A 56,541-nucleotide genomic window follows, 5' to 3' on the forward strand; every position below is an offset into this window, starting at 1 on the left:
TTTTTTGGAAACCCTGTAAGATTTCTCCTCCCGCCCGGGTCTATATAGTCAGAACCCACAAAAAGGAGGTACCAACATGAAAGACCGGGAATTGACCCGATTGCTGCAGACACAGCCGGAGGAGGGTCTGGAGGCAGCCATGCTCGACTACGCGCCGCTGGCAAAGGCGGTGCTGAACCGTATCCTGCCGCAGAATCCCTGCGACCGGGAGGAGTGTATGGCCGACGTGTTCGTCTCCCTCTGGCGCAATGCGGCCAAGCTGGAGCGCACCGCCACGCCGCTGCGGCCGTGGCTCATTGTCACGGCGCGCAACAAGGGCATCGACCGCTACAACGCCCTGCGCCGCCGCGAGGCGCTCTCGCTGGACGACGGCCTGGCCGAAACGCTCGGTGAGCTGGCTGAGTTTGACCGCGCCACCGCCGATGCCGCCGACCTTGTCGGGGCGCTGGTAGCCGCCATGGCCCCGCCCGACCGGGACATCTTTCTGCGCAAGTATTATCTGCTGCAATCCGGCAAGGAGATCGCCGCCGCGCTGAATATGAGTGTTGAGAGCGTCAACACCCGCCTGAGCCGCGGGCGTGACCGCCTGCGCCGCCAACTGACCGAGAAGGGAGTGTACACCCATGCGTAACAAAAATTTTGATGCCGATTTGTTGAAAACGCTGAATGAGCAGCCGATGCCCGCCGCCCCGCTGACCGATGATGAATTTGCCCGCGTGCTGGACGCGGCCTGCGCCAAGCTGCCGCAGGCAAAAAAGACCGTCAAGCGCCGTTTTCCATGGGGGCGGGTGGCCGCAGCAGCCGCAGCCTGCATGGCTGTGGGGCTGGGCAGTGTCAACTTTGCCGCCCCCGCCGTGGCCGAGCAGCTGCCTGTGGTGGGCAGCCTGTTCAGCTGGCTGAACCGCGGCGGGCAGGAGGACTACACCTCGCTGCACAGCGAGCAGCTGAATAAATACGCCGAGACGGTGGAGGCCACCGCAGAGAGCGCCGGCAGCCCCTACACCCTGACACTGGGGCAGGTGTTTAACGATGGCGATTGGCTGCGCATCAGCCTGATGCTGACCGCCGAGGACGATAGTCTGGCCGGGTTCAACGCCATCGGCCCCAGCGAGGACGCCGTAGAAAAGGCGCTGCAGAACGGCGGCGGGCAGTACGGCACGCTGGTGCTGGACAACGGCACGGAATTGAACGGCGGTGTTACCTTTGAAAAACGCGATGACCGCACCTTTGTGACGGGCATCAATTATGAGCTGTTCCTTGCACCCGATGATTTGGCCGGGCACACGGCAACGCTGACGCTGTCCGACCTCGTGGCCTGCAACAAGAGTATTCTCGAAACCGATGGCAAGAACTATTGGCACTATGACTATGCCGACCAGACCCCGCTGCCCGGCAGCTACACGCTGACCTTTACCATTCCCGAGGTCAGCGATGCAGGCGTGCGCACGATGGAAACGCCCGTGGAACAAAACGGCATCACCCTGCAAAGCGTCACGGCCACGCCCGCCGCAACGAAAGTGCTGCTGAGCTTCCCGGCGGAACAGCATTGGGTGAATGTGAGGCTGTTCACCGAGGATGGCACGGAGCTGGGGCACGAGCGCGGCGATGGCGGCTGGTGGACGGACGGCGCATGGACGGCCGACCCGGCGGACTTCGACCACCCGGAACAATGCACCAAGGCCAGCTATGACTACTTTGCTGCCGTGCCCGAAAACTGCCGCAGCCTGACGGTAAAGGTCTACGATTTTGACACCGATGCAGAGCTGATGACCTTTACCGTGGAGCTGCCGTAAAGGTTTCCCCCTCGGGGGAAGCTGTCCGCGAAGCGGACTGATGAGGGGCGGCCTTGCCCGATTGAGTCCTGTGGGGCAATGACGACACGTGCACCCCTCATCCGGCCCTGCGGGGCCACCTTCCAGTCTACGCGCTAAGAGCCGCCTTCGGCGGTTGCGCTCCGACACGCGCCTGCGGGCGCAGCCCAAGGGGGAAGGCAGGGGGTTACTCCATCACCTCACACCCCGGAAAGTACCACTCCAAAATCTCCCGCCAATCCTTGCCGTCCTCGGCCATGGCCTTTGCACCGTACTGGCTCAACCCGACGCCGTGGCCGTAGCCGTGGGTCGTAAAAACAAACGCATTCTCCCCAGGATCATACGCCACCGTGAACGCCGCGGATCGCAGGCTGAACGCGTTGCGCAGCTTTGTCCCGGTGAACACCTGCCCGCAGAGCGGCATCTGCGCCACATAGCCCGCTGCGTCCGATACGCCCCCGCCGAACCAATCGGCGGGGGCGTTTGGTATCTCGTCGGCATCCAGCCCCAGCGCCAGCAGGACGCTGTACACCTGCTCGGCACTGTACGTGACGGCAGTCTCAAACCCCGGCGCGTCGGCGTCCCAGGGCGACGACACCCCCTGTAAGTACGGCACGGCGGTCAGCCAGACGTTCTGGCTTGCCTCGGTCTGCCCGGCGCTGATGCTGTGGTAGCACGCAGCGGCGGGGGAGCCCTCCCAGCAGAGCACTGCCCCGGCGGCTTGGTCTGCCAGTGCGGCCAGCCTACTATAATACGTAGAAAATTCGCCGTCCCACCGCGCCCGCAGCACCTCGGCCGTCGTCCAGCCCGCGCACTGGGCGCTGTTGCAGCTGAACGCCGCGTCGCCCAGGCTCAGCGCGTAGCTGTGGGCGGCCACCATCTGGGCTAAAATCGCGTCGTCGGGCCAGTCGGGCGGCAGCTCACAGGCGGCTGTGCCGATGAGAAAATCCTGCACGGAAACCGAAGCGTTCTCCCCATCGTCACAAATCAAAATGGGCGCAGATGCGTTAAAGTTGCGCTGCATGGGGGTGGCGGTGTACACTGGCAGCGGCGTGGCGGCAGGCTCGGGCAGCACCTCGGGCGGCGGGGTGGTACTCTGTAAATCGGTGGTGGCGGGCTTGGCCAGTGGCAGGGCGGCAAAGGGCGCGGCAAGGGCCAGCAGGCCGAACACTACGGCCCGGCGAAATGTTTTTTTCAAGGGGCGTGCCCTCCTTGCAATTTGCGGCGCAGGGCGGTACAATAGGAATATCCCGCGCGGCTTGTCCTATATATATGCGGCGGCCGCGCCCTGTATGAAATGAGGAACTTTCATGAAAAATAAACATCCCAACGCCATTGTGGTGCTGGCCCTGGGTTTTGCTATGGCGGGGCTGCACCTGGCCGACCTGCTGCTCTGGTCCGACGCCGAAACCGGCTTTGCCACGGCGGGCTCGGTCTGGCTGCGGTACATCCCCTGGCTGGCGGCGCTGGTGCTGCCCTATCTGCCCGCCCGCCGTGCGGCAAACCAGCCGACCGGTTTGCAGGACACCTGCCCGCCGCTGGGGCTGTGTATGGTGCTGGCCGGGGCGGCGCTGGTCACAAGCGGCGTGGCCATGGGGCCGGTGGCAAAATACGCGGTGCAGTACCCGGAAATGTTCTCCACCGACTACCCGACCTGGGCGGCCTGGGCCGATTTATTGCTGCCGGTTTTGTGCGGCGCATGGCTGCTATATTACGGCGGCCGGGCGTTCAAGGGTTTTGGGATGCAGCGGCAAAAGCTGGGCAGCCCGCTGTTTGCCGGCACGGTGCCGCTCTATTTTTTGTGGAAATTGATTTGGCGGTTCCAGTTCACGCCCGCGTCGGTCTACCGTATGCCCTGCGCACTGCGGGTGCTCAGCGCGGCAGCAGCGCTGCTGTTTGCCGTGGTGTTGATCAAAGTGTTCCTTGTGCCGGGGCTGCCCTGCGGCCACACGCTGTACGCGGCGGGCACCGGGGCATATCTGCTCTGCACCGGGCTGGAACTGACCCAGACCCTGTTTGAAGCAGCCCACGATATGCTGACCCTGCCCGATTTGGCGGCAGGATTGGGTATTGGGTTGCTTGGCCTGTGCGGACTGTTTTGTGCGTGGGAAGCCTGCGGGGAAGAAATGGAATAAAGGAAAAGCTGCAAAGCCCCTCCGACCATCGCTGGCGCTCGGCTACCTCCCCTGTAAGGGGAGGCCGGTCGAGCCTGCGAGGCCTGAGGGGCTTTTTGCGCGGCCACTATTCCACATCCTCCACACAAAAACCCTGCAAATACACCCGGAGCGGGCTGTATCGGTCCAATACCAGTGCATCCGCATCGGGCGGCGGCGTCAGCGGCAGGGTAGGGGAGAGTGCCAGCCGCACCGCTGCGGCGTACCGTGCCCCGGCGGCGGTCACATACGGCCCGCAGCGGTGCAAAAGCGCGGGCAGGTCGCCGGGCATCCGCACGGGGCTGCCGCCCTGTAAGGCCAGCACGGCGCTGTCACCCTGGGACAGCAGCCGCACCACGGCCCGGCCCTCGCTGCGCAGCACCCCGCGCAAAAACGTCAGCACCGTGCCCTGCAAAAGCCCGCGGGGCACGGCGGCGGGCAGCGGGGCATCTGTGCCGCAGAAATACAGCCACCCGGCGCGGTAGGCGGCCAGCTCCCGCGCGGCGGCACACAGCGCGTCCAATTCTGCGTTCAGCTCCAGCGCATGGGCGGGCGGGGGCGCAGTCAGGGCCTCGGCAGTCAACACCAGCCGCAGCGAGGGTATAATATCCGCCCCGCGGGCCGCAGCCGCCGCCAGCGCCGCCCGCGTCGGGCCGAAAAATGGCATAGCACTCACCTCTCCCCATCCGGTGCGAAATTTACCCTTAGTCTGCCCCAACCGACCCCAAAACCGGGCTGGAAATGGCTGGGATTTCAAAATTTCTGTGGATTTTTTGAAAAATCGTGTTAAAAGAATAACAGACCCCCTTGCAGAATTGTGAAAAATAGGGTACAATAGTATCATACCGACGAGCGGGGAACCGCTCATAAGGTGAAAAAGACAAATCTTGGGAGGATTTCACTATGGCTGTTAAAGTTGCTATCAATGGTTTTGGCCGTATCGGCCGTCTGGCTTTCCGTCAGATGTTTGAGGCTGACGGCTACGAAGTTGTCGCCATCAACGATCTGACCAGCCCCGCTATGCTGGCTCACCTGCTGAAGTACGACACTGCACAGGGTTCTTTCCTGGGCAAGATCGGCGAGAACAAGCACACCGTTGAGGCTGGCGAGGATTACATCGTCGTCGACGGCAAGAAGATCACCATCTACGCAATTAAGGATGCTAAGGATTGCCCCTGGGGCGAGCTGGGCATCGACGTCGTTCTGGAGTGCACCGGCTTCTACACCAGCAAGGCTAAGGCTGAGGCTCACATCCAGGCTGGCGCCCGCAAGGTCGTTATCTCTGCTCCCGCCGGCAACGACCTGAAGACCATCGTCTACTCCGTCAACGAGAAGACCCTGACCGCTGACGATCAGGTCATCTCCGCTGCTTCCTGCACCACCAACTGCCTGGCCCCCATGGCCGACACCCTGAACAAGGCCTTCCCCATCGTCTCCGGCATCATGACCACCGTTCATGCTTACACCGGCGACCAGATGATCCTGGACGGCCCGCAGCGCAAGGGCGACCTGCGCCGCGCTCGTGCTGGTGCTCAGAACATCGTTCCTAACTCCACCGGCGCTGCCAAGGCCATCGGCCTGGTCATCCCCGAGCTGAACGGCAAGCTGATTGGCTCTGCTCAGCGCGTTCCCGTCCCCACCGGCTCCACCACCATTCTGGTTGCCGTTGTCAAGGGCAAGGACGTCACCAAGGAAGCTATCAACGCCGCTATGAAGGCTGCTTCTTCTGAGAGCTTCGGCTACAACGAGGATCCGATCGTCTCTTCCGATGTTATCGGTATGCGCTATGGCTCCCTGTTCGATGCTACCCAGACCATGGTCGCTAAGATCGACGACGACACCTATCAGGTTCAGGTCGTTTCTTGGTACGACAACGAGAACTCCTACACCTCTCAGATGGTTCGCACCATTAAGTACTTCGCTGAGCTGTAATCGAAAGATTTCTGCGAAGTATCGCACTAAAATAAACATCCAATCAACAGTTGACCGCGCCGCTTAACCGCCGCGCCGCGCAAAACTCAGTTTTGCTACGACAATTGTTGAGAAAAATCGTAGCTCAACTACGATAGATGTTATAGTACGATGTAAGCCCCTTTTGGCTGCTGTATGGCAGTTGAAAGGGGCTTTTTTAATGTTACTCGCTGATGCTTGCACCGAATATGTTTTTAGCTGCAAAGTGCGCCGCTTGTCTGAGAAAACAATAGACAACTACCGTAAACAAATTCTTTACTGGAATCGCTACCTTGATGAAGTGTGTGATGTTCAAGAGGTAGAGAAAGTACGGCCCATTCATATCAAGAATTTTATTATCCTAAAGGAAAAGGACAAGAGGAAACCCGTCTATATCAATGACTTGCTGAAAGCCTACCGCAGCTTTTTCAACTACTGCGTAGAAGAAGAATATATAGACGAATCGCCCCTTGCAAAAGTAAAGAATGTAAAAGAACCGCGCGTAATTATCAACACCTTCACCCTAACAGACATTAAAAAGATGCTGGACTATTATAGCGGCGCGGATTATCTTTCGGTGCGCAATCGGGCGATACTCGCCGCGCTATTTGATTCTGGTATACGCTGTGCGGAACTAATGAGCCTTACGGATGATAAAGTGCGCGAGGATTATATGTTGATTCACGGCAAGGGCGATAAAGAGCGTGTAGTGCCTAAATCGCCGTTTTTGTCTAAGTGTATGATACGATACCAGAGAGCAAGAGAAAGCTATTTTGCGGGCAAATTGCCGCCGCAGGGGTATACGTTTTTAAGCAAGACAGGGAAGAAACTGACCCATGAATCCGTTGCTAAAATCGTGCGTAATGCGTCAAGAGCAGCAAAGGTAGATAGGTCGGTACGCGCCAGTCCGCACACTTGCCGCCACACTTTTGCACAGCTACAGTTGAAAGATGGAATTGACCTCTATACCCTTAGCCGCTTGATGGGCCATGAGAATATAGCCATCACACAGCGCTATTTGCGCGGCATGAAAGACGATTCAATACTTCAAGAGGGAAACAAGCACAGTCCTTTAATGCGGCTGTAAAATAGTAGGCAGATTCTACAATATCTTAGAAAATTCTATCAATAGGTAAACAGATAGTCAGCCAGTTGTTGAAAATTCTGGCTGACTTTTTCTATGCGCGGAAATGGGCGGCAATCTGAAAGATTGACGCATTAATTAATTGAATAGAACAAATTTGCGGAGACAATTTATTGAAAAAAGAACGATGTTATGATATAATATTTATAGAAGATGAGAAAAGAAACCATCTTCTAAGATTGGGCGGGCTATCGTAAAAAATTATGCGCATCGCGCATAATTTTTCACAGATAGCTGGAAAAATTTAAAATTACACACATTTTTACGAGATTCTCTATTTACATCGTAGAAAAGTATGAAAAGGAGTAATTCTATGTATAAGAATTCTTAGGTTCTACAAGGATTTAACAACAATAAACAAGAAATGCTGTACCTTTCAGACGCAATCAGAGGGGAATATGTACAAGATGAGTTTAATGTGATTGAAGCCCCATGCGGTTGCGGTAAGACAGAATACGCAGTCAACAAACTTCCCTACGAGATTTTAGGCAGTAAACCGCAGTTTAACAAAGTGCTGTATTTGATTGATACTTGCGCAGGACGACACAGCATTGTTGCAAAGCACCCAGAAAAGGCCCGCTGCTATGATAACATCATTGATAACGGCGGTAGGCGGTTTGATGGTTTTGATGCAAATAGAATTGTTGTAATTACCTATGCTAAATTGGGCGTTGAGGTGCGCCGCAATCCAGATTTCTTAAGGCAGTTTGATTTGATTATTGCTGACGAGTTCCATAATATTCATTGGCCTATTCCCTATGAGCGCGGCATAATCAAAACAAACTATCCCTATTTAACAAGTAGTGAAGTTGATGCGCAGCTAAAAGAACGCTGCAATAACTATCATGCGATGATGGCATTGTCTCGCGCCGCCGTGAATCCGTCTACTATTGTTGTGGGCATGAGCGCCACACCTTACGACATTGAAACATGGGCAGAATGGCAAGATGTGCCGTTCACCTATATGAAGATTGCGCCGAATATTAGACATTACACAGCACAGAACACTGTTCCCTATAGCCATGTGGACGGCTTGATCAAAAAGCTGCCAGAGGGGCAGAAAACGCTATTCTATGCGGCACACATTACGGATATAAAGAAGTTTCAAAAGGAATGTGAAACGGCTGGATTGCGCTGTGCGTCTGTGTGGAGTGTAAATAACACAGATAATCCTATGACGGCCGAACAGCTAAAAATTAGAAACGCCATCATAGAAACGAATGAGTTTCCAGAAAATGTTGATGTACTATTTATCAACAAAAGCATGGAGACAGCCATTAACATTTACACACCTGTGCCGAATGTGGTTGTACACTCAGCAAACAAGAGCGCACAAGTACAGGCGCGTGGACGTATCAGAAATGATATTGAAAATCTGTATGTACTTACGCCAGACACGCGCTATATAGATTTGACAGACCGCCGCATCAATGACTTCTTTAATAAGCCGCTTGATGTAGAGCAAAAGGCAGCGTTGGTGCAGGTCGTTGGGCTGAAAGATAGTCAATCACATAAAGTGGGCTGGCCTACGCTGAAAAAGGCGCTATGTGAGAATGGCTGCACGATTTTGACGCACCGCATGGGGACAAAAAACTATGATGTGATTGTGCCGCCAGATAGTGTTGAGGACTGATAAAGCACGGTTGTCCTAATGCCTGCCCTAGTGTGCGGCGCTTGTCTAGTGGTGTGCTTTTGAAATAGAGCAAATGAGTGGAATCCTCTAATATATCCCCCTATATATGGGATTTGTGTGCAACAATAATATATAAAATGCATGACCCCCGGCGGATAAAAAATAAACCGCCGGGGGTCGTTGAATTTTGTGGCAACATATAGCGGTATAACGATAAAACCATATATAGTGTATGCCGCTTTTGAAACTTGATAGGATTATAAATGTACCTATAAGACGGGCTGTGCTATAATATAAACATCGAAGGGAGATAAAACAAAAACACAAAAACTCCCACACAAACAGCGTCCACGGCATACAGTGGAAGAAAGAGGTTTATTATGACTCAGCAGAAGATTAAGTTTGATTTCACCGAGAATACCATTAAGGTTGATGAGAAGTTCTATAAGAAAGCGCAGAATTATGGTACGGAAGAGTACAGAGTATTGACAAAGATTTGTGCTGAACACCCCACCGCCAGCGTTATGACGGTTCGCCGTGAGGGTAACTATAACCGCGTTACGATTAAGGCCATGGAAGACTTTTTGACTAAGTATGATGCGGATGCTCTTGATGAACTGCACAAGCTGTGCAACGAGACGAAAATGACCGTTTCCAAGACGGGTCGCCCCTACAAAAAGAACAACATGGGAACGATTCGCAAGTGGTTTATGAGCAACTACAGTGACGCTTACAAGGCTGACATGAAAGTGAAAGAAGCAAAGGCCGAAAGAGACAAGGCGGTTGCTGACGCAATCAATGCAGCCAAAAAAGCAGAGAAGGCAGACACCCCTGCGCAGAATCAGTAAGGGGGTCTGACAAATGATTTACGCAAAACTGAATAACAAGAGAAAGGGGACGCAACGAAAATGCGCCCTCTTTTTTATATTCTAAGTGGTAGCGTGATTCGATTTGGGATAGCGTTTTGTTGTGTCTGTCTGAAACAAGATATAATCGACACTTACATTGTAAAGATTAGCCAAAAGAACCAAAATTTCAGCGGTAAGTTGCTGTGTTCCTGTTTCGAGGTAGCTGTACTTGCGTTGAGTAATGCCGATGCAATCCGCAACATATTGTTGAGTATAGTCGTGGTCTTCGCGCAAAGCCTTAATACGATTCATCATAAACAAGTCCTATCTGATGCCTTTTGATATAGAGCATATAATAGATAGTATTTGTCTATTGACTTTTAGATAAAATTTATCTAAAATGATGGTAAGGCATTGTCTACTATGACAGCGAAAGGATGAAAAAAGTTATGTTATGCAAGAAATGTGGTAAAGAAATCCAAGAGGATACTAAGTTTTGCCCAAATTGTGGAACAAAGGTTGAGGAAAAAGAAGAAACATTAGAGGATATACTTTCGGGGAGTGTAAAGCCAAGCGAAGGTTATCCTGCAAGCGGCACTATTCAAGCTGTAGACGGTCAGCCCGCCGCAGGGAGTTTGAACGCTAATGCAGGCAATATGAAATTCTGCTCACATTGCGGTAAACAAATTTTGAAAGATGCGGTTGTTTGCCCACATTGCGGTTGTGCCACCGAATCAAAAGCAAGCGTGACAGATGAACCCAACAAAGGGCTGAATATCATTTCTTTTTTACTGCCTATTGTGGGTGCGATTTTGTATCTTGTCTACCATGAGAAAGAACCAAAAAAGGCTGCCGCTGCTGGTAAATGGGCACTGTATGGTTTAGGCTTTTCTGTAATCTGCTATGTTCTGTTGGTTGCTTGCACAGCAATGATATGATGATGAAGGGGCACAATTATGATTTGTAAAAAGTGCGGCTGCCGCGTGAGCGATTCAGCTGCGTTCTGTGATAAATGCGGCGCTTCTATGGCTGAATTTGGACAAAAGGAAGTAAGCGCACCACAAAAAGCCAAGTCGCCAGAAGAAAGAAAAAAGAAGATAATTATAATAGCCCTGATTGTTTTAGGCGTACTGGCCGTCCTTTTCGGAGTGAAAAAGATTGCGGTTGCAAATAAGGCAGTGAAGGCAATACGAAGCGAGTATTTGGTTACTTCTGGCGTGGAAGGAGTTTATATCGAGCATTATACACTCGGTCTTGACAATGTGTATGTGGTATTCAATGATGGAAAAAATTATGTTTGCCATGTGCGCGGCATGAATACGGTCGAAATTTTGACAAGAAGCAATTACCCCTATGGGACAGGCGAAGAAAAGACCAAACTTTATGAATCAATGGCAAGCCGTATTAAAGAACATGGGCTGCCGATAGCGCCTGTATTTGTGATTGGGTCATAAAGAAAAATAATTTGCCACAGATATTGGAAAAGGCGCTTGCCCCTAAAACAGAGGTGAGTGCCTTTTACTTTACTCTTGATGTAAATTTAGAGTATACCCTATCTTTACGCCGCCAAAAGCCCCAAAAACGTAAAAATAGAGTTGGTTTTCAAATTGTTTTACAAAACGTAAATGAAGTCCAGACTATGGGACTTTTACTATGGTATAATAATAGTAGAAAGCGAAGGGAGAACGTAAAAATGAAAATCGCCTATGTTCGTGTGTCTACTGTTGAGCAAAACGAAGCCCGCCAGATTGAAGCGCTGAAAAAGTACGATGTGGACAAGTGGTTTACGGAAAAGGTATCTGCAAAAGATACGAACCGTCCGCAGCTGCAAGCAATGATTGATTTTGCGCGTGAGGGTGACACGATTTACATTCACGATTTCAGCCGCTTGGCGCGTTCTACTGCCGACCTCTTGAAGCTGGTGGAGCAACTACAGGCAAAGGGTGTGCATCTTGTCAGTAATAAAGAGAACATCGATACCAGCACCCCAACAGGACGATTGATGCTTACAATGATTGGTGCAATCAATGAGTTTGAGCGCTGCAACCTCTTGGAACGCCAGCGCGAGGGTATCGCTATTGCAAAAGCACAAGGCAAGTTCAAAGGCCGCAAAGAGGTCAAAGCGGACGATTTCGCCGCACAGTATCAGCGCTATTTGAACCGCGAGTTGAACAAGGCACAGCTTGCAAAAACGCTTGGAATTTCGCGCCCTACGCTTGATAAACTGATTCGTCAGCATACCACCGCATAAACCGTTACAGCCCCTCTCAGCGCCGCGCAGCGGCGTTAGAGGGAGTATATAAAACAGGCTGGAAAGCCGCAATAAAGCAATAGAAAGAGGGTAGAAAAAGCAAGAATCCTGCTACGAAGGTCAACACCTAAATAAAGAAATAAAGAAGTTTCCCAACTACGACAATTGTTGTGAAATTTCTCTACGAAAAAAGAAAGCATACAGCCACCAAAAGGGCGTAAAAACAGCTATACAGCGATAATAATTGATGGAACACCTATCAGGTTCAGGTCGTTTCTTGGTACGACAACGAGAACTCCTACACCTCTCAGATGGTCCGCACCATTAAGTACTTCGCTGAGCTGTAATCTGCGAGTAGCTTAACTGCGAATAGCAAATAGCTGAAACCGCCCTCTCCGGGTCAAACCGGAGAGGGCGGTTTTTGGTTACGGTTTATTGCGTTCGCTGATGTAGTCTATCAGATTGTAAACCAAGCGCTTTTCCTGCTCAGTCATGCCGCGCAGACTGATTTGTTCTTCTGCGGTCAAACCGAGTATATCGTCCGTGGTGGTGTGGAACAGCTGTGCCATTTCCACAAGGTAGACTGCTGTGGGGGAGGATAACTCCATTTCCCACGCATTGACGCTGGCGCGCGTTATCCCCAGCTTGCGGGCCAGTGCGGCCTGGAAAAGCCCCATGTTTTCCCGCAGCCGTTTGATATTGTCAGAAATCAAGCTATCACGTCCATTCAAGTGTACAGCAGAATAATAAACAAACCGCAAGGAAAAAATCTTCACGCAGATCGTCAAAAAACGGTGCGCAATTCTGCGCAACCGGTTGACGCCGAACCTGCTATTTGTTACAATGGTAACGAACCCTGTATACAAAAGAATGGAGGAAAGTATCTATGCTGCAATCCCTGAAGCAGAAAACCCTGGTCGGCAAGCTGTGGGCCATCATCGTCCTGGCTGTGGCGGCCATTTTCATCGGCGTGGTGTTCGGACCCGGCATCGCAAAAATGATCGCTGGGCCGACCCATTTCGCACCGCTGGATGACCATGACGTCCTTTCCCTGCAAGGACAGTATCTCGAGGCGGACATTGACACCCTGATTGACTACTACGCCGAGACCGTCGTGAGCGAGAGCGGCAGGCCGGACAAGGTCAGCGCCCGCGAGTACATCATGCCGGTCAACACCCCCGACGCCACCGTCTACATCGGTGTGGAAGTGCCCAAGCCCAAAATCAGCGACGCCGAGGCGGTCGTTGCCGATACCGAGCGGCTTATCGATGACGAGGACGGCAGTTATGAGTGGGACGGCTCCTACGTGTCGGTGCGCGGCACGCTGCAGCCCATGGATGATGAGACCCGGCAGCTGTGGGAAGATTACTTCATTGACGCCGGTTTTAGCTATGATGATATCGGTCTGTTTGACGACTGCACAGCCCTTCCGCTGGTGCTGACCGACGGCGAAATCGACGGCCAGGACACGTTTGTGTATGGTTTTATGGGCGTCATCGGCGTTCTGCTGGTGGTGCTGGCAATCTGGCTCGTGGTTCATTCCCTGACCGGTGGCTTCCAGAAGCAGATTCGCAACTACATCAAGGCTTCGGACGACCCGCAGGCCACCGAGCAGGCCCTCGACCGCTTCTACGAGGACACGATGCAGGATGGCAAGGTCCGCATGAACCGCAGCTGGCTGATGTACGACAAGGGCGGCGATTCCTGGGTGCTGGCCGGTGACGACGTGGTCTGGGCCTACCAGTACACAGTGCGCCACAAAGCTTACGGCATCCTGACCGTGAGGAAAGAGCTGATGGTGCGCGTTTTCGGCGCGAAGGAGAAACGTGCCTGCCACGATATCTACGTCCGCAATGAGGACGAAGCGCAGGAGATTCTACGCCAGATGCAGAGCACCTACCCGGATGCGCTGATCGGCTACGACCAGGACATTGAGCGCAAGTATCACGCCAACCCGGCGGCGTTCCACCAGGCGGTCATCACTGCCCGCCATGCCCCAGCTGCCCCGGCCCAGCCTGCCGAACCCCAGGCAGGGGTGACAGGCGAGCCGGAGAGCAAGCCGCTGTATACCTAAGGCAATACCGCACAATTCCCGCCTAACGGCTCAAGCACCGCTCCGGCGGCTGCGGCACGGCATCTGCGTTGCCAAAATGCTCGATAAGACATCCAGTATTATCTGCGCTTTTGGCTTAGCAGCTGCCGCACCTCGCTCGCCGTATCGGCACTTAGAATTATGCGGTATTGCCCTAAAGTAAAAATTGCCCGATGGCACTTGATGCCATCGGGCAATTTTTTGGGCAAAATTTACTTCTGCGCTTCTTTTTCGGCTTTCTCCGCAAACGCAATCATCTTGCTGTACGTTTCCTCGCTCAGGTCGTGCTCGACCTTGCAGGCGTCCTTGGAGGCAGTCTCCGGGTCAACGCCCAGCGCGACGAAGAACGCCGTCAGCTTGCGGTGGCGGCCATAGATGCGCTGGGCAATTTCCATGCCCGGCGCTTCCAGCTTGATAAAACCGTCGGCATCCATCGAAATATAGCCGTTCTCACGCAGGTTTTTCATGGCGACACTGACGCTCGGCTTGGAGAAGCCCATCGCCACCGCAATATCGATCGAGCGCACAGAACCTTTCTGTTCCTGCAGCATCAGAATTTTTTCGAGATAATCCTCTGCGGATTCGTGAATATTCATGGGCGCAGCCCCCTTCCGAACTGAAATATTGTTCAAATTGTTATTGCATCTATCATACCACACCGCGCGGCAGTTTGCAAGGCTGAATCCGTACAGTTCCGGTAAATGCTGCCGCGGCTTCACCAAGTAAAAGCGCGGTATCATCCTTCAGGATGCGTACTTCCAGCGTGCCGCCGGGCATCTGCACCAAAATCGGCACGCCGCGTCCGCTGCGGCCGGTCAGCACAGCGGAGGCCGCCACGGCGCAGGCCCCGGTCCCGCAGGAGAGCGTGGCCCCGCTGCCGCGCTCCCAGACTGTCACGGCGAAGGCTGTGGGGCTGATCTGCCGCGCGAACTCCACGTTGATGCCCCCGGGGAACGCCGGGTGGTGTTCCAGTTCCCGGCCATACAGGGCCAGGTCAGCCCCCTCGGGCGGGGCATCACCCACAAAAACAACGCAGTGCGGGTTGCCCACGGCCACGCAGTTGGCACGCCAGCTGCGCCCGCCCGTGCAGAGCGGCACATCCAGCAGCGGCCCGCCGCCCAGGTCGGCGGTGCCCACGTCAGCCCCCAGCGCCGAGAAATGCCCCATCTCCACCTGCCATAACCCCGCGCCCACGCGGCGCAGCGTGCGCCGCCCGGCGTTGGGCGTGTCGATGCGGATGCAGTCCCGCCGGACGCCGTGGGCGTATAAAAATTCCGCTACACAGCGTACACCGTTGCCGCACATGGCCCCCTCGCTGCCGTCGGCGTTGAACATCCGCATCGCGGCGTCGCCGTCCGCCAGCAGCGGGGGACAGATAAAAATGACCCCATCGGCCCCCACGGAAAAATGCCGTCGGGACAGCGCCACGGCCAGCGCGGCGGCGTTTGGCGGCAGCCCGGCGGCGCGGCAGTCCAGGTAGATATAATCGTTGCCGGCGGCCTGCATTTTGGTAAAATTCAGTTCCACATGCCCACCTCCCGGCCCATCGTATGCAGCTTGCATAAAATTTAACACTTACCCCCTTGACATTCAGCCGCAGATACGCTATATATTAAATGTATATCTGTGTTTATAAAGGAGTTAAATTATGGATTCCGAAGTTTTCAGCCGCATCCGTGGCTATCTGGCAGAACAGCTGGAAGTCGATCCTGAGAAGATCACCCCCGACAGCGACATCGTCAACGATTTCGGCGCGGACAGCCTGGATGTTATCGATATGATCACCGTCCTGTCCGACGAGTTCGGCGTTGAGATCCCCGACGAGGATATCGAGAATTTCCACACCGTTGGTGACGTGGTAAATTACCTGGAAGACCGTATGTAATGCTTGCGGCGCTGCTGCCGCGGACAAGTTTAGAATTTGTGTGAGGATTAACAGGAAATGGCAAACGATAAGAAAAAAATGGTCGAAGCGATCACCGCACAGGAGGTCGATTTCGCCCAGTGGTACACCGATATCTGCACCAAGGCCGAGCTGGTCGAGTATTCCAGCGTCAAGGGCTTCGTGGTGCTGCGCCCCTATGGCTACGCCATCTGGGAAAACATCCAGAAGAACCTGGACGCCCGCTTCAAGGCCACCGGCCATGAGAACGTGGCAATGCCCGTGCTCATCCCCGAGAGCCTGCTGAAGAAGGAGGGCGAGCTGGTCAACGGCTTCGCCCCCGAGGTCGCCTGGGTCACGGCCGGCGGCAGTGACCCGCTGGAAGAGCGCCTTGCGGTGCGCCCCACCAGCGAGACGATGTTCTGCGACCATTTCAGCCATGTGCTGCACTCCTACCGCGACCTGCCCATGCTGTACAACCAGTGGTGCAGCGTCGTCCGCTGGGAAAAATCCACCCGCCCCTTCCTGCGCACCCGCGAGTTCTGGTGGCAGGAGGGCCACACCATCCATGAGACCGCCGACGAGGCCAAGGCCGAGACCGAGCAGCAGCTGAACTGCTATGCCGACTTTGCCGAGCATGACCTGTGCATCCCGGTCGTCAAGGGCCGCAAGACCGATAAAGAGAAGTTTGCGGGTGCCGAGGCCACCTACACCATCGAGGCCATGATGAAGGACGGCAAGGCCCTGCAGAGCGGCACGAGCCACTACTTTGGCGATAAGTTCAGCCGCGCCTATGACGTGACCTTCACCGGCCGCGACAACACCCTGCAGTATCCGTTCCAGACCTCCTGGGGTGCGTCCACCCGCCTGATCGGTGCCATCATCATGACCCACGGCGACGACGACGGCCTGATCCTGCCCCCGGCCATCGCGCCCATCCAGGTCGTGATCGTGCCGGTCGCCGCCCACAAGCCCGGCGTGCTGGACAAATGCCGTGAGCTGGCCGCCGAGATCGGCCGGTATGCCCGCGTCAAGCTGGATGACAGCGACAAGCAGCCCGGCTGGAAGTTTGCCCAGTGGGAGATGAAGGGCGTGCCTGTGCGCCTGGAGGTCGGCCCCCGCGATATCGAGAACGGCCAGTGTGTACTGGTTCGCCGCGATACCCGCGAGAAGCAGTTCGTGAAGTTTGAGGAGTTGGCCACCGCCATCCCAGCCGCCATGGACGCCCTGGCGAAGGACCTGTACGAGCGTGCCCTGCAGAACCGCGAGAACCGCACCTACAGCGCCGCCACGATGGACGAGGTCAAGCAGATCGCCAAGGAGCACACCGGCTTCATCAAGACGATGTGGTGCGGCGACCTGGCCTGCGAGGAAGCCATGAAGAGCGAGGCTGGCCTGTCCAGCCGCTGTATGCCCTTTGCCCAGGAGCACTTGAGCGACGTTTGCCCGGTCTGCGGCAAGCCCGCCCAGAAGATGGTCGTCTGGGGCGTAGCGTACTAAGACAAAAAAGGGAACGCTGCGAAGCGTTCCCTTTTTTGGTCAGATAAGAACGAAGAAAGAAAAGGAAAAGGACAGCGCTGCCGCGCTCTTTGCCAAACTCGCTTCTTTCTTCTTGGTTCTCTCTTCTCTTTTCTCTTTCTGGGTGTCTTATGTCCATTCTACTCACAACAGTATTCGTTTACGCCCTCGGTCTGCTGCTCACGGCGGTAGGCAGCCGGCTGGCGGGACGGTGTACCACCTGGTGCTGCGCCCTGCTGGGACTGCCCATGTGGGTCGTGGGCGGCACGGTTGCGCCGTTCTGCCTGGCGCTGCCGCAGCTGATGCTGGCATTTCTGGCGGCCGGTATGTCGGTCACGGCGCTGGCCGTCGGCACTGCGCTGGCGGGCGCCGTCGCTAACCTGGGGCTGGCGCTGGCCGTCTGCCTGCTGAATCGTCGCCGGTATGCCACGGCGGATCGGGACGAGTTTTGCCGCAAATGCCTGTTGCTGCTGGCCGCCTGCGGGGTGCTGGCGGTGTTTGTGCGGGACGGCGAATTGAGCTACACCGGCACCGGCCTGTTGATGCTGCTGTTTGTGCTGTTTATTTTGATGAGCATTGCGTTCCAGCACAACTTTACCTATGGTGAAACGATCGAGGCGGTGTCCACCTCGGATGCCGTGCCCAGCTCGCGCCTGGCCACGAAGGAGTACGGCTACACGGCCCACACGATGGCATTCCCGGTCATGAGCGTGCGGAACTCGCTCAAGAACCTGGCGGGCGTTATTGGCGGGCTGGCGCTGCTGGCGGGCGGAGCTATGGCGCTGGTGTACAGCGCCACCACGCTGGCAAACCTCACCGGCACGATACAGGCCCTGTGGGCGGCGTCGCTCATCAGCTTTGGATTCTGCCTGCCTCTGCTGGCCGAAGCCCTGGAACACCCCCTGGGGTCGGTCTGGAAGCGGTTCACTGTGCGGTGCCGCTACTACCCGCCGGACTCGCTGCCCATCCAGCTGTTGAACAGCGCTATTTTGAACCTGACGCTGGCGCTGCCGATTTCAAGCCTGATGTACCGCCACAAGCTGCCCGTGGGCGCGCAGTTCCGCAGTTACGAGGTGCCGGTCTGCGCCGCCATGGCGCTGGTGCTGCTTCTGCCGCCGCTGTGCAAACACAAGCTCAAGCGCTGGCAGGGCGGGGTATGTATGGCATTGTATTTTGCTTATTTAGCCGCCGCATTGTTTGTGCCGAGAGCGGGGGCGTAAAAAAGTACCCTTGATTCATAACACGAATCAAGGGTATTTTTTTACTTCTTCAACGCCGCGCAGGCTTCTTTGATGATATCCCGCTCGACGAAATGTTCTTTTTTGCCGTGGATGAGCTGGTAATCCTCGTGACCTTTACCTGCAAACAGGACGATGTCGCCTTCCTCGGCCATCCTGACGGCGGCGTAGATGGCCTCGCGGCGGTCGGTGATGCAGGTGTAGGGCGCGCCGGGGGCCATATGGGCGGCAATGTCGCGGATGACATCCTCCGGCGGCTCGTTGTCCGGGTTGTCGCTGGTGATGATGCTGTAATCCGCATAGGCACTGGATGCGTCGGCCAGTTCCTTGCGGCGGACCTGGGTGCGCCCGCCCACCGAGCCGAACACACAAATCAGGCGGTGCGGATTGTAGGCCCGCAGTGTCTTTAATGCGCTGGTCAGAGCCAGGCCGTTGTGACTGTAATCCACGATGAAGGTGCGCCCGGGCAGACCCTGCACGACCTCAAAACGGCCCTGCACCGGGGTGTGGGCCAGCGTGGCAGAGGCCTGGGCGGGCGTTACGCCGAACGCGCCGCATATGGCGATGGCGCACAGTGCGTCTGACGCACTGAACGCACCGGGGGACATGACCTCGACGTGGGTGCTCTGCCCGGCGCAGCGGCAGACGAAATCAATGCCCAGCGCCATACGGTTGCGGTACTGCGCCAGCATCACGCCGCGGTAGTCGGCCTCGGCCTTGATGCCGAAGCTGACCTGCTCGCCCTGGAAACCCTCGCGCATGAAATCGCTGTATGGGTCATCGACGTTATAAACCATCGTGCGGGCGTTGTATTCGGCAAACAGACGGCGCTTGGCGCATTTGTAATCCTCAAAATCCGGGTGCTCGCCGGGGCCGATGTGATCTTCGGACAAATTCGTGAAGGCCACGACCTCAAAGGGTACCCCGTCCACGCGGTGGTGGCGCAGGGCCTGACTGCTGACTTCCAGCACGCAGTGGTGTACGCCCGCGTCCAGCATTTTGCGGAACAGGCGGTGCAGTTCCAGGCTCTCCGGCGTCGTGTTGGCGGTGGCCTCGTGCTGGCCTGCAATGTCCACGCCGTTGGAACCGATGTAGGCGCAGGGCAGCCCTGCCTCGGTCATGATGGCAGCGGTCAGCAGGGCCGTGGTGGTCTTGCCCTTCGTGCCGGTAATGCCAATCAGGTGCAGCTCATCGGCGGGGTTGCCGTAGAAATCTGCACCGATGACGGCAAGCGCCGCGCGGGTATCGTCGGTGACGATCTGCACAGCGTCGGCAGGCAGATCCAGCGTGTGCTCCACCAAAAAGGCACGGCAGCCGTTTTGATAGGCGCTGGCGGCGTAGGTATGACCGTCCAGCCACGCACCCACCAGGCAGACGAACAGCGAACCGGCCGCCGCCTTGCGGGAGTCGTAGGTGATGGCGGTGATATCCATGTCGGACGCGCCGGTGTGGGGGATATGTTTGATAAGGTCGTTGAGTTTCATGAAAAACATCCTTCTTAAAAGCCTTCCCCTGAGGGGGGTGGCCGAGCCTGCGAGGCCGGATGAGGGGCGGGGGGATCGTGGCCGCCCACTTACGGGGTGCATCGGCAGACGTGCCCCTCATCAGTCCGCTTCGCGGACAGCATCTCCCTAAAGGGAGATGCCTTTTCCCTTACTTCTGTACGGGGTAATACTTCTTAAACTTCTTGAACTGCCTTCTCAACTGTTCCAGCACGCAGGCGTAGCGAACCGGGTTCCATAGCAGATCCGGCTTGTACAGCAGGCTGCATGCCTCCTTGTGCTGGGCTTTCAGCGCCTTGGCGCGGGCGACAAGGTCCTTGTCCTCAGTGTAGGTGAAAGCCACCTGCGCGGGCACATGGTGCCAGAACACCTCGTTCTTGTTCAGCACGCAGTCGGTGCCGCCGTCACTCCACTTTTCCACGACCAGGCGTGCAATGTTCATGCCGGTGGCGGTTACATAGTAGTTGCTGCGGCCCTGGCGCAGATTGATCTCAAACACGCGGTAGTCGCCGGGGGTGCCGCTGTACTTGATGTCAAAGTTGGAAAAACCGGTGTAGTGGCAGGCTTCCAGCATATTGCGGATGTTCTCTACCAGCGGCAGGGAGGTCGTGTCCTCGCTGACGATGGCGGCGTGGTTGCCCAGACCGTGGGGGGTGTGCTCCTCGACCATCGTGTGGCCCAAGCACATAGCGCGGACCTTGCCGTTCTCGTCAGAGAATGCGGTCAGCACGCGCATATGGTCATCGCCGCCCGGCACCATCTTTTGCAGCACCATCCGGTCCGGGTAGCCGCTGGCGTAAATGGTTTTCACGATCTCGGCGGCCTCGGCGGGGGTGGCGGCGGTGTAGACCTTCTTCATCGTGTCAAAGGGGTGCTTCCAGTAGTCAACGCTGGACGATGGCTTGACGATGATGGGGTAGGCGAAGCCCAGCTTATCCTCGGTCAGCTCAGCGGCGTCCACCGGCGCGGACAGGATTTTGGAATCCGGGTAGGGGATGCCGAACTTCTCGCAGACTTCATAAAATTCGGCCTTTTTCTGGATGGAGCCGTACAGGTCAGCGGCGGGGCCGGGGGCGATATACTCGGTCAGCTCGGCCTTGCGGCGGATGATCATAGCGGCATAGTCGTCGGTGCAGCCGAACAGATACAGCCGCTTGCCCTTATGCTGCGCGGCGAAATCGTGTAAAATGCGCAGCATCGTGTCCTCGTTGTCCATATCGGGCACGGTGGTAAAGTGCACGATCTTGGAATACTTGGTCGGGGCCATCGGGTAGCGGCCATAGGCGTAGCTCTCGACGCCGTAGGCCTCATGGAAGGCGCGGGCAAAGTTATAGCAGTTCAGGTCTGCACCAAGGAATACAGGGATAATGTCGGACATGGGAAAGTACATCTCCAATTTTCTAAAATAGGCTTCCCCCTCAGGGGAAGGCTCATAAGATTCACGCGTCAAACTTCTCAAAGAACTGCTCATGCCACGTTAAGAACGTGTAGGCGGTCCAGATCTTGCGGCGCTCGTGCTTGGGGTCGCCCAGCATCGCCACCAGCTTGTCCTGGTCGAAATACTCTGCGGCCACGTCGCTGGTAAAGCTCTTGCGCACCTTGGCGGAAAACTCCGGATCCTCGAGCCACTTGGCAATCGGCACCGGGAAGCCTTTTTTCGTGCGGTTGGCCCAGGCGTCGGGCAGGGTCTTGTTGGCGGCGGTACGCAGCACGGCCTTTGTGTCGCCGCGCAGCTTGTAGCTGTCGGGGTAGCACTCGGCCTCGCGCAGGACCTCGCGGTCGAGGTAGGGCACGCGCAGTTCCAGGCTGTGGGCCATACTCATTTTGTCGGCCTTCAGCAGAATATCGCCGGGCAGCCAGAGATTCAGGTCGAGGTACTGCTTCTTTTCCAGCTCGCTCAAATCTTTCACGCGGTCGTAGATCGGCGCGGCGACCTCGCGGGCCGTGGGGCCGACGCGGTACTTCGGCTTCAGAATATCGTAGGCGTCCTTCTCCTCAAAGACGTGGGCCTGGCCGATGAACCAATCCTCGGGGCGTCCGCTGCCCTTGATGATGAAGTCGTGGCCCTTGAAGTAGGGCAGGTGCTGGCTCACGTCGCTGGCCAGATGGCGCAGCGGTGCGGGCACGTGCTTGTACTTCTGCATCAGCGGCGTGTCGGCGTACCACTCGTAGCCTGCGTAGATTTCGTCCGCGCCCTCGCCGGAGAGCACGACCGTGACGTGCTGACGGGCCAGCTGGCACAGGAAGTAGAGCGGCACGCTGGACGGGTTGGACTGCGGCTCGTCCATGTGGTACTGGATGTCCGCAAAAGCGTCGAGGCACTGCTCCTTCGTCAGCATTTCGCGGTAGTTCTTGATGCCGAGCTTTTGGGAAAGCTCGCCTGCCTCGGTCGTCTCGTCAAACTTATGCGTGCCGTCGGGGCTGGCAAAGCCGACGGAAAACGTCTCGTCGGGCATCAGGCAGGCCGTGATATAGCTGGAATCGACGCCGCCGGACAGAAACGAACCGACCTTGACATCGCTGATGCGGTGGGCGGCCACGCTCTCCCGCACGCGGGCGTCGATCTGGTCGGCGCACTGCTCGTAGGAAAGGGTGGTGGGGTGGCGGAAATCCGCATCCCAGTAGCGCTCAATCTGCATCCGGCCGTCTTTGTAGGTGAACCAGTGGGCGGGGGGCAGTTTGTAGGTGCCCTTGAAGAACGTCTCGTTCATGGCGCTGTACTGGAAGGTCAGGTAGGGGCGCAGTGCCTCGGCGTTGACCTCGCGGCGGAAACCGGGGTGCTCCAGCAGGCTTTTGATCTCGCTGCCAAACAGCAGCTCGCCCGCGTCGGTTTGGGTGTAATAGAACGGCTTTATGCCGAAAATATCCCGTGCGCCGTACATTTCGTTGGTTTTCGTATCCCACACGACAAAGGCAAACATACCGCGCAGCTTGGCAGCCAGTGCCGTGCCGTATTCCTCATAGCCGTGGATGATGACCTCGGTGTCGCAGTGGGTCTTGAAGATATGGCCCTTGGCCTGCAATTCGGTACGCAGATCCATGAAGTTGTAAATTTCGCCGTTGAACACGCAGACAACGGTGCCGTCCTCGTTGTACATCGGCTGCTTGCCCGCGGCCAGGTCAATGATGCTCAGGCGGCGGAAGCCCAGCGCAATGGCCGTGCGCGGGTCATCGCCGCTGATGTGGTAGCCTTCCATATCGGGACCGCGGTGGATGATGCGATCCGCCATTTTGTGCAGGATGGCCTCGCGCTGTTCACGCAGACCGGTAAAGCCAACAAAACCACACATGGTAAATTTCCCTTTCTCTCTATATAGGCTATATAGGCACAATGATAAATTTTAACTTATATATTTGTATATTGTACCACAGAATAGAGGAAAAGAAAAGTGGTCGTAAAGAAAAAAGGACGCAGCGGAATGCTGCGCCCTTGCGAGGGTTATGTGGGTGGCAGGGGCGAGGTAGCAAAGCCCCTGCATTACAATTACTCTTTATCCTCGGTCGTAACCTTATCGGTCTTGCCTTCGCCGTCCAGCGCTTCTTCCAGGGTGTGCCATGCCAGCACGGCGCACTTGACACGGGCGGGGACGTGGGCGATGCCCTGCAAAGCGGCAACATCCTCCAAATCGTCCAGCTCCTCCGGCGTGATCTTGCCCTTGATCATCTGGAAATACAGGCTGATGAGGCGGTGCGCATCCTCGACGGTGCGGCCCTTGACCAGGTCAATCATCAGCGAAGCCGACGCCTGGGAAATCGCGCAGCCGGAGCCAATGAAACCGGCGTCCTCAATTTTGCCGTCCTTCACGCGCAGCTGCAGCGTGATATCGTCGCCGCAGCTGGGGTTCACGCCCTCCAGGCTGTGGGTCGCCCCCTCGACCGGGTGGCGGTTCTCCTTGCTGCGGCTGTTCTCGGTAATGATCTGGGTATACAGTTCGTTCAGGTTCACAGGCCCATCACCTTTCTGACATTTTCAAGATTTTCCAGCAGGGCGTCCACGTCCTCGGGCGTGTTGTAGATCGCCACGCTGGCGCGGCAGCAGCTGCCGATGCCCAGGAATTCCATCAAGGGCTGGGCACAGTGATGCCCGGCGCGCACGGCCACGCCGCCCGCATCCAGAATCGTCGCCACGTCGTGGGGGTGTACCTCGTTGACGTTGAAGCTGACGACGCCGTAGCGGCCGTCTGCCACAGGCTCGCCGTAGACAGTCAGCCACGGCATGGCGCGCATACCGGCCAGCATACGGTCCAGCAGCGCATGCTCGTGTGCTTCCATGGCCTGCCAGCCGATGCCGTTCATGTAGTCGATGGCGGCGGCAAAGCCGACCTCACCGCCGACGTTGCGGGTGCCGGCCTCAAACTTGCGGGGACCGTCGGCCCAGGTGGCACCGCTCTCGTGCACAGCGGCGATCATATCGCCGCCGGACAGGAACGGCGGCATCTTTTCCAGCAGCTCGGCGCGGGCGTACAGGGCACCCACGCCCATCGGCGCATACAGCTTGTGGGCAGAGCAGGCCGCAAAATCCACGTCCAGCTTTTTGACATCCACCGGGGTGTGTGGGGCGCTTTGGGCGCAGTCCAGCACGACGACGGCACCCACGGCGTGGGCACGCTTGACAATCTCCTCCACGGGGGCACGCAGGCCCAGGACGTTGGAGACCATCGCCACGGCGACAACCTTGGTTTTGCGGGTGATTTTCTTGTCCAGCTCCTCGGTCGTCAGGCGGCCGTTCTCGCCGGGATACATATAAACGAGCTTTGCGCCGGTGGCCTTCGCCACGCGCTGCCAGGGTACCATGTTGGAGTGATGCTCGGCCACGGAAATGACGATTTCGTCGCCTTCGTGCAGGAAATTCATGCCGTAGCTGTACGCGACAAGGTTCAGGCTCTCCGTCGTGTTCTGGGTGAACACAATTTCGTCGTCCTCGGCATTAAAGAACTGCGCCACGGTATGGCGGGCACCCTCGTGGGCGTCGGTGGCACGCATGGCCAGCTCATAGACGCCGCGGTGGGGGTTTGCGTTCTCTTTATTATAATAGTTGACCACCGCGTTCAGAACCTGGGTGGGGTGCTGGGTGGTGGCGGCGCTGTCCAGATAGACAAGGCGCTTGCCGTTCTCGTCGGCAGCCAGAATGGGGAAATCAGCCGTCCAGTTCATCGTTCAGCCTCCCTGCAACATTTTCACGTACTTCGTCCTGCAAAGATTCCAGTGGGATCTTGTCAATGGCCGGGGCAAAGCGGGCGTCCACCATCAGGCGGCGGGCCTGCGCCTCGCTCAAACCGCGGGAGCGCAAATAGTACAGCTTGTTCTCGTCCAGGCGGCCCACGGACGCGGCGTGCTGGCCTTCGACTTCCTCCTCACCGCAGAGGATGAGGGGCGCGGTACGGTTGCGGGCGTTGGGGCTGAACAGCAGCACGTCCTCGCTCTCGTGGCCGACGCCGCGCTTGGCACCACGCTGAAAATCCACCGTGCCGCGCAGAATTTTATCGGCGCTGCCGGTCAGCACACCGGCGGTGTGCATCTCGCACAGGGTGTCCCTGCCAGTGTGGACGGAGACATCGTTGAAGTCGAGCACATCGTTCCCGTGGCCGAAATAGACGGCGTCCAGGTCGTACTCGCACTTGTTGTGGTTCAGCAGGGTGCGGGCACCGCAGGCGACGACACAGCCGCCCAGCTCGATGCGCACCTGCTCGACGCGGGCGGATTTGCCCTGCTCAATGGCAACAGCGTTCCAGCGGCGGGCGCGGTTGCCCAACAGCTGCACCTGCACCAAAGTCACATGGGCGTTTTCGGCAGCGCGGATGCGGGTCAGGCTGGCGGAAACACCGTTCTCGGCATCGCCGCGCACGACCTGCACGACGGTCAGGCTGCTGCCCTCGGCGGCGTCAATGGTCAGGTAGGTCAGCGCGTGGGGGTGGGCGGCGTCCAGCGTGTTTTCAAACACGATAGGGGCGTCAGCCGTGCCGGAAACGGCCAGATGATTGACCAGGTTGGCATTCTCGGCCAGCCAGGTGTCGGTCTCCGCGCCCATGCCGCTGGCGGCAAAATCGCCGAAATCGGCTTTGGCGGGGGCGGTCACACCGGCAGGCAGGGCAGGGGAGAGGATCTCCGCCTTGGCCCAGCCGTCAGCGGGTACAGTGGGCAGTGCCGCCGACGCCGGTGCATAATTCACGCCCAACGGGTTCCAAGTGGCAACCGGCAGGCGGTTCATGGTTGTAGTCATATATATCACCTTAAACTCAATGCTAAGGCTTCCCCCTCGGGGGAAGCTGTCCGCGAAGCGGACTGATGAGGGGCAGACTTACCGCAGCAGCCCATTACCGGGTTGCACGGAGAACGCTGCCCCTCATCCGGCCTCGGTCGGAGCCTCGGCCACCTTCCCCCGTTGGGGAAGGCTCCACGATCAGCCAATGCTTCCCTTCATCTCCAGATGAATCAGGTTATTCATCTCCACCGCGTATTCCAGCGGCAGCTCCTTGGCGATGGGCTCGGCAAAGCCGCCGACGATCAGGGCGCGGGCGTCCTCCTCGGTCATGCCGCGGCTCATCAGGTAGAAGATGGCCTCCTCGCTGATGCGGCCGATCTTGGCCTCGTGGCCGACATCCACGGCGTCGCAGCGGATATCCATGGCCGGGATCGTGTCGGAACGGCTGCGGTCGTCCAGCATCAGGGATTCACAGCTCACGCTGGACTTGCTCCCCTCGGCATTGGGCAGAACGACCACGGAAGAACGGAAGTTCGACACGCCGCCGTCACGGGCGATACTCTTGGTGGAGATATGGCTCGTGGTGTGGGGCGCGGCGTGTACGACCTTGGCACCGGTGTCCAGGTCCTGCCCGGCACCCGCAAAGGTGATGCCGGTAAACTCCATGCGGGCACCCTCACCCTGCAAAATGCTCATGGGGTACAGGCAGCCGGTGTGGGAGCCGAAGGAGCCGGAGACCCACTCGATGGTGCCGCCCTTTTCGACCTTGGCGCGTTTGGTGTTCAGGTTGTACATATTTTTCGACCAGTTCTCGATGGTCGAGTAGCGCACGCGGGCACCCTCGCCGACGAAAATCTCCACGCAGCCTGCATGCAGGTTGGCCACATTGTACTTCGGGGCGGAGCAGCCTTCGATAAAGTGCAGGTAGGCACCCTTGTCCACAATGATAAGGGTGTGCTCAAACTGGCCGGCACCCGGGGCATTCAGCCGGAAATAGGACTGCAGCGGAATATCCACATGCACGCCTGCGGGAACATAGACGAAGGAGCCGCCGCTCCAAACGGCGCCATGCAGCGCCGCAAACTTGTGGTCGGTGGGGGGCACGCACTTCATGAAATGCTCCTTCACCATATCGGCGTAGGGGCCGGTCAGTGCGCTCTCCATATCGGTGTAGATGACACCCTGCGCGGCAACTTCCTCTTTTACATTGTGGTAAACGACCTCGGAGTCGTACTGCGCACCCACGCCGGCCAGACTTGAACGCTCGGCCTGCGGGATGCCCAGACGCTCAAAGGTGTTCTTGATGTCGTCAGGCACCTCGCTCCATTTGCCGCGCATCTCGGTGTTGGGGCGTACATAGGTGACGATGTTGCTCATGTCCAGCCCCTCCAGCGAGGGGCCCCAGGTGGGCAGGGACATCCGATTGTAGGTGTCCAGCGCCTTCAGGCGGAATTCGCGCATCCACTCGGGATCGTGCTTTTCCTCCGAGATCTTTTCCACGATCTCTGCCGTCAGGCCGGAGTTGACCTCGAACGCTGCGTTGACCTTGTCCTTGATGTCGTAGACACTGCGGTCGACCTCGGCAATCTCGGTCTTTTCAGTCTCGAAGGCTCTCATTTGGCTTCGTCCTCCTTCAGGGCGGTGAAGCCTTCCTCAATGATCTCATTGACAAGGCTGCCGTCACCGGTGCGCACGATGCGGGCATCGTCCAGCACATGGACATAATCGACCTGCAGGCCCTCAAGGATCTTGGCGTTGTGGGTGATGATGATCAGGGCGTTGTCGGCGTTGTGGTAGGCCTTGATGCCGCTGGCCACCGTCTTGACGGCGTCCACATCAAGGCCGGAGTCCGTCTCGTCGAGCAGGGCCAGACTGGGCTTGAGCATGAGCAGCTGCAAGATCTCGGCCTTCTTCTTCTCGCCGCCGGAGAAGCCGACATTCAGATAGCGGTCGGCGTAGGACGGGTCCATGTTCAGCGCCTCCATCTGGGCGGCCATCTCATGGCGGAACTTCATGACCTTGACGGGCTTGCCTGCAATGGCACCGGCTGCCGTGCGCAGAAAGCTCTCCAGCGTGATGCCGGGGATCTCCTCCGGCGTCTGGAAGGAGAGGAACATGCCGGCGCGTGCGCGGACATCGGCAGTCTCGTGGGTGACATCCTGACCGCGGAAGAGGATCTGGCCGCGGGTCACGGTATAGCGGGGGTCGCCCATCAGGGCGCTCATCAGGGTGGACTTGCCGGCACCGTTGTGACCCATCAGGACATGGGTCTCGCCGGCGTTCACCGTAAGGTTCAAACCGTCGAGAAGGACTTTGTTTTCCTCACCGACGATGACCTGTAAATCTTTGACTTCCAGCAGCGGGCTGCTCATGGAAAAAACACCTCCAAGTGGTATAACCGGGCGTCAGGGCACAGCGGCCCTGCCCAGATAGTTTTGCTCTACCGAACTATACTATACTATTTTTATAGGGATTGCAAGAGGGCAGCGCAAGAAATTGTCACAGAACACCCAAATCGGCCAATTTTCGGGCAAAATCCACCGCATTTGTAGGGGCCGGGCATACCCGGCCCTCAGTCTGACGGCGGCTGCCCCTCTTTCCATTCTGTATCAAACCTGCTATAATGGGCGGTGTAAAGGGGGTACTGTTATGGAACTGCAAAAGGGCCGACCGGCGGATACGGCGGGCCGACTGGAAAAAGAGATACGCACCTATGACCTGCTGGATCGTCTGGGCGTCGAGTATGAGCGCGTCGACCATGCGCCCGCCATGACGATGGAGGTCTGCCAGGAAATTGACCAAACGCTGCACGCGGTCATCTGCAAGAACCTGTTTTTGTGCAACCGGCAGGAGACAAAATTTTACCTGCTGATGATCCCGGATACCAAGGTGTTCCACACCAAGGACTTGTCCGCGCAGATCGGCTCGGCCCGGCTGTCCTTTGCCAAGGCGGAGTATATGGAAAAATTTTTGAATATCACGCCGGGTTCGGTCAGCGTGCTGGGCCTTGCCAACGATACCGACCACCGTGTCCAGCTGCTCATCGACGAGGACGTGCTGAACAGCGAGTATGTCGGCTGCCACCCCTGCATCAACACATCCAGCCTGCGGCTGCGCACGAAAGATTTGGTGGAAAAGGTGTTGCCTGCCATGGAGCATGACTTTATAAAGGTAAAGCTGTAAGGAGACGGTGATGAATATTACGGTATACCTCGGTGCGAACGAGGGAAATGACCCGCGCCTGGCCCAGGCCGTGCGGGAACTGGGCCGCTGGATCGGCGAGAGCGGCAACGCGCTTATCTACGGCGGCTCTGCCTGCGGCCTGATGGGCGAGCTGGCCAAAAGCGTATTGGACGCAGGCGGCAAAGCCACCGGCGTGGAACCGCAGTTTTTTGTGGATCAGGGCCTTTTGTACGACGATCTGACCGAGTTGTTCGTCACAAAAGATATGACCGAACGCAAGGCAAAGATGATCGAGCTGGGCGACGCCTTCATTGCTTTCCCCGGCGGCACCGGCACGCTGGAAGAAATCGCCGAGATCATGTCAAAAGTTTCCCTCAAGCAGCTGGACGCACCCTGCATCCTCTACAACCTGAACGGCTACTATGACAGTCTGAAAGCGCTGCTGGATCACATGATTGCCATGGGGCTTTCCAGCCCCGAACGCCAGCAGGGAATCAGCTTTGCGGATAATTTAGCGGAAATCAAGACAATTTTACAGGCATAAACAGCCGGGGCGGATGGGAATATCCGCCCCGGCGTTTCGTTGCACATAAAACAAAAACCTTGAAGCATACGCTTCAAGGTCAATGGCTGCCCCAGTCCGACTTGAACGGACGACACCCTGATTAACAGTCAGGTGCTCTAACCAACTGAGCTATGGGGCAATATTCAGCTTTGTCAGACGACTATATTATTATAGCGGTATCAAAAGCCATTGTCAATAGCAAAACCGAAAAAGTTGAAAAATATCGTAGGATCTCGCGAGCCGTTATAGGGGGCCAATGCCTGCACCGGCCCGCAAAGGAGCTTACTTTTTGATTTTAGTAAGCCGGGCGCTCACACTTGGGGAGGGTGAAGGCCCAGCCAACGTTGATGGGAAGGATGGTACGCATAGCAGTTCTCCTGATTATACCGCACCGCCGGGGCAGAAAATGCGGTGCTTTTATGAATAAAAACAAAAACCGGCTGAAACTTTCGTTTCAACCGGTTCTGTTTGGAGCGGCCGACGAGGCTCGAACTCGCTACCTCCACCTTGGCAAGGTGGCGCTCTACCAGATGAGCTACGGCCGCATAAAAAAATCACCGAAAATTTGTTCGGTGATTTTTTTGTTGGCTGCCCCAGTCCGACTTGAACGGACGACACCCTGATTAACAGTCAGGTGCTCTAACCAACTGAGCTATGGGGCAATAACGCTTTGCGCCGCCGTCAGGCGACGCTAATTATTATAGCCATCTGCGGGGCGTTTGTCAACAGGTTTTGCCAATTTTTTTGCAAAAAACTTTTTGCGCGGCCGACCCGGCGGGGCAGGCAGATTTTACACTTGCATTTTTGGGCAGAATCGTCTATGATGGAGCTTGCAACATCATTTATAAAAGGAGTCTGTATCATGGCAGAATTTACCTATGAAGTTACCGAACGCATCGCCGTTCTTTCCACCAACGCCCGCGGTTGGGAGCGTCAGCTGAATATGGTCAGCTGGAACGGCAACCCGCCGAAGTACGATATCCGCGACTGGTCCCCGGACGGCAGCCGCATGGCAAAGGGAATCAGCCTGACCGAGGATGAGCTGAAAACGCTGAAGGGCATTCTGGACGACATGGAACTGTGAGGTTCGTATGCAGGACTACCACGCTGAATTTGTGGAGATCTACAACAAAAACATCACCCGCCCCGGTGCGGACCGGCTGCTGAACTGGCTGGAAACCACCGACTTTTTCACCGCGCCTGCCTCCACCCGGTTCCACGGCGCGTGCGAGTGCGGCCTGGTCATGCACAGCATCAATGTGTACAACGCAATGATGCAGCACTTCTACACCGAGGGCGAGAACGCCGAGAGTTATGCCATCTGCGGCCTGCTGCACGACCTGTGCAAGGCAAACTTCTATAAGGTCAGCACCCGCAATGTCAAGAACGACGCCACCGGCCAGTGGGAGAAGGTCCCGTTTTACCAGGTGGCGGATCAACTGCCCTACGGCCACGGCGAGAAGAGTGTCTACCTCATCGAGCATTTTATGCGGCTGAAAACCGCCGAGGCTATTGCCATCCGCTGGCACATGGGCGGCTTTGACGATGCCGCGCGCGGCGGCTGCTTTGCTGTCAGCGAAGCCTACAACACCTACCCGCTGGCGGTCAAGCTGCACATTGCGGACCTGACCGCCACCTACCTGATGGAGCAGGGCACCAGCGAAGTAGAAAACGGTCACCCGAAAAACAAATAAAACCAGGGCACAGACGATGCAGTCTGCGCCCTGGTTTTTTTGCGGCGTCCCCGACGCCCCGCAGGGGGGTTACAAATTTTCCTGCATCCACCCGACCAGCGCGGCTTGGGACTGCGCCGCCGCGCTGCCGGTGATGGCAAGGCCCGGGGCAATTACTGCTGTGGGGCAGAGCTTGCGCAGGTCTTTCTCGCTGCGGCCCATGCCGCTGCCCTCGTTGGTGCAGTAGGGCAGCAGCTTTTTGCCGGTAAAGTCGAACGCCTCCAAAAAGGTCGCCACCGCCATGGGGATGGTGCCGCAGTAGTTGGGGTAGCCCAGCACAATGGCGTCGTAGGCCGCAATGCTCTCGGGCAGGGCGGTCAGCGCCGGGCGCTTGTGCAGCATCATGTCTGCGGTGACCTGGCTGACGCATTTGCGGTAGTTGTCCGCGTAAGGCGCTGCCATTTCAATTTTGAACAGGTCGGCGTCGGGAAAAGCCTGCTTGATAAGGTCGGCGCAGATCTCGGTATTGCCGACGGCCACGCTTTTGATTGCGCCGCCAAAGTAGTTTTCGCCCGCGCGGGAGAAATAAGCAACCAGAATTTTAGACATAAAACAGCACCTCCGTTGGATTCTATATGGAAGTATACCATGAAAGGCAACTTTAAGTGCAAGGGGTAAATGCAAAATTTTACGCCCCGGCAGACAAAACGCCGCGCAGGCCCGAAAAAGCCTGCGCGGCGCTGTTTTTATGCGGTATCAGGAACGGTTTTTCTTGTGGGCGGCCAGGCCGAGCGCTGCACCGCTGCACAGGGCCAGCGCAAACAGCAGCGTGGCGTTCATGCTGTCGCCGGTCTGGGGAATGGTCACAGGGTGCTGCGGCGTGGCCGTAACGACCGGGGCCGGGGTGGCCGTAGGTGTGGCGGTGGGTGTGGCGGTGGGCTGTGCCGTGGCCGCCGGGGCAGCAGGTGCGGGCGTGGGGGCTTCTGTGAGGGCCGGGGTGGCCGTGGGCTTGACGACCAGCGCATCGAGGGCGTCCTCGATGGCTTTTGCCATGGCATCCACATCGGCCTGCTGGGTGATGTTCTTGCTGCGGTCCACGGCGTTGATGGCGGCATCCACGGCGGAGAAATCCGTGTAGTCGTCGCGGGTCAGCGCACCCGCCTTGGCAATCGCGGCATCGACCGCGGTGTAGTCGGCAGGCTTGTAGGTCAATGCGTCAATGGCATCCTCAATGGCCTTCGCCATGGCATCGACCTCGGCTTGCCGTGCCTTGCTCTTGGTGCGGTCGACCGCGTCAAGCGCGGCCTGTACAGCGTCATAGTTTGCATAAAGGCCGGCGTCCACCTTCTGGGCAGCAGCGATGGCGTTGTCCACAGCGGTGTAGTCTGCCAGGATATTTCGGGAATCCCAGGCAAACGTAGGGTGGGAGATACCGGCGACCCATTGCACACCGTTCGCGGCGTTCTGCAGGCTGGTGAGGATATCGGAAGAGGTGAAGTCGGAGACGGCGGAGCCTTGAGAGTCTGCGGTGGCTTTGCCATCCGTTACGAGACGAGAGGGAGCATAGCTGTTTTCAGCAGCAGGCCAATAGTTGCTTTGCGCGTTGCAGGAAGATTTATAACCATCAAGATATCCAATCCAGAAGGTGTTATCATCATCCGTAGGGTCTGCTCCGATATCAGTAGTCAGAACCATGCAGTTTTCAATATTTGCATCATCTGCATAGCCAATAATTCCGCCTACGTTAGCCTGAATGGAGTTGACAACGATTTTTCCGTCAAACCAGCAGTTATCAATATCAACATGGCCGTAAATTGGACTACCCATGATGCCGCCTAAAGCATCGGCGTACCACAGCTGAAATTTCTGGTCATAGCCATTGCTCGAAGAACCATAGTTGCCAGTAATGGTTGCAGTGGAATAGCATCCAGAAATGCGGCTGGAAGTAGTGCTGGGGTCTCGACTGCCATACACAGAACACCCGACAAGACCGCCAATATATTTTTCATAGTAAGAACCACCTGTGATAGAGCCGGACGTCCAGCAGTTCTCAACCACAGAACCGGCAAGGTAGTCGACCAAAATACCCTTGCCAAAGGTACTTGTATCATTTGGGTCGACCCAGATGTCAGCGTCAGCAACGCCCAAGTTCATGACTTTGCCGTGGAAAACCTGACCGAAAAGACCAGACATATAGCAGTCGCGTTCTTTATTAAACAGCGAATCATGGGAGTAAAGATTGTAAATTACATGACCTTGCCCATCGAACGTACCGTTAAAGCTGTAATACCAATCGGGATCATATTGAGTAGCATTCTGCTGAGCCAGACCATTGCCAATAGAAATCCACTCGTGCCCGGCCAAGTCCAGGTCATTATCCAAATAAACGGTTTTCCCTTCAAAAGAGGCCGGGTCGTTTTCCTTGTTGATTACCTCGGCCAACCCCGCCAACTGTTCCGCGGTAGTGATGTGGTACGCCGTATCCGACTCGTGTCCAACATACCAGCTGGTGTCGGCAGTGCCGTCCCAAGCGTCGGGGGCAGCATCCTCCGCAAACGCCGCCATGGGCAGCAGCGTCAGGCAGAGCGCAAGCGCAGCCAACAGGCTTGCAATGCGTTTCTTCATTTTGTGATTCCTCCTTTATGTTGTGGACAGAAACTTATGCACCTTGTACATATTGATATCAATTTTACTCCGGGGGGGGGCAACTTGTCAATCAGAAAAACGCCGCGCAGGGTAATGTTTTTGCCGCAAATCTGCGTATGCAAAAAAAGACACGCCACAAAGCGCGCGGTAAGGCTTGCGTGGCGTGTCGAAATATGATATTCATATGCCGCTTCGGCGGCAAGGCGCTGCACAAGGGCAGCGCAAACAGCAGCGTGACGTTCATGCCGTCGCCGGTCTGGGGGATAGTCACAGGGGGGCGTCGGCATCATCAAGGACGGCGAGTTGTGCTGGCCGCTGCCCGGTCACACGACGATTTGCTGCAATTTTGGCGAACCCGATGGATATGGTTTCCGTGCGCTGATATAGGCCGGTACCCATTTTGTATGTTTGAGAACATGACCGTTCAGGTCGAGTGTCACGGTGCGGGTGACAAGGTAAAGTGGTAACCGTAGAAACATGAATTTGTTTGAACGCCTGGTTTCGCTGCTGGCTGCTCATTTTTGTCTGCGTAAAAGGGATAACCGGAATATAAATTACTCCTCTGCCAACTCCACCACCAATTTGGCTTCGGTGGCGGCGATGGCAAGTTGGAGCTTATTCTCTAAGTTTGTCTTTTGCAGCATATTGATGACGTGGTACTTCACGGTGGATGGCTCGATGCCGAGTTCTTTTGCAATCTCGTTATAGGACAGCCCGCGCACAAGACAGCGCAAGACCTTCATCTCGCCTTTGGTGAACTCTGCGCTCATGGCGGTGCCGATTTCCACGCTGGGCGGTGCATCGGGGAAGATATGCTCCCCCGCCATCGTGCGGCGCACGACCTGCATCAGGGTCCCTTCATCGCCGTCCTTATACCACAGGCTGTCCGCGCCCACGGCCTTGGCGCGGGCTAAAACCTGTGTGTCAATAAGCGAGGTCGCCACCACGATCTTGATTTCCGGGTGCGCTTTTCGTATCTTTTTGGCGGCGGCCAGACCGTTTTCGCGGTGTTCGGTCTGCACATCCATCAGCACAAGGTCGATGTCCTCGGTATCGCACAGGATCGGAGCCTCTGCAGCGCCGGGGATAGACACAGCAAGCTGATACCCGTCCTCGTTCTGAATATAGCTTTCAAGCAGGCTCCGGACCAGCTTTTGGTCCTCAACGATCATAACGCGTATCATAAGTGCTCTCCTTATCGGGCAGGGTGACTTCCAGAACAAACACAGGCAGGGAGTGTACGGTTACTGTACCCCCTGCTTTTTCAATACGGCGGCGGAGCGAGGAAAGCCCGCCGCCTTCCTTTATCTTCGCTTTAGGCGGCGCGCTATTGTTCGTGATGCAAAGGTGCCATTCCTGCGGCCGATGCTCGGAGTCGGCGTACAATTCCGTGGCGCCCGCATGCCGCACAGCGTTGGAGGTACACTCCCGCAGGATCAGTGCGTAGAGCTCGCGGGTGGCGCGTGCCGCAGGGTATGCACCGCGCAGCTGTACGGCTGCGCCCAGAACAGCCGCCCGCCTTTGCATATAGCTCAGCGGGTCCTCAGCAGCATTCTCCTGCCGGGTGCGGCATAGCAGGGAAATGGAACTTTCCCACTTTGCAGCTTCGCTTTTGATTCGGGCAAGATCATGTTCATGCCGCAGTGCGCGCCGTGCGGCAAGCAGGGTATGGCCAATGTCGTCATGCACCCGCATCTTCATTTTCAGAATTTCTTCCTCCCGCACAATGTCGGGCATATTGTCATATAAGCGCTTTGCGCGGCGGTTCGCATCGGCAAGGCGCTCGTTTTCCTGCTGCAGTGCAGCATGCAATGCAGCCAGCTGGGTGACATCGGTGGCCATCACCTCGGTGTACGGTATGCCGTATTTGTCCTGAACAGGGCGCACCGTGAAATGATATACCGTTCCGTCCGGGAATGCGTAGATGCGGGCGGCCTCATCGCGCAGCCGCACACCGCCGCCGGGACTGTGCAGCGCCTGCTCCAGGTCCGTAAGGGTCTGCAAATCCCGGCCGCAGAGGACTGCGGAGATTTCCTGCATTCTGTGATTGATCAGGCGCAGCAGGCCGTTGCGGTCAAAGTAGCAAATGGCCGCCGGCAGCGTGTCAAAGCCTTCCTTGACAGCATTGCGGGAGATTCGGGAAATCATAGGCCGCCTCCTTCTGCCGGAAACATCGTGAAATACAAAAGCCCGTCATCATCCCGTTCAAGCTGCATCTGCGGCAGGCCGGGCAGCGCAGCGGGCGCATCGGTGCATTGAACGCTGCAGCGCAGCCCCCAGCCCTGCGCCGTATGCTCGGCGCAGAAAAGGATCTCCTGCAATCCCGGCAGGGTCGCTTCTATGATGGCTTCAAAGGCGTCATAGATCGCTACGGCGGACGCAGGGGAAATCTTTGCTGTGTCGGTGATCTGTACGGCGCAGCGTATATCACTCAGGCGCAGGCTCTCGGCCGATTCAAACAGGCTCAGCCGCAGCTCCGTGGTGTCGATATCCTCCGCCTTGTCACAGACAAAAACAAGGTTGCTGCGCCGCTTGATATAGGTTCCCAAAATGACGATGTGCTTTAGCAGCCGGCGGGCGGTATCGACATCGTCCGTGGCCTTGAGCGCGATCAGATATTCCTGTATCCGTGCCAGCTGGCGGGCTGTGACGGTCTCGATTTTGTCATACAGCCGGTTCTGCTCGCTCAGCTGCAGCCATTGTGCCTTCTGGGCTGTTTCCGCCTGTATGATGTCCCCGATGTCATGCAATTCCTCCTGCGTGAGGCGCAGCTCCTCAAGAAGAGCCACCAGTTCGGTGATGTCCTCCTGCCAGAAAATATACCCTTTCCGGATCGGGTGGCCGTGAAGCTGGGTCGTGGCATCCAGCTGGACACTGCCGGTGAGCGCCTGACGCAGCTGCTCCTCGCGGAGCGGGGCTGCCTGCATGGAGCATTGCACAGGCACAAACGCCCGGTCTGTGATCAGCCCCTTGGCCATAGATACCTCAAACAGCGTGGCATATCCCATATTGGATTGGATCAGCCCGCACCGGATGCACGCCTCAAAGGTCGCTGTAAAGGTCAGGCATTGCACCACGGTCATATCACCGGCGATAGCGTGCATCCACGGCACATTTAAAATATGCTTGTACAGTAAAGCATAGAGCGTGGCAAAAAAAATCGGCACAAGCGGCAGCCAGAGGATGCGCTTTGTATGCGGAATACGGCAGCGCCGTACAAGGTACACCACCGTGAACACGGCACAGGAAAATATCCACAGCAGACAGAGGTAATATACGAACCGATAGGTGTAATCGGGGCTGCCCAGTACCTCCTGCCCGGGTGGGAACGCAAACGCAAGCTGATGGCAGTCGTTTGTCAGCACCAGGCTGAACAGCACCACTGGGAATACAAAAATCACGTACCGGTACTTGTACAGCGGGGCGGACTGCCCCCGATCCAAAAAGAAAAGCGTATAAAGTGCAAGGGTCGGGATCAGCAGCATCGGGATATAGTACGCATACCACAATCGCCGCAGCATCTCCGGTGTCTGGGCAAAGTCATAGCGGATCAGGCGGATATCCAGCCAGAACAGCATCAGGGCGGCGGCGCCCAGCAGGCAGCGGCGGGTCTGTGCGTGCAGGATACGCCACCAGACCGATACCGCCCAGGAAAAGATCAGGATATTATACAGCACCGTGCGCCAAAAGCCGGAATACGGCATATAAAATGCCCGCATCAGGACAGCGCAGAGGATCACCCCTGCAACCGCAGCGGCTAAATACAGATTCCCAAGCCGTACCTTTGTCATAGCGCCTGTCCTTTCCAAAGGGTAGATCATCCGTCAGTTTCTTTCCAATATCATTATGACGCAATCTGCACTTTTTTGCAATAGTGCTGAAAAAAAGCGGAGAAAAGCGCAAAAAACTATCCAAATGGTGGGGGCAAAAATCGTCCGATTCCTGTATGATGAAATTGACAAATCGTATTCTTTGCAGGGAAGGAGGGCTGCGCCGTGCGGAGGATCGTTTTGGACGCGCAATACTCTGTGATGACGAGCGCATTGACAATGGCACTGAAACAGGGCAGGCCGGACTTCCAGGTGCAAAACGCTGGCCCTAAGACAAAGGATATTGTAAAGATATGCCGTTCCTGCAGGGCGGATGTCCTGCTGCTGGAGGTCTGCCCGCATCCGCCGCGCACCCTGCAGGACAGACTGCTGCTGGCAAACGACCTGCGGGATGTATGCCCGCACTGCAAAACGGTACTGCTTGTGGATGAGGCCGAATATCCCGAACTGGCCACCGCCGTGTGCCTGGCAAAAAAGGATCACATTGTCGATGATTTCGTCTACGCTTCCGTCTCGCCTGCCTATCTGAGCGCTATGATGGACACTTTATGACCAAAAGGAGGACAGCTATGAAAAAAGTACAACGAACGCTCGCTGCCGTATTGGCAGCCATGATGCTTATGGCTTTGACCGGTTGCTCCAAGGGGGATGTGACCAAAGAGGTCAATTCCGGCTTATCCGACCTGAAAGCGCAGGCCGCCGAACCGGCTGTTGAACCCCAGACGGAGACCCCGGCAGAACCCAAGACCGACGCGGCATCCGAACCTGCATCGGAGCCTGCTGCAGAGCCGGAGCCGGAAGCCACCGCCGAACCGGCCCCTGCTTCCGCGCCTGCGGACAATCCTGATTATCCGTCGGCTGCCGGCCTGAACACCCAGACGCTGGAGGCATTCGGCACGGACTTTACGCTGGTGCTCAACGTGACCTGCCCCGACCAGGGCTGGTACAAGTCCGCCTCGACCAGTTTCGGGGATCTCAAGCTGTTCCCGACCGATGACCCCAGCCATATCTTCTCCGGCGACCCGCGCATAACCTTTGAACTGAAAAGCGGTCTGGACAAAATCAACTACTATTACGACAACTTTGAAAACGTGGAGGAGCTTACCCCGCGCACCATCGGCGGCGTGGAGATGGCCGGACGCACCTACAAAAACGTAGGTATGTGGTGGACCGAATACTACGGCGAGATGCCCACCGGCGGCTGGCTGGCCATCAAGATCTCCGGTGTGGACCTTGACCCCGGCACCGAGGGCGACACCGTGCTGAACAGCGTCACCTTTGGCTAAGCACAGGCAGGTTACTGCACTCTCAACCGAAAGGCGGGTGAACCAACCATGAAAAGACGCTGTGCCGTACTATTGGCGGCGGCGATGCTGCTGTCGGCGGCAGGCTGCGCACAGGACAGCAAGCGGCCCGAGCCGACCGAATCGACCGAACCGGCCGCAAGTGCTGTGAGCGAGACCTCCGCTGAAAATGTGGAAGCTACGGAGGAAACCCCGCAAAAGCCGCAGCCCTCCCGCAGGTTTGATGATTCCCGCATCTCTACGCTGTATGATGTGGAATTCAGCTACACCGACCCCAACGGCAACAAGTACACCTATTTTTACGAGGTTCCGCAGATCGATGATGACACCGAGGGCGCAAAAAACATCAACGAGATGATCGGCTACCGCTTCGGCTATCTGGTAGAGCGCGCCGAGGACGCCCGCTCCCGCAATGATTTTATCGACACAAACTACATCATCTGGATAAGCACCTGGACCGGCCCGGTACTGAGCCTGCAGATCACAAGCGTTGACACAATGTACAACCACGATGTGGGCGCCTACCATTACAACTTTGAAACCGGCAAGGAACTTTCCAACATCGAAATGCTCGAGTACCTTGGCTACACCGACAACGACCTGACCTTAAAAGCAGTGCAGCGCGCCGTGGCCCAGCATTTCGATGCTTACTACGGCAGCGACGACCCAACCTACGCATCCCAGCTTTACAAGATGCGCGCACAGAGCCTGAACGGGCTGAGCGATGTATTTACCTACTTTGCCGTCTACCCCTACTACACAGGCGGTCTTATCGTCACCGTGCCGATGTACACCCCTGCCGGGGCCGGCATGATGTGGACAGACATAGATGTTTACCCCGACAAGCGGCAGGCCAGCGGCCAGATCCTGCACGGGCAGGATGAATGGTTTACCTGCGATGTGACTGCCACAGGCGAGGTGACGGTACGCGCCCTGACCGACTATGTTACCCCTGACGGCGCTATGACCTACCAGACCATGAAGGAATGGTACGAGTTGGGCGACAAGACCGAGTTCGCGGTCAGCGGCTGCTACGGCGACTATATAAAGATGCTGATGACCAGCATCGGGCAGGACTACGCCCCCTATGTTTTCCTTCTGACCGAGAACGGCAATGTCGAATACATTGATGTCATCAGCGGCGCACAGTGCGGCACCATGGTCAACGGCGGTCCGCTCTTCGGTATCAACGGAATTGTCCGGTTTGAGACCGGCACGGCCTACGATGCAGAGTACGGAGCCGAGTACGCGACTGTGTACGGCGTTTCCCGCGATAACGAAAAATTCAACCTGATGGAGGCTGTCTGGAACACCGCCCCGCTGAGCATTCCGGGCATGATCGGCTCCTTTGTGAGTGAGGATACTGGCACTTGGTTTGAAATCTGCGAGGATCAGCCGAACTTCTATACCGGCGCATACACCAACGGCCAGAGGATTCCGGCCACATGGGACAGCAGCATCTCCTACCTTGGTATGGATGACCGCGGCTGGATCTGCTCCGTTTCGCTGTTCCGTATGGATTCAGGGCGTACACAGCGCGAAACGCTGGCTATGATGCCCGCTGATTACGGCGGCGTCAATGTAATGCACATCGGTGGGGAATCACTTCTGAACCTGCCGCAGCAGGAATCTGTATGGTTTGAAATGACACAGGAATAAGCAAGGTTCTAAGGCAACATCGCACAATTCCCGCCTAGCGGCTTAAGCACCGCTTCGGCGGCTGCGGTACGGCATCTGCGTTGCCAAAATGCTTGATAAGACATCCAGTATTATCTGCGCTTTTGGCTTAGCAGCTGCCGCACCTCGCTCGCCGTATCGGCACTTAGAATTATGCGGTATTGCGCTAAAATATTACTTTATAAAAGGAGGCAGACACTATGGCAACATGTACGCAATGTGGTGCCGAGTTAAAGCCCGGTACTAAATTCTGCGAGAATTGCGGTGCAAAAGTATCCGTACCGCAGCCCGCCGCACAGCCCGCAGCTGTGCCCCAGCCCCCGGTTCAGCCTACCCAGGCTGTGCCGCAACCCCCGCAGCCTGTACAGACGCCCCCGCAGCCGCAGGCAAGCGGCGGCAATCCCTATGCAGGCGGCGCACCTGCCGCCCCGCAGCCCCAGACGAACGCAGCGAATCCTTACGCAGGCAATGCGCCCGGCACACCGCCGCAGACCGGCGCAGGCGCACCGCTTTACGCCAGAAACACACCCCCGGATGCTCCCCATGCTGTCACGCCGCCGCCACCCGGCGGCACGGGCGGTAACCCTTACGGCAATGTGGCCCCCGGCGGCAAGCCCAAGCGCCCCCGCGCACCAATGTCCCCCAAGCGGATAATCCTGATCGCCATCCCGGTGGTATTCCTGCTTATGATCATCGTAACAATGATCAGCGGCTCCATCCGCACCGGCAAGCCGAACGCCAGTGACCCGAATCAGGGCACCTGGGAAGCAGCCTACGCCGAGGTTGGTGGCTCCGTGACGCAGGTCGAGGATGCTTTCGGCAGCGGGTTCCTGATGGACCTAAATGACAAGGGCAAGTGCGTTGTAACGGTGGACGGCACCAAGTCCTATGGCAAGTGGACGCTGAACGGCGGGGCCTTCCAGCTGGATTGCGGCGGCCTGAGCTGCACCGGCACCCTGCAAGACGAAATTCTGACCCTGAACGATGTACAGGGACAGGGCGTGACGCTCTACTTCGTCAAGTCCGGCAGCACCATGCAGCAGCCTCTGGACGGTGACAACATGACCCAGGGCACCACCGCAGGCAGCGATACCGATGTGGGCATCTATGTGCTGGAATCCGCCTCCGACAGCGAGTACACCCTCTCCAAGGAGGAGCTTGCCCTCGTCGATATGGAGGACTTCTACATTGAGCTGCGTGCGGACGGCACCGGCGAAACCTACATGGAGGATTTTGTCACCTTCCAATGGAAGGACGGCAACTTCTACGCGCTGACCGAACCCGATACCCCGGCCATGACCTACACCCGCGAGGGTGACCTGCTGACCATTGAGTATGACGGTATGACCATGGTCTTTAAGCGCAGCGACACCAAGCCTGAAGTTGACCCCGATTTGCTGGACGGCGGCGATGACGAATATGACGGCGACGGCTTGATCGACAGCACCGACGGCCCGGATGAGCCTGACCCGCCCTACACCTACGACGACGGCAACACCTACGCTGATTTGGGCAACACCAACTGGTACGGCTGGTTCCGGATGGAAAACTACAAGAATGTACCGAACCGCGACTACTTTGACACCGACACCTACGATTGCTGGGGCTACATCGGTGAGAGCGAGGACGGCAGCCACTACTTTGAGGTTTACCGTGACGGTATGCCCGATGACCCGGTCATCACGATGTGGGTCAATGTCTATGATGACCATATCGAGCCTATCCTGGACGGCTACGACTGGGTGCTTGACCAGAACATAACCGAGAGCGATGCGTATAAGTTCAACCTGTACCCGTATGACGACAGCATCTCGCTGTTCATGTATGACTACGAGGGCGAGGACGGTACGGCCTGTGCGGTCAGCTTCTACATGAGGCTGGACGGCACCGAGTGGAACGAGGAGCTCGAAGAGCTGCCGCCCCGCTATGAGGAGTACAAGGCCGCCTTGGCCAACAAATAACGACTTGATTTATCTGTACAAAATGGGGCGGGCCCTGCCCGCCCCTGACATAGGAGGATCATTATGGGACTTATCAGAGCTGCAATGGGCGCTGCTGGCGGCGTTATGGCCGACCAGTGGAAGGAATACTTTTATTGTGAAGCCATGCCGGCTGACCTGTTGGCTACCCGCGGCTGGAAACGCCAGAGCGGACGCAGCGCCAACACAAAGGGCAGCGACAACATCATTACAAACGGCTCGATCGTGGCCGTTGCCGACGGCCAGTGTGCCATGATCGTCGAGCAGGGCAAGGTCGTGGATATGTGCGCCGAGCCGGGTGAGTACACCTACGATACCGGCAGCGCCCCCTCGCTCTTCAGCGGCGACCTGTCCGACTCGATCGGCGCAGTGTTCCAGAACATCGGCAAGCGCTTTACCTTCGGCGGCGAGGCCCCGATGGATCAGCGCATCTACTACTTCAACACCAAGGAGCTGGTGGGCAACAAATACGGCACGCCCAGCCCGGTGCCCTTCCGCGTGGTGGATCAGCGCGCCGGCATCGACATCGACATTGCCATCCGCTGCTTCGGTGAGTACAGCTACCGCATCACCAACCCCATTTTGTTCTACACTAATGTCTGCGGCAATGTGGAAGAAGGCTACACCCGCGATGAAATCGACGGGCAGCTGAAATCCGAGCTGATGACCGCCCTGCAGCCCGCCTTTGCCAAGATCAGCGATATGGGCATCCGCTATTCCGCACTGCCCGGCCATACGATGGAGCTTGCCGAGGCCCTCAACGAAGTGCTCTCTGCCAAGTGGGGCAAGCTGCGCGGCATTGAGATCGTATCCTTCGGTGTTTCCAGCGTGAAGGCCAGCGAGGAAGACGAGCAGATGCTCAAGGAAATGCAGCGCAACGCAGCCTTTATGGACCCGACCCGCGCCGCTGCGCATCTTGTCGGCGCACAGGCCAGCGCCATGCAGACCGCAGCCGGCAATCAGGGCGCAGGCCCCGCCATGGCCTTTATGGGCATGAATATGGCCGGTGCGGCGGGCGGTATGAACGCCCAGAACCTGTACCAGATGGGCGCCCAGCAGCAGGCCGCCGCACAGCCCGCCCCGGCCCCGGCAGCCGCTCCCGCAGGCTGGACCTGCAGCTGCGGCCAGACCGGCAACACCGGAAAATTCTGCGCCAACTGCGGCAGCCCCAAGCCTGCCCCGACACCCGCAGCCGGCAGCTGGGTATGCAGCTGCGGCACCTCCAACACCGGTAAGTTCTGCTGCAACTGCGGCAACCCCAAGCCAGCACCGGCCCCCGCCAAGTGCAGCCAGTGTGGTTGGACCCCGGTTGACCCGGCCCATCCGCCCAAGTTCTGCCCGGAGTGCGGTAAGCCGTTTGGCCAGTGATGCGCAAAAAAATTGCTGCGGTGCTTTGCGCCGCAGCCGCTTTTCTGACAATGTCCGGCTGTAAAAAAGCACCGCCCGGCACACTGACCGGTATCAGCATCAGTTATTCCGGTATGTGCTATGACGACACCTATGGGTTCAGCATAAGAAACGACCCGGCTGGCGGCTGCCTTTTCAGCTGCAATTACAAGGGTGATGAATGGGTGGAACTGGAAAATATCCCTGTTGAGGACACCCATTGGCAAGAAGCCCTGGCTCTGGCAGAAAAGCTGGGGCTGGAAAGCCTGCCGGACGAAAAGAAAAATTCTCCTGGCTTATTTATTACCGATGAAACGTTAAATAGCGTTTGCCTGATTTACAAAGCCCCGGATGACGAGATCATCTACCGTTATCTGGATGCCGATGGCAATACGCGCAGCGCCCTGCGTGATTTTTTGGAGGATCTGGCAGGGCAGCTGCAAACCGAAGGAAAGAGAGGTGACGCATAATGGCAACGCAGCTTACCAACTACCAATGCCCTGCCTGTACCGGTCCGCTTCACTTTGACGGTGCCAGCGGAAAGCTGGTGTGTGACTTCTGCGGCAGCAGCTACGATACTGCTGAGATCGAAGCGCTCTATGCTGAAAAAGAAGCCGCTGCCGAAACCGCGGCACAGAGTAAACAGGCACCGCCGCCCGACTCCGTCTGGAGCGAAAACGAGGCCGCCGGGCTGCGCAGCTATTCCTGCCCGTCCTGCGGCGCAGAACTGATCTGTGACGAGACGACCGCCGCGACAAGCTGCCCGTACTGCGGCAACCCAACGGTCATTGCGGGGCAGTTCAGCGGTATGCAGCGGCCTGAGCTTGTCCTGCCGTTTGTGCTGGATAAGAACGCCGCCAAGGCCGCGCTGAAAAAATACTATCGCGGGAAGCGTTTCCTGCCCAATGCCTTCTCCTCGCAGAACCATATCGAGGAGATCAAGGGCGTGTATGTCCCGTTCTGGCTGTTCGATGCCAACGCCTCCGGCTCGGGCCTATATGAAGCCACGACCAGCTCCAGCCACCGCAGCGGCGATTACGTCATCACCACGACCAAGCACTATGATGTCCGCCGCGCCGGTACCACGCAGTTCATGGGCGTTCCGGTGGACGGCTCGACCAAGATGCCCAACGGCCACATGGACGCCATTGAGCCGTATGACTACCGCGCCTTCCAGCCCTTCTCGACAGCATTCCTGCCGGGCTATATGGCCGACAAATACGACGAGGACGCCGACACCTGCCAGGCCCGCGCCCACAGCCGTATGCAGAATTCGGTCAGCAGCGAGCTTTCGGCCAGCATTACCGGCTACAACAGTGTAAGCACCCTGAGCGAGAACATCAGCATTGATTACACCGCCAAGCACTACGCGCTGCTGCCCGTCTGGATGCTGCACACCAAGTGGCAGGGCAAGGACTATCTGTTCGCTATGAATGGGCAGACTGGCAAGCTGGTCGGCGATCTGCCAGTTGATAAGCGAAAGGTAGCCGCCTGGTTCGCGGGCATCAGTGTTCCGCTGATGATCCTGCTTGCATTCCTGCTTTGAAAGGGGGAAACAGAGTATGAAAAAGAAACTGTTTTCTCTGCTTACGGCACTGGTGCTGTGCTTGCTCTGTGCCGTGCCGGCGTTTGCCGAAATGCCGCTGGTGATGGACACCTACGAGCTGTTCAAACCCGAAGCGACCGCTGAATTGGAACAAAAGGCACAGGACGCCAGTGCCGGACACGGTGTCAACGTCTACCTGCTGACGGTGTCTGACATCGGCGGGCAGAACGTGCGCGAGTTTGCCAAGGACTGGTACCGCAACTATGACCTTGGCTACGGCGACGGCAAAAGCGGCATCCTGTTCCTGATTGCGCTGGATTCCCGTGATTATGTTACCATCACCTACGGCGGCGGTGTGACCGCCTTTACCGACTACCGCATTGCACAGATCGAGGATAAGATCGTGCCGATGCTCTCGGACGGATCGTATTACAAGGCCTCCGACACCTACATAGAAATGTGCGCTGACACGCTGGATTTCTATGCCGAAAAGGGTGCACCGCTGGACAGCGGCAACGACCCCGCCAAGGGGTGGGTCAAGTGGGTGTTTGTGTTTGTCATCCCGCTGGTTGCAGCCGGCATCGTCTGCGGCATCTTCTATGCGCAGATGAAAACTGCCAACGAGCAGACGCACGCCAACGCCTATATGCCCGCCGAGGGTCTGGCCCTGTCCGTGGTGGAGGACACCTACACCCACACCACCGAGACTGAAAAATACGACCCCGTCAAGGTCAAGGACGACAGTTCGAGCGGCTCGAGTACCGACAGCGACGGCTTCGGCGGAAGCTCGGGCGGAAAATTCTAAACCATACAGTTCCTCAAGCTGGATGCTTGCCTGATAGAGCGCGTTGTGTTTCGATATTCTTATTTCTGTTGGCATCCGAAATTTTAACTGTTGACCTTTTTCCAAAATTTCGATATGCTGTTCTTGCTTTTGAGTCTCTTTTTTCACAACTGTTAACTTAAAGCAAAAGACTGAAGTTGTAAAGCCCTTTTTGGGCTTTTACTTCGGTCTTTCTTTTTTGGGGGATGTGCAACAGCCCCCGTTCATTATATCGCAGCCAAAATCAAAGACCTGCTCTCCCAAACCGTGCGGCACGCCGCGCAATCGCTGCTGGCCCTCTGCGGCGTCGGCATCATCGAGGACGGCAAGTTGTGCTGGTCGCCGCCCGGTTACACGACGATTTGCTGCAATTTTGGCGAACTCGACGCCTACAGCAAAATGGAAGCCGCGAACATGATTGCCAGCAAAATCAACCTTGGCGAACTTCCCGAAAAGAAGAAATCTCCCAAACGAAAAATCGCTTAGGAGAAAAACTCCGTTGGGCGAACTTGTCCGCCAAAACCAACGGAAAATAAATCCGTTTTGTCTGCCATTTGGGGTAAAAGTGGCAGACAAAATGGCAGACAAGCCTGAATCTTGTCTGCCACACAAAAAATACCTAAGCCGCTAAAAGGCTTAGGTATAAGGAATGCCGGTGATGGGGGTCGAACCCATACGGTGTCACCACCAACGGATTTTGAGTCCGTCTCGTCTGCCAATTCCAACACACCGGCGTGAAGGTACTTTGACATTATACCTGCATTGGGGGCAAATGTCAAGGGGTTATCCTACCCGCATTGCCAAAATCGCGAAGCGGGTGTCCGTGTCGGGGCGGGTATCGCCGCAGGTGGAAAGGGTCAACAGCTGGGTGCCGTATTCGGGCGTGACGCCGGTGTCGTACAGCGCCAGCGCCGTGATGGCCTCGACCCGGCGCTGCCAGTCCAGCTTGTTGGCGGCGTCAAAAAACGTGTAGTAGGGTTGTTCGTCTGCGCCAAGGGCTGTATCCAGCGCGGCCACGACCTGCCAGGTGGCGTGCTCGTACAGGGTGTCAAACGTGAAGGTGGGGTGCGCTTTGTAAAAATCCTCGTCGCGGTAGTACACCAGTTGGCCAAACATCGAACCATCGCGCATATTATGGCCGTAGATCAGCCAGTTGTCGGCGGGCGCATCGGGGGAGAGAGAGCACCGCTCGTCCAGAAACAGGGTGCCGCCCATGGCGTAAAAGCGGTCGAATCCGCGCCGCAGGTAATACTCGTTGTCGCCGGGGGTCTGCACCACGGGCAGATCGATGTCGGTGCCGTCGATGCGCAGCCAGCCGACGAGATCGGGATTCTCTTCATATAATGCGCGGTACTGCGGCAAAATGGCGGTGCTTTCCACGGTGGGCGCGGCGGCAGACTCCGGCGTGGTGTGGGCGGCAGCATCGGCCTCGCGGGTATCGGCCAGGGCGTCCCGGGTCGCGGCAACCGGCGCAACGGTCACATGGGCCTGCCCGGGGGCGGTGGTCTGTGCGGCGGCAATCGGCGCGGGGGCGTTGGGCTGGCCGCCGCGGAACACAGTCTGCCGCACCAGCAGCACCGCCGCCAGGGCCAGCGCCGCTGTGCCCAGAACGCGCAGCAGCCGCGCATGGCGGCGCTGCCGGGCGCGTAACCCGGTGCGGGCCGCGAAAGGGTAGTACGCGGTATCCCCGCGCAGCTTGCGGTAGCGTCTGGGCATGTACGGGGCTCCTTTCTGTGAAAGTGGCGGCACATAAGGGAACGCTCGTCGGGATCTCTCCGGCCGCCTTCGGCGTCTACCCTTTTTTGACAGGGGAGGCTTAAAAACAAAAAACGCCCCGGAGGGCGTTTACATCAGATTTTGCGCAGCATCAGCAGCCCGGCGGAGCAAATCAGGATAAGACCTACCACGCCAGCCAGATACACAACGGGGAAATCCCCGGTGGCCGGGGTCTCGACCTGGGCCGGGGCCGCCGTAGCGGTGGGGCTGGCGCTGCTCTGCGCCGTGACGACATCCACCTTGGCGGCGGTCTCGTTGACCTTAACGGTGGAATCACTCTTCTGTGTGCGGGAAGTAGAACTGGTGGGGGTAGCCGTAGCCTGGGCTGCGGCGGAGTTTACATTCAGTGCGCCGCAGGCGGCCAGCAACGCAACGACGGCCACAAAAAAGGCCGCACAAAAAAAGCGTTTCATCGAAGAAAACGCCTCCTCATATTCAGTCTTTAGCTTCTATCAAAAACGATGCAGCGACGTGCCATCGTGGTTTATACTGTTTGTATTGTAGCACAGCTTGTTCTATCCGTCAAGGCATTGCAAAGAAATAGTAACAAATTGGCAACAAATGGGTACACATCACGGCAAGATTTCCCCCTTGCGTGCCCTTGCAAAATGCTGTATAATAACTTTAATCGTATTGTGTGAGATTATGCCCCAATGGGATGGGCGGCGCGCACTGCACCAAAATTTTAAAGGAGTTGTAACGATGAAAGGTATTATCCTTGCCGGCGGCGCCGGCACCCGACTTTACCCGCTGACGATGGTCACATCCAAGCAGCTGCTGCCCGTCTATGACAAGCCGATGATCTACTATCCGCTGTCTACGCTGATGCTGGCGGGCATCCAGGACATTCTGATCATTTCCACCCCCACGGACACCCCGCGCTTTGAGGCGCTGCTGGGCGACGGCAGCCAGTACGGCCTGCATCTGCAGTATAAGGTCCAGCCTTCTCCGGACGGCCTGGCCCAGGCGTTCATCCTGGGTGAGGAGTTCATCGGTGACGACTGCTGCGCCATGGTTCTGGGCGACAACATCTTCTACGGCGCCGGTTTCTCCAAGCGCCTGAAGACCGCCGCCGCCAACGCCGCCAACGGTCGCAGCACGGTGTTCGGCTACTATGTCAACGACCCCGAACGCTTCGGCGTCGTCGCGTTTGACAAGGACGGCCACGCCACCGACATTGAGGAAAAACCCGCTAACCCCAAGAGCAACTACGCCGTCACCGGCCTCTACTTCTACAATAATGAGGTCGTGAAGATGGCAAAGCAGGTCAAGCCCAGTGCCCGCGGTGAGCTGGAAATCACCACACTGAACCAGATGTACCTCGACCAGGGCAAGCTGGATGTCCAGCTGCTGGGCCGCGGCTATGCCTGGCTCGACACCGGCACAATGGACTCCCTCGTCGAGGCTGCTACCTTTGTGCAGACCGTTGAGCAGCGCCAGGGCATCAAAATCTCTGCCCCGGAAGAAATTGCCTACAAGTACGGCTGGATCACCAAGGAAAAGCTGCTGGAAAGCGCCGCCCGCTATGGCAAATCCCCCTACGGCCAGCATTTGAAGAATGTCGCCGATGACAAGCTGCAATACTGATAGAGCAGGGGAGTACGCATGAAAATTTTGATTACCGGCTGCCGCGGGCAGCTGGGTACCGAGCTGCAGCGCCAGCTTTCTGAGGAAGGCTGCGCCATCGGCCCGCTGCCCGAGCGCCTGCGCAAAGCCACGGTCATCCCGGTAGATGTGGACGAACTGGACATCACCGACCGGGAGGCCACCATCAACTACATCCGCCGCCACCAGCCCGATACGGTCATCAACTGTGCTGCCTTCACCAACGTGGACGGCTGCGAGACCGCCCGCGACGCGGCGTTTAAAGTCAACGCCATCGGCCCGCGCAACCTGGCCCTGGCGTGCGAGAAAATCGGGGCGCGGCTTATCCACGTTTCCACCGACTATGTGTTCCCCGGCACGGCCAACGGCGGCGTTGCACTGGACGAGTGCGCCGTGCCCGCGCCCATCTCTGCCTATGGCCAGACCAAGCTGCTGGGTGAGCAGTATGTCGAGCGGTTCTGCCGCCGCCACTTCATTGTGCGCACGGCATGGCTGTACAGCTACTACGGCAAAAACTTCGTCAAGACGATGATTCGCCTGGGCCGGACCCACGACAAAATCACCGTTGTCAACGACCAGCTGGGCAACCCGACGAACGCCGTCGATTTGGCCTACCATATTCTCAAGCTGGCCGTCAGCCACGATTACGGCATCTACCACTGCACCGGCAACGGCATTTGCAGCTGGTATGATTTCGCGTCCGCCATCATGCAGGGGGCAGGGCTTTCCTGCAAGGTCGAGCCTGTCACCAGCGCCCAGTACGCCGCCGCCAACCCCGCCAGTGCCAACCGCCCGGCGTGGAGCGCCCTGGAGAACCGTATGCTGCGCTGCACCGTCGGCGACGAGATGCGCGACTGGCAGGATGCCCTCAAGGACTTTTTTGCAAACTGGAATGGAGAACTTTGATTTATGAAAACCTATCTCGTTACCGGCTGCGCCGGTTTCATCGGCTCGAACTTTGTCCACTATATGCTGGAAAAGTATGAGGATATCCGCCTTATCAACCTCGACAAGCTGACCTACGCCGGCAACCTCGAGAATTTGCAGGACATCGAGGACGACGCCCGCCACATCTTTGTGCAGGGTGATATCTGCGACAAGGCGCTCGTCACCGACCTGATCGCCAAGTATGACCCCGATTACGTCATCAACTTTGCCGCCGAGAGCCACGTCGACCGCAGCATCAAGAACCCCGAAATTTTCGTCGAGAGCAACGTGCTGGGCACCGTGAACCTGCTGCAGTGCTGCAAGGACGCATGGTATGATGCCGCCGCAAAGACGTGGAAAGAGGGCAAGAAGTACCTGCAGGTCTCCACCGATGAGGTCTACGGCGCGCTGGGTGCCGAGGGCTACTTTATGGAGACGACCCCGCTGTGCCCCCACAGCCCGTACTCTGCCTCCAAGGCCAGCGCGGATATGTTCGTCAAGGCGTTCCACGATACCTACGGTATGCCGATGAATATTACCCGCTGCTCCAACAACTACGGCCCCTATCAGTTCCCCGAAAAGCTGATCCCGCTGCTCATCAACAACGCCAAGCAGCACAAGAACCTGCCCGTCTACGGCGACGGTATGCAGATCCGCGACTGGCTGTACGTCATGGATCACTGCAAGGCCATTGATATGGTCGCTAACGGCGGTAAGGACGGCGAGGTCTACAACGTCGGCGGCCACAACGAGCGCCCGAACATCTTCATCGTCAAGACGGTCATTGCCCAGCTGCATGACCGCCTGAAGGATGAGGGCATCAGCGAGGAGCTGATCACCCACGTTGCCGACCGCCTGGGCCATGACCGCCGCTACGGCATTGACCCGACCAAGATCAAGGAGGATCTGGGCTGGTACCCGGAGACTCCGTTTGAGAAGGGCATTGTGCTGACCATCGACTGGTATCTGGCCCACCCCGACTGGATGGCCCACGTCACCAGCGGCGATTACCAGAAATATTACGAGCAGATGTATAAGAATAAGTAAGAAGCCCACCTGCGGCGGCATGGGGCATGCTGCCCTACGATCCCTTTCAATGGGCGTGTAGGGCGGGGTGTCCTCACCCCGCCGCACCGCTTTTCAATCTCCCAAAGGAGCAACACATCCACAATGGCAAATTACAGAGAAGAACATATCCGCAATAACCGCCGCCTGGCGCGGCAGATCGTGGGCGGCGCGGCGCTGCTGCTGGCGCTCATCGGTCTGTTTACCGTGCTGGGCTGGGTCATCGGGCTGGTGCGCTCGGCACTGGATGACAGCAGCCTGCGCGACGAGTACCACGACCGCCTGTACGGTATGGTCATGCTGGACCCGGTCGCCTTCGACGATGTCAGCACCGTCGATGAGGGCGTGTTCAAGCAGGCCGCCATCTGGGGCACCGTCTACCAGGTGCAGAACAGCGGCGGCAGCCTGGACCAGTACGAGCGCGACCCCGACACCGGCTCGGCGCTGATCCCTGCGCTGGAAATCGACACCTATATCTCCAACCTGCTGGGGCCGGACTACCAGGTGACGGAAGGCTCGTTCAGCACGTCGGAGTTCGTCTACCAGTACGATGAGGAAAAGCAGGCCTATTACGTGCCTGTCACCAGTTCGGTGGCTCTGTACACGCCCACGGTGGAGATGATTTCCAAGAAGGATGGCAAACGCATCGTCACGGTCGGATATGTGCCCACCGCCACGAACAACACCACCGGTGAGTTGAGCCTGATGGCCCCCACCGAACCGACGAAGTATATGGACTACGTGTTCACCCGCGGCGAGAACCGCCAGTGGTACCTGACCGCCCTGCGCGAGAGCGACATGAAGGTGGAAGCTACCCCCACGCCTGCCCCGACAGATGCCTTGGTGGAGGACCTGCAAAACGACCAGCTGAACGCCGACACCGCCCCGGCGGAGGAAGCACCGCAGCCGGAAGGCGAGCAGCCCGCAGAAGAGGGCGACGCCCAGCCTGCAGAGGACACTGCAGAATCCACGGAGGACACCGCCGACAGCGAAAGCACGGCGGAGTAAACAGTTTCTATATCAGCATCGGCACCTCTGTATGGGGGTGCTGATTTTTTTTGCAATCCTATAAACAGGGATGCAATCTCCCGACAAATATGCTATAATAGCCACATATATATGAGTGAGGTGTGGTACTATGGAAGAATTACTGCGTATTCTGGAAAAGAACGCCCGTATGCCCATTGAGGATATCGCGGCTATGCTGGATAAGACCCCCGAGGAAGTCGCCGCCATGATGGACGAGGCCGCCGCCAAGGGCTATATCCGCGGCTATGAGACTCTCGTCGACTGGGAGCAGGCCGGCGTCAACCTCGTGGAGGCTGTCATTGAGCTGCGCGTCACCCCCCATAAGGCCCGCGGCTTTGACGATATCGGCATGACCATCGCCCAGTTTGACGAGGTCGATACCGTGCTGCTGATGAGCGGCAGCTACGACTTGCAGGTCATCATCAAGGGCCGCAGCTTCCAGGAAATCGCTATCTTTGTGGCAAAGCGCCTGTCCCCGCTGGACGATGTCCTCTCCACCGCTACCAGCTTTGTGCTGCGCCCCTACAAGCGCGGCGGCCGCCTGTACCTGGCCGAAGAACCCGATGAAAGAGAGTGTACCGTCCTGTGATGAACTACGATGAACTGCTTGCCCCTGCCGCCAAGGCCATGCGCCCCTCCGGCATCCGCAAGTTCTTTGATCTGGCGGCCGATATGCCCCACTGCATCTCGCTGGGCGTCGGCGAGCCGGATTTTAAAACGCCGTGGAGCGTCCGCGACGCAGGCATCCGCAGCCTGGAATTGGGCCGTACCAAGTACACGGCCAACGCGGGCCTGAAAGACCTGCGCAAGGAAATCTGCACCTACTTACAGCGCCGGTTTGAGCTGCATTATCAAGAAGAAAACGTCCTCGTCACGGTGGGCGGCAGCGAGGCCATCGACCTTGCCATCCGCGCGCTCGTGCAGCCCGGGGACGAGGTCATCATCCCCGAACCCTGCTTTGTCTGCTATGAGCCCATCACCCAGCTGACCGGCGGCGTGCCGGTGCATATCGCCACCCGGGCCGAGGATCAGTTCCGCCTGACGGCGGATCAGCTGCGTGCGGCCATCACGCCGAAAACAAAGCTGCTCATCTTCCCATACCCCAACAACCCCACCGGTGCGGTCATGAGCGCCGCCGAGGTGGAGGAGATCGCCGCCGTCCTGCGGGAAACGAATGTGCTGGTGCTGTCGGATGAAATCTACTCCGAGCTGACCTACGGCCTCGACCGCCATGTGTCCATTGCGTCGCTGCCCGGTATGGCCGAGCGCACCATCGTCGTCAACGGCTTCTCCAAGTCCTACGCCATGACCGGCTGGCGCTTGGGGTACGCTGTCGGCCCTGCGCCGCTGATCAAAGTCATGACGAAAATTCACCAGAGCTGCATTATGTCGGCCCCCACCACCAGCCAGTACGCCGCCATCACGGCGCTGCGCCAGTGCGACGACCAGATCGAGATGATGCGCGACGAATACAACCGCCGCCGCCGTTACGTCGTCAAGGCGCTGAACGAGATGGGCCTGACCTGTTTTGAGCCGCGCGGCGCGTTCTACGTGTTCCCCTCCATCCAAATCAGCGGCCTGACGAGCAGTGAATTCTGCGAGCAGCTGCTGCGGGAGAAGGAAGTCGCCATCATTCCCGGCTCGGCCTTCGGTGCGTCGGGCGAGGGTTACGCCCGCATCAGCTATGCGTACAGCGTAGACCATTTGCAGACTGCCATGAAGCGCATCCGTGAATTTTTAAAGGAACACGGCTGGATACAGAAATAAAACAACAGGAGAGTGACCAACAGTGCAATACCGCGCGGTAACGGTGCTGGCCCCGGCCAAGCTGAACCTGTCGCTGGACGTTGTGGGCACGCTGCCCAACGGCTACCACGATCTGGACATGGTCATGCAGACCATCGACCTGTACGAAAAAATCACGCTGCGCCGCAGCAATGACCTGACTCTGACCCTGCCCGGCAGCTTTGTGCCCGCCAACGATAAAAACACCGCCGTCAAGGCGGCGCTGGCGTTTTTCCACTACACCGGCCTGCTGGCGGGCGTGGATATGACGATTTACAAGCGGGTGCCGGTGCGTGCCGGCATGGCGGGCGGCAGTGCTGACGCTGCGGGCGTGCTGGTTGGTTTGAACGAACTGTACAACGCCCGGCTTTCCATGAGCGAACTGTGCGCCATCGGCGCGGGCATCGGCGCGGATGTGCCGTTTGCGCTGCTGGGCGGTACCTGCCGCGTGCGCGGCGTGGGCGATTTGATGAAAGCCCTGCCGCCCTGCCCGGACTGCTGGTTCGTCGTGGCGATGCCCAGCGTCGGAGTCTCGACGCCCGAGGCCTTTGCCCGGTATGACACGATGGGCAGCCCGGTCCACCCCGACTGCGAGGCCCAGGAACAGGCCATCCGCGCCAACGACCTGCGAGGCGTCTGTGCGGCGGCGGGCAATGCGCTGGAACACTGCTCCGGCGCGGTGGAAACGCCCGCCATCTGTAAAACGCTGCGGGCGCATGGGGCCGTCACGGCCCAGATGACCGGCAGCGGCGCGGCGGTGTTTGGCATTTTTGACGACGAGAACGCCGCCCGCAATGCCGCCGTCGAGCTGAAAAAGAGTTACAAGCAGGTCTATGTCTGCAAGCCCACCCATGGAGGCCCCCGCGTGACGGTCCGCCGCGCGTTCGGTGCCAAGAAATAAGTTTACAAGCTCCCCTTTCTGCCCATACTCCGGTTGAAAGGGGAGAACTGTTATGACAAAGCATACCCGCCGCGTGTTGGAACTGGGCATAGGCCTGGCGTTGGCACTGGCCATTGTACTTACTGTCAGCGCCGATTGGCACCAGCGCACCGCCGCCCAGGTACGGGCGGACACCCTGCGGCTGCATATTCTGGCCAACAGCGATACGTTGGACGACCAGCTGTTGAAATTGCAGGTGCGGGACGCCGTTTTGGCTGCCCTGCCGCCCGCCGTGACCGAAGCCGCAACCCCGGACGAGGCTGCTGCGGCCCTGCAATACGCACTGCCCGCCTTGCAGCAGGCCGCCGACACGGCCCTGCACCGTGCCCACAGCCCCCAGACCGCACGCCTGCGGTTGGAACAGTGGGACTTTGCCGCGCGGGACTATGGCAGCTTCACCCTGCCGGGCGGGGCTTACACGGCCCTGCGCATTGAGTTGGGCGAAGCCCGGGGCCGCAACTGGTTCTGCGTTTTGTATCCGGCTCTTTGCGTCTCCGGCAGCATCGCCGCCTACCCCACCGCCGATGAAAACGTGCTGGTGTTTGGAAGGTTTGAGGTAAGGTGTGCAGTTGCGGACT

General features: G+C 57.6%; 56 protein-coding genes and 4 tRNA genes (1 of these 60 only partly in view). 34 read left to right on the forward strand and 26 right to left on the reverse strand.

The genetic code is table 11. The features are described from left to right. The first annotated feature begins 76 nt into the window (after window positions 1–76). Window positions 77–631: an RNA polymerase sigma factor gene (locus ACZO0A_RS05660; RefSeq protein ID WP_294719997.1), complete on the forward strand. Its 555-nt coding sequence runs from the start codon at window positions 77–79 to the stop codon at window positions 629–631. After that, a complete protein-coding gene (locus ACZO0A_RS05665; RefSeq protein WP_294719995.1) occupies window positions 624–1,793 on the forward strand; it encodes a DUF4179 domain-containing protein in 1,170 nt (389 codons plus the stop codon). Before ACZO0A_RS05660 ends, ACZO0A_RS05665 begins: the two co-directional genes overlap by 8 nt. 205 nt (window positions 1,794–1,998) lie before the next feature. On the opposite strand, the gene ACZO0A_RS05670 is transcribed toward ACZO0A_RS05665, so the two are convergent. Then, window positions 1,999–3,009, reverse strand: coding sequence for a SpoIID/LytB domain-containing protein (locus ACZO0A_RS05670; RefSeq protein WP_294720480.1), 1,011 nt, complete (start codon window positions 3,007–3,009; stop codon window positions 1,999–2,001). A 112-nt stretch (window positions 3,010–3,121) separates the two neighbouring features. Here ACZO0A_RS05670 and ACZO0A_RS05675 point away from each other — a divergent pair, with 112 nt between their 5' ends. After that, entirely contained in the window at window positions 3,122–3,946 is an 825-nt protein-coding gene (locus tag ACZO0A_RS05675) for a hypothetical protein (RefSeq protein ID WP_302377159.1), read from the forward strand. A gap of 106 nt (window positions 3,947–4,052) precedes the next feature. On the opposite strand, the gene ACZO0A_RS05680 is transcribed toward ACZO0A_RS05675, so the two are convergent. Next, window positions 4,053–4,631: a hypothetical protein gene (locus ACZO0A_RS05680; protein WP_302377157.1), complete on the reverse strand. Its 579-nt coding sequence runs from the start codon at window positions 4,629–4,631 to the stop codon at window positions 4,053–4,055. Window positions 4,632–4,867: 236 nt separating this feature from the next. Between ACZO0A_RS05680 and gap the strand changes: the two genes are divergently transcribed. The 4 genes from gap to ACZO0A_RS05700 all read left to right on the forward strand — a co-directional run bounded on the left by gap (window position 4,868) and on the right by ACZO0A_RS05700 (window position 9,539). After that, window positions 4,868–5,896: a type I glyceraldehyde-3-phosphate dehydrogenase gene (gap, locus tag ACZO0A_RS05685; protein WP_215693102.1), complete on the forward strand. Its 1,029-nt coding sequence runs from the start codon at window positions 4,868–4,870 to the stop codon at window positions 5,894–5,896. A 199-nt stretch (window positions 5,897–6,095) separates the two neighbouring features. Beyond that, entirely contained in the window at window positions 6,096–7,001 is a 906-nt protein-coding gene (locus ACZO0A_RS05690) for a tyrosine-type recombinase/integrase (protein WP_302377153.1), read from the forward strand. Window positions 7,002–7,422: 421 nt separating this feature from the next. Beyond that, window positions 7,423–8,691, forward strand: coding sequence for a DEAD/DEAH box helicase family protein (locus ACZO0A_RS05695; RefSeq protein ID WP_279033986.1), 1,269 nt, complete (start codon window positions 7,423–7,425; stop codon window positions 8,689–8,691). A 380-nt stretch (window positions 8,692–9,071) separates the two neighbouring features. After that, complete coding sequence (locus ACZO0A_RS05700; protein WP_279033984.1) at window positions 9,072–9,539, forward strand: hypothetical protein; 468 nt, start codon at window positions 9,072–9,074, stop codon at window positions 9,537–9,539. An 81-nt stretch (window positions 9,540–9,620) separates the two neighbouring features. Here ACZO0A_RS05700 and ACZO0A_RS05705 read toward each other — a convergent pair whose 3' ends face one another. Further along, entirely contained in the window at window positions 9,621–9,854 is a 234-nt protein-coding gene (locus ACZO0A_RS05705) for a helix-turn-helix transcriptional regulator (RefSeq protein WP_279033982.1), read from the reverse strand. Window positions 9,855–9,976: 122 nt separating this feature from the next. On the opposite strand from ACZO0A_RS05705, the gene ACZO0A_RS05710 reads away from it, so the two are divergent. From ACZO0A_RS05710 to ACZO0A_RS05720, 3 genes are all read left to right on the forward strand, one after another. After that, window positions 9,977–10,477, forward strand: coding sequence for a zinc-ribbon domain-containing protein (locus tag ACZO0A_RS05710; RefSeq protein WP_302377150.1), 501 nt, complete (start codon window positions 9,977–9,979; stop codon window positions 10,475–10,477). 18 nt (window positions 10,478–10,495) lie between these two features. After that, window positions 10,496–10,993: a zinc ribbon domain-containing protein gene (locus ACZO0A_RS05715; RefSeq protein WP_279033979.1), complete on the forward strand. Its 498-nt coding sequence runs from the start codon at window positions 10,496–10,498 to the stop codon at window positions 10,991–10,993. Between the two features lie 239 nt (window positions 10,994–11,232). After that, complete coding sequence (locus ACZO0A_RS05720) at window positions 11,233–11,790, forward strand: recombinase family protein (protein WP_302377147.1); 558 nt, start codon at window positions 11,233–11,235, stop codon at window positions 11,788–11,790. 425 nt (window positions 11,791–12,215) lie between these two features. On the opposite strand, the gene ACZO0A_RS05725 is transcribed toward ACZO0A_RS05720, so the two are convergent. Continuing rightward, complete coding sequence (locus ACZO0A_RS05725; RefSeq protein WP_302377145.1) at window positions 12,216–12,503, reverse strand: helix-turn-helix transcriptional regulator; 288 nt, start codon at window positions 12,501–12,503, stop codon at window positions 12,216–12,218. Window positions 12,504–12,676: 173 nt separating this feature from the next. Here ACZO0A_RS05725 and ACZO0A_RS05730 point away from each other — a divergent pair, with 173 nt between their 5' ends. Further along, window positions 12,677–13,864: a DUF6709 family protein gene (locus ACZO0A_RS05730; protein ID WP_302377143.1), complete on the forward strand. Its 1,188-nt coding sequence runs from the start codon at window positions 12,677–12,679 to the stop codon at window positions 13,862–13,864. Window positions 13,865–14,094: 230 nt separating this feature from the next. On the opposite strand, the gene ACZO0A_RS05735 is transcribed toward ACZO0A_RS05730, so the two are convergent. Both ACZO0A_RS05735 and dapF read right to left on the reverse strand, forming a co-directional pair. After that, window positions 14,095–14,478 (reverse strand): metal-dependent transcriptional regulator, encoded by a 384-nt coding sequence (locus tag ACZO0A_RS05735; protein ID WP_291231926.1) that lies wholly within the window; start codon window positions 14,476–14,478, stop codon window positions 14,095–14,097. 52 nt (window positions 14,479–14,530) lie between these two features. Next, window positions 14,531–15,409, reverse strand: coding sequence for a diaminopimelate epimerase (gene dapF / locus ACZO0A_RS05740; protein ID WP_302377142.1), 879 nt, complete (start codon window positions 15,407–15,409; stop codon window positions 14,531–14,533). Between the two features lie 121 nt (window positions 15,410–15,530). Here dapF and acpP point away from each other — a divergent pair, with 121 nt between their 5' ends. From acpP to ACZO0A_RS05755, 3 genes are all read left to right on the forward strand, one after another. Next, window positions 15,531–15,767: an acyl carrier protein gene (gene acpP / locus ACZO0A_RS05745; protein WP_215693125.1), complete on the forward strand. Its 237-nt coding sequence runs from the start codon at window positions 15,531–15,533 to the stop codon at window positions 15,765–15,767. Between the two features lie 57 nt (window positions 15,768–15,824). Further along, a complete protein-coding gene (gene proS / locus ACZO0A_RS05750) occupies window positions 15,825–17,264 on the forward strand; it encodes a proline--tRNA ligase (protein ID WP_302150214.1) in 1,440 nt (479 codons plus the stop codon). Between the two features lie 149 nt (window positions 17,265–17,413). Beyond that, window positions 17,414–18,502 carry a calcium:cation antiporter family protein gene (locus ACZO0A_RS05755; RefSeq protein WP_302377140.1) on the forward strand — a complete coding sequence of 363 codons (1,089 nt, stop codon included), beginning with the start codon at window positions 17,414–17,416 and terminating at the stop codon, window positions 18,500–18,502. A gap of 41 nt (window positions 18,503–18,543) precedes the next feature. Here ACZO0A_RS05755 and ACZO0A_RS05760 read toward each other — a convergent pair whose 3' ends face one another. The 8 genes from ACZO0A_RS05760 to sufC all read right to left on the reverse strand — a co-directional run bounded on the left by ACZO0A_RS05760 (window position 18,544) and on the right by sufC (window position 28,596). Continuing rightward, the gene (locus tag ACZO0A_RS05760) at window positions 18,544–20,004 is read right to left on the reverse strand and encodes a UDP-N-acetylmuramoyl-L-alanyl-D-glutamate--2,6-diaminopimelate ligase (protein ID WP_291231929.1); all 1,461 of its coding nucleotides are present in this window, start codon (window positions 20,002–20,004) and stop codon (window positions 18,544–18,546) included. A 169-nt stretch (window positions 20,005–20,173) separates the two neighbouring features. Further along, window positions 20,174–21,400, reverse strand: coding sequence for a carboxylate--amine ligase (locus ACZO0A_RS05765; protein ID WP_302377139.1), 1,227 nt, complete (start codon window positions 21,398–21,400; stop codon window positions 20,174–20,176). A 61-nt stretch (window positions 21,401–21,461) separates the two neighbouring features. Next, entirely contained in the window at window positions 21,462–23,312 is a 1,851-nt protein-coding gene (gene asnB / locus ACZO0A_RS05770) for an asparagine synthase (glutamine-hydrolyzing) (RefSeq protein ID WP_291210463.1), read from the reverse strand. 194 nt (window positions 23,313–23,506) lie between these two features. Next, a complete protein-coding gene (sufU, locus tag ACZO0A_RS05775) occupies window positions 23,507–23,968 on the reverse strand; it encodes a Fe-S cluster assembly sulfur transfer protein SufU (protein ID WP_215693138.1) in 462 nt (153 codons plus the stop codon). Continuing rightward, window positions 23,965–25,176, reverse strand: a complete 1,212-nt coding sequence (locus ACZO0A_RS05780; protein ID WP_302377136.1) for an aminotransferase class V-fold PLP-dependent enzyme — start codon at window positions 25,174–25,176, stop codon at window positions 23,965–23,967. The genes sufU and ACZO0A_RS05780 overlap by 4 nt, the downstream gene beginning before the upstream one ends. Beyond that, entirely contained in the window at window positions 25,160–26,242 is a 1,083-nt protein-coding gene (locus ACZO0A_RS05785; protein WP_302377134.1) for a SufB/SufD family protein, read from the reverse strand. Before ACZO0A_RS05785 ends, ACZO0A_RS05780 begins: the two co-directional genes overlap by 17 nt. A 180-nt stretch (window positions 26,243–26,422) precedes the next feature. Beyond that, window positions 26,423–27,841, reverse strand: a complete 1,419-nt coding sequence (gene sufB, locus ACZO0A_RS05790) for a Fe-S cluster assembly protein SufB (RefSeq protein ID WP_486846148.1) — start codon at window positions 27,839–27,841, stop codon at window positions 26,423–26,425. Next, window positions 27,838–28,596 (reverse strand): Fe-S cluster assembly ATPase SufC, encoded by a 759-nt coding sequence (sufC, locus tag ACZO0A_RS05795; RefSeq protein WP_486846149.1) that lies wholly within the window; start codon window positions 28,594–28,596, stop codon window positions 27,838–27,840. The genes sufB and sufC overlap by 4 nt, the downstream gene beginning before the upstream one ends. 277 nt (window positions 28,597–28,873) lie before the next feature. On the opposite strand from sufC, the gene ACZO0A_RS05800 reads away from it, so the two are divergent. Both ACZO0A_RS05800 and ACZO0A_RS05805 read left to right on the forward strand, forming a co-directional pair. Then, window positions 28,874–29,407, forward strand: coding sequence for a prolyl-tRNA synthetase associated domain-containing protein (locus ACZO0A_RS05800; protein WP_291210472.1), 534 nt, complete (start codon window positions 28,874–28,876; stop codon window positions 29,405–29,407). A 10-nt stretch (window positions 29,408–29,417) separates the two neighbouring features. Next, window positions 29,418–29,951 (forward strand): LOG family protein, encoded by a 534-nt coding sequence (locus tag ACZO0A_RS05805; protein ID WP_215693145.1) that lies wholly within the window; start codon window positions 29,418–29,420, stop codon window positions 29,949–29,951. Window positions 29,952–30,034: 83 nt separating this feature from the next. Here ACZO0A_RS05805 and ACZO0A_RS05810 read toward each other — a convergent pair. The 3 genes from ACZO0A_RS05810 to ACZO0A_RS05820 form a co-directional block, all read right to left on the reverse strand. Next, window positions 30,035–30,111 (reverse strand) — tRNA-Asn (locus ACZO0A_RS05810). Between the two features lie 330 nt (window positions 30,112–30,441). Then, window positions 30,442–30,517: transfer RNA gene (locus tag ACZO0A_RS05815), tRNA-Gly, on the reverse strand. A gap of 40 nt (window positions 30,518–30,557) precedes the next feature. Further along, window positions 30,558–30,634: transfer RNA gene (locus tag ACZO0A_RS05820), tRNA-Asn, on the reverse strand. 200 nt (window positions 30,635–30,834) lie between these two features. Here ACZO0A_RS05820 and ACZO0A_RS05825 point away from each other — a divergent pair. Together ACZO0A_RS05825 and ACZO0A_RS05830 are read left to right on the forward strand one after the other, a co-directional pair. Beyond that, entirely contained in the window at window positions 30,835–31,056 is a 222-nt protein-coding gene (locus ACZO0A_RS05825) for a YdbC family protein (RefSeq protein ID WP_215693147.1), read from the forward strand. Window positions 31,057–31,063: 7 nt separating this feature from the next. After that, window positions 31,064–31,666 carry an HD domain-containing protein gene (locus ACZO0A_RS05830; protein ID WP_291210477.1) on the forward strand — a complete coding sequence of 201 codons (603 nt, stop codon included), beginning with the start codon at window positions 31,064–31,066 and terminating at the stop codon, window positions 31,664–31,666. A 69-nt stretch (window positions 31,667–31,735) separates the two neighbouring features. Here the strand turns inward: ACZO0A_RS05830 and ACZO0A_RS05835 are convergent, their stop codons facing one another. From ACZO0A_RS05835 to ACZO0A_RS05855, 5 genes are all read right to left on the reverse strand, one after another. Then, entirely contained in the window at window positions 31,736–32,254 is a 519-nt protein-coding gene (locus tag ACZO0A_RS05835; RefSeq protein WP_215693150.1) for a flavodoxin, read from the reverse strand. 147 nt (window positions 32,255–32,401) lie between these two features. Then, complete coding sequence (locus tag ACZO0A_RS05840; RefSeq protein WP_486846150.1) at window positions 32,402–34,270, reverse strand: GLUG motif-containing protein; 1,869 nt, start codon at window positions 34,268–34,270, stop codon at window positions 32,402–32,404. A gap of 575 nt (window positions 34,271–34,845) precedes the next feature. Further along, a complete protein-coding gene (locus ACZO0A_RS05845; RefSeq protein ID WP_215693152.1) occupies window positions 34,846–35,475 on the reverse strand; it encodes a response regulator transcription factor in 630 nt (209 codons plus the stop codon). After that, entirely contained in the window at window positions 35,453–36,439 is a 987-nt protein-coding gene (locus tag ACZO0A_RS05850; protein ID WP_486846151.1) for a sensor histidine kinase, read from the reverse strand. Before ACZO0A_RS05850 ends, ACZO0A_RS05845 begins: the two co-directional genes overlap by 23 nt. Continuing rightward, window positions 36,436–38,082 carry a hypothetical protein gene (locus ACZO0A_RS05855; RefSeq protein ID WP_486846152.1) on the reverse strand — a complete coding sequence of 549 codons (1,647 nt, stop codon included), beginning with the start codon at window positions 38,080–38,082 and terminating at the stop codon, window positions 36,436–36,438. Before ACZO0A_RS05855 ends, ACZO0A_RS05850 begins: the two co-directional genes overlap by 4 nt. Before the next feature lie 258 nt (window positions 38,083–38,340). On the opposite strand from ACZO0A_RS05855, the gene ACZO0A_RS05860 reads away from it, so the two are divergent. The 8 genes from ACZO0A_RS05860 (at window position 38,341) to ACZO0A_RS05895 (ending at window position 46,818) form a co-directional block, all read left to right on the forward strand. Beyond that, window positions 38,341–38,673 (forward strand): hypothetical protein, encoded by a 333-nt coding sequence (locus ACZO0A_RS05860; protein ID WP_302375900.1) that lies wholly within the window; start codon window positions 38,341–38,343, stop codon window positions 38,671–38,673. 17 nt (window positions 38,674–38,690) lie between these two features. After that, entirely contained in the window at window positions 38,691–39,407 is a 717-nt protein-coding gene (locus ACZO0A_RS05865) for a hypothetical protein (protein WP_486846153.1), read from the forward strand. A 48-nt stretch (window positions 39,408–39,455) separates the two neighbouring features. After that, window positions 39,456–41,084 (forward strand): hypothetical protein, encoded by a 1,629-nt coding sequence (locus ACZO0A_RS05870; RefSeq protein WP_486846154.1) that lies wholly within the window; start codon window positions 39,456–39,458, stop codon window positions 41,082–41,084. Window positions 41,085–41,302: 218 nt separating this feature from the next. Next, the gene (locus ACZO0A_RS05875) at window positions 41,303–43,063 is read left to right on the forward strand and encodes a zinc ribbon domain-containing protein (protein ID WP_302375904.1); all 1,761 of its coding nucleotides are present in this window, start codon (window positions 41,303–41,305) and stop codon (window positions 43,061–43,063) included. A 63-nt stretch (window positions 43,064–43,126) separates the two neighbouring features. Beyond that, complete coding sequence (locus ACZO0A_RS05880) at window positions 43,127–44,449, forward strand: SPFH domain-containing protein (protein ID WP_215693166.1); 1,323 nt, start codon at window positions 43,127–43,129, stop codon at window positions 44,447–44,449. Beyond that, window positions 44,449–44,937, forward strand: a complete 489-nt coding sequence (locus ACZO0A_RS05885) for a hypothetical protein (protein ID WP_215693168.1) — start codon at window positions 44,449–44,451, stop codon at window positions 44,935–44,937. The genes ACZO0A_RS05880 and ACZO0A_RS05885 overlap by 1 nt, the downstream gene beginning before the upstream one ends. Further along, window positions 44,937–46,013 (forward strand): Trm112 family protein, encoded by a 1,077-nt coding sequence (locus ACZO0A_RS05890; protein ID WP_215693170.1) that lies wholly within the window; start codon window positions 44,937–44,939, stop codon window positions 46,011–46,013. Before ACZO0A_RS05885 ends, ACZO0A_RS05890 begins: the two co-directional genes overlap by 1 nt. 16 nt (window positions 46,014–46,029) lie before the next feature. Beyond that, window positions 46,030–46,818, forward strand: a complete 789-nt coding sequence (locus ACZO0A_RS05895) for a TPM domain-containing protein (RefSeq protein WP_215693172.1) — start codon at window positions 46,030–46,032, stop codon at window positions 46,816–46,818. Window positions 46,819–47,016: 198 nt separating this feature from the next. On the opposite strand, the gene ACZO0A_RS05900 is transcribed toward ACZO0A_RS05895, so the two are convergent. From ACZO0A_RS05900 to ACZO0A_RS05915, 4 genes are all read right to left on the reverse strand, one after another. Next, a complete protein-coding gene (locus ACZO0A_RS05900) occupies window positions 47,017–47,424 on the reverse strand; it encodes a hypothetical protein (RefSeq protein ID WP_486846155.1) in 408 nt (135 codons plus the stop codon). Window positions 47,425–47,486: 62 nt separating this feature from the next. Next, window positions 47,487–47,570 (reverse strand) — tRNA-Leu (locus tag ACZO0A_RS05905). 49 nt (window positions 47,571–47,619) lie between these two features. After that, entirely contained in the window at window positions 47,620–48,552 is a 933-nt protein-coding gene (locus tag ACZO0A_RS05910) for a class B sortase (protein WP_291211724.1), read from the reverse strand. A gap of 134 nt (window positions 48,553–48,686) precedes the next feature. Next, window positions 48,687–49,025 carry a hypothetical protein gene (locus ACZO0A_RS05915; RefSeq protein WP_215693252.1) on the reverse strand — a complete coding sequence of 113 codons (339 nt, stop codon included), beginning with the start codon at window positions 49,023–49,025 and terminating at the stop codon, window positions 48,687–48,689. 289 nt (window positions 49,026–49,314) lie between these two features. Between ACZO0A_RS05915 and rfbA the strand changes: the two genes are divergently transcribed. From rfbA to ACZO0A_RS05955, 8 genes are all read left to right on the forward strand, one after another. After that, window positions 49,315–50,199, forward strand: coding sequence for a glucose-1-phosphate thymidylyltransferase RfbA (gene rfbA, locus ACZO0A_RS05920; protein WP_215693254.1), 885 nt, complete (start codon window positions 49,315–49,317; stop codon window positions 50,197–50,199). 18 nt (window positions 50,200–50,217) lie between these two features. Beyond that, window positions 50,218–51,123 (forward strand): dTDP-4-dehydrorhamnose reductase, encoded by a 906-nt coding sequence (gene rfbD, locus ACZO0A_RS05925; protein WP_215693256.1) that lies wholly within the window; start codon window positions 50,218–50,220, stop codon window positions 51,121–51,123. Between the two features lie 3 nt (window positions 51,124–51,126). Continuing rightward, window positions 51,127–52,191 (forward strand): dTDP-glucose 4,6-dehydratase, encoded by a 1,065-nt coding sequence (gene rfbB, locus ACZO0A_RS05930; protein WP_294781892.1) that lies wholly within the window; start codon window positions 51,127–51,129, stop codon window positions 52,189–52,191. A gap of 123 nt (window positions 52,192–52,314) precedes the next feature. After that, complete coding sequence (locus ACZO0A_RS05935; protein ID WP_302375959.1) at window positions 52,315–53,217, forward strand: hypothetical protein; 903 nt, start codon at window positions 52,315–52,317, stop codon at window positions 53,215–53,217. A 130-nt stretch (window positions 53,218–53,347) separates the two neighbouring features. After that, window positions 53,348–53,827 carry an Lrp/AsnC family transcriptional regulator gene (locus tag ACZO0A_RS05940; RefSeq protein ID WP_215693262.1) on the forward strand — a complete coding sequence of 160 codons (480 nt, stop codon included), beginning with the start codon at window positions 53,348–53,350 and terminating at the stop codon, window positions 53,825–53,827. After that, a complete protein-coding gene (locus ACZO0A_RS05945; RefSeq protein ID WP_294828239.1) occupies window positions 53,827–55,005 on the forward strand; it encodes a pyridoxal phosphate-dependent aminotransferase in 1,179 nt (392 codons plus the stop codon). Before ACZO0A_RS05940 ends, ACZO0A_RS05945 begins: the two co-directional genes overlap by 1 nt. Before the next feature lie 22 nt (window positions 55,006–55,027). Beyond that, entirely contained in the window at window positions 55,028–55,924 is an 897-nt protein-coding gene (gene ispE, locus ACZO0A_RS05950) for a 4-(cytidine 5'-diphospho)-2-C-methyl-D-erythritol kinase (RefSeq protein ID WP_302150344.1), read from the forward strand. Between the two features lie 52 nt (window positions 55,925–55,976). Further along, window positions 55,977–56,541, forward strand: the 5' portion of a protein-coding gene (locus tag ACZO0A_RS05955) for a stage II sporulation protein R (protein ID WP_302150343.1). The gene runs 59 nt beyond the window's last position; 565 of the gene's 624 nt are visible here — the first part of the coding sequence; it begins with the start codon at window positions 55,977–55,979; the stop codon falls past the right edge of the window.

The organism is Gemmiger sp., assembly GCF_057431175.1.

Coding starts and splice junctions, on each gene's coding strand:
- acpP (WP_215693125.1), top strand. CDS start 15,531: ATGGATTCCGAAGTTTTCAGCCGCATCCGTGGCTATCTGGCAGAACAG.
- ACZO0A_RS05825 (WP_215693147.1), top strand. CDS start 30,835: ATGGCAGAATTTACCTATGAAGTTACCGAACGCATCGCCGTTCTTTCC.
- ACZO0A_RS05730 (WP_302377143.1), top strand. CDS start 12,677: ATGCTGCAATCCCTGAAGCAGAAAACCCTGGTCGGCAAGCTGTGGGCC.
- ACZO0A_RS05755 (WP_302377140.1), top strand. CDS start 17,414: ATGTCCATTCTACTCACAACAGTATTCGTTTACGCCCTCGGTCTGCTG.
- ACZO0A_RS05880 (WP_215693166.1), top strand. CDS start 43,127: ATGGGACTTATCAGAGCTGCAATGGGCGCTGCTGGCGGCGTTATGGCC.
- ACZO0A_RS05840 (WP_486846150.1), bottom strand. CDS start 34,270: ATGAAGAAACGCATTGCAAGCCTGTTGGCTGCGCTTGCGCTCTGCCTG.
- sufB (WP_486846148.1), bottom strand. CDS start 27,841: ATGAGAGCCTTCGAGACTGAAAAGACCGAGATTGCCGAGGTCGACCGC.
- ACZO0A_RS05715 (WP_279033979.1), top strand. CDS start 10,496: ATGATTTGTAAAAAGTGCGGCTGCCGCGTGAGCGATTCAGCTGCGTTC.
- ACZO0A_RS05695 (WP_279033986.1), top strand. CDS start 7,423: ATGCTGTACCTTTCAGACGCAATCAGAGGGGAATATGTACAAGATGAG.
- ACZO0A_RS05835 (WP_215693150.1), bottom strand. CDS start 32,254: ATGTCTAAAATTCTGGTTGCTTATTTCTCCCGCGCGGGCGAAAACTAC.
- ACZO0A_RS05735 (WP_291231926.1), bottom strand. CDS start 14,478: ATGAATATTCACGAATCCGCAGAGGATTATCTCGAAAAAATTCTGATG.
- ACZO0A_RS05665 (WP_294719995.1), top strand. CDS start 624: ATGCGTAACAAAAATTTTGATGCCGATTTGTTGAAAACGCTGAATGAG.
- ACZO0A_RS05690 (WP_302377153.1), top strand. CDS start 6,096: ATGTTACTCGCTGATGCTTGCACCGAATATGTTTTTAGCTGCAAAGTG.
- ACZO0A_RS05855 (WP_486846152.1), bottom strand. CDS start 38,082: ATGACAAAGGTACGGCTTGGGAATCTGTATTTAGCCGCTGCGGTTGCA.
- ACZO0A_RS05895 (WP_215693172.1), top strand. CDS start 46,030: ATGAAAAAGAAACTGTTTTCTCTGCTTACGGCACTGGTGCTGTGCTTG.
- ACZO0A_RS05945 (WP_294828239.1), top strand. CDS start 53,827: ATGAACTACGATGAACTGCTTGCCCCTGCCGCCAAGGCCATGCGCCCC.
- ACZO0A_RS05870 (WP_486846154.1), top strand. CDS start 39,456: ATGAAAAGACGCTGTGCCGTACTATTGGCGGCGGCGATGCTGCTGTCG.
- rfbD (WP_215693256.1), top strand. CDS start 50,218: ATGAAAATTTTGATTACCGGCTGCCGCGGGCAGCTGGGTACCGAGCTG.
- ACZO0A_RS05865 (WP_486846153.1), top strand. CDS start 38,691: ATGAAAAAAGTACAACGAACGCTCGCTGCCGTATTGGCAGCCATGATG.
- ACZO0A_RS05890 (WP_215693170.1), top strand. CDS start 44,937: ATGGCAACGCAGCTTACCAACTACCAATGCCCTGCCTGTACCGGTCCG.
- ACZO0A_RS05760 (WP_291231929.1), bottom strand. CDS start 20,004: ATGAAACTCAACGACCTTATCAAACATATCCCCCACACCGGCGCGTCC.
- ACZO0A_RS05805 (WP_215693145.1), top strand. CDS start 29,418: ATGAATATTACGGTATACCTCGGTGCGAACGAGGGAAATGACCCGCGC.
- asnB (WP_291210463.1), bottom strand. CDS start 23,312: ATGTGTGGTTTTGTTGGCTTTACCGGTCTGCGTGAACAGCGCGAGGCC.
- ACZO0A_RS05680 (WP_302377157.1), bottom strand. CDS start 4,631: ATGCCATTTTTCGGCCCGACGCGGGCGGCGCTGGCGGCGGCTGCGGCC.
- ACZO0A_RS05705 (WP_279033982.1), bottom strand. CDS start 9,854: ATGATGAATCGTATTAAGGCTTTGCGCGAAGACCACGACTATACTCAA.
- ACZO0A_RS05800 (WP_291210472.1), top strand. CDS start 28,874: ATGGAACTGCAAAAGGGCCGACCGGCGGATACGGCGGGCCGACTGGAA.
- ACZO0A_RS05785 (WP_302377134.1), bottom strand. CDS start 26,242: ATGACTACAACCATGAACCGCCTGCCGGTTGCCACTTGGAACCCGTTG.
- ACZO0A_RS05935 (WP_302375959.1), top strand. CDS start 52,315: ATGGCAAATTACAGAGAAGAACATATCCGCAATAACCGCCGCCTGGCG.
- rfbB (WP_294781892.1), top strand. CDS start 51,127: ATGAAAACCTATCTCGTTACCGGCTGCGCCGGTTTCATCGGCTCGAAC.
- ACZO0A_RS05850 (WP_486846151.1), bottom strand. CDS start 36,439: ATGATTTCCCGAATCTCCCGCAATGCTGTCAAGGAAGGCTTTGACACG.
- gap (WP_215693102.1), top strand. CDS start 4,868: ATGGCTGTTAAAGTTGCTATCAATGGTTTTGGCCGTATCGGCCGTCTG.
- ACZO0A_RS05675 (WP_302377159.1), top strand. CDS start 3,122: ATGAAAAATAAACATCCCAACGCCATTGTGGTGCTGGCCCTGGGTTTT.
- rfbA (WP_215693254.1), top strand. CDS start 49,315: ATGAAAGGTATTATCCTTGCCGGCGGCGCCGGCACCCGACTTTACCCG.
- ACZO0A_RS05700 (WP_279033984.1), top strand. CDS start 9,072: ATGACTCAGCAGAAGATTAAGTTTGATTTCACCGAGAATACCATTAAG.
- sufC (WP_486846149.1), bottom strand. CDS start 28,596: ATGAGCAGCCCGCTGCTGGAAGTCAAAGATTTACAGGTCATCGTCGGT.
- ACZO0A_RS05875 (WP_302375904.1), top strand. CDS start 41,303: ATGGCAACATGTACGCAATGTGGTGCCGAGTTAAAGCCCGGTACTAAA.
- ACZO0A_RS05710 (WP_302377150.1), top strand. CDS start 9,977: ATGAAAAAAGTTATGTTATGCAAGAAATGTGGTAAAGAAATCCAAGAG.
- ACZO0A_RS05915 (WP_215693252.1), bottom strand. CDS start 49,025: ATGAAACGCTTTTTTTGTGCGGCCTTTTTTGTGGCCGTCGTTGCGTTG.
- ACZO0A_RS05765 (WP_302377139.1), bottom strand. CDS start 21,400: ATGTCCGACATTATCCCTGTATTCCTTGGTGCAGACCTGAACTGCTAT.
- ACZO0A_RS05780 (WP_302377136.1), bottom strand. CDS start 25,176: ATGAACTGGACGGCTGATTTCCCCATTCTGGCTGCCGACGAGAACGGC.
- ACZO0A_RS05885 (WP_215693168.1), top strand. CDS start 44,449: ATGCGCAAAAAAATTGCTGCGGTGCTTTGCGCCGCAGCCGCTTTTCTG.
- ACZO0A_RS05860 (WP_302375900.1), top strand. CDS start 38,341: ATGGCACTGAAACAGGGCAGGCCGGACTTCCAGGTGCAAAACGCTGGC.
- ACZO0A_RS05720 (WP_302377147.1), top strand. CDS start 11,233: ATGAAAATCGCCTATGTTCGTGTGTCTACTGTTGAGCAAAACGAAGCC.
- ACZO0A_RS05940 (WP_215693262.1), top strand. CDS start 53,348: ATGGAAGAATTACTGCGTATTCTGGAAAAGAACGCCCGTATGCCCATT.
- proS (WP_302150214.1), top strand. CDS start 15,825: ATGGCAAACGATAAGAAAAAAATGGTCGAAGCGATCACCGCACAGGAG.
- ACZO0A_RS05845 (WP_215693152.1), bottom strand. CDS start 35,475: ATGATACGCGTTATGATCGTTGAGGACCAAAAGCTGGTCCGGAGCCTG.
- ACZO0A_RS05660 (WP_294719997.1), top strand. CDS start 77: ATGAAAGACCGGGAATTGACCCGATTGCTGCAGACACAGCCGGAGGAG.
- ACZO0A_RS05910 (WP_291211724.1), bottom strand. CDS start 48,552: ATGCCCAGACGCTACCGCAAGCTGCGCGGGGATACCGCGTACTACCCT.
- ACZO0A_RS05830 (WP_291210477.1), top strand. CDS start 31,064: ATGCAGGACTACCACGCTGAATTTGTGGAGATCTACAACAAAAACATC.